This window comes from Nonomuraea ceibae (assembly GCF_019396325.1).
Classification (GTDB): Bacteria; Actinomycetota; Actinomycetes; order Streptosporangiales; family Streptosporangiaceae; genus Nonomuraea; species Nonomuraea ceibae.
In genome coordinates, this window is the sequence record NZ_JAHKRO010000020.1 from 55,756 (window position 1) to 106,190 (window position 50,435).

The window sequence follows — 50,435 nt, forward strand, 5'->3', positions numbered from 1 at the left end:
CGGCGGGACAGACCGGGTCGGGGTGCACTTTGCGATCTTCGGCCGCCGCTGGGGACGGTCGCGACTCTTGGCCAGGGGTTCTTCCGCGCAGTCACAGAGCCGTGACGCTTGGCTGACACCCCCGAGATTGCTGCCGCCAGCCAGATGTCGAGGTGATTCGAACGCGCAGCTCCCCGTCGTCGCCACCTCACGTCGGGCCAACCGGGTGTGGGCCAACCGGAGGCAACGGATTCCGGGGAGACAGCCGCGCTGCTCACGCCTCGCGACGTGAAGCATGATGCAGCGATGTACGGCTGACAAGCACGCACCCAACAAGGGGGCATCTGGTGCGGCTATCAGCCTAACATCACCAGCGCACACGGCTATTCCCTGAAGGTCTAAAGAGGCATCAGCGTGTCTCGGGGAACTGAACGGTCGCACCACCAGGGTCGACGTCCATTAGCTGGATGTGCCAGTCATTACCCACTTCTGGCGCGATCAAATCCTGCGAATCCGAGGTCGAAAACGCAAGGACCGTGGGACCCGCTCCCGAAACGACCGCGGGCACGCCCACTGCACGCAGACGTTCTACCAGATCCACGCTCTCAGGCATCGCAGGCGCGCGGTAGTGCTGGTGGAGCCTGTCTTCGGTGGCGGCGAGCAGCAGCGCCCGATCCGGGCTCCGGGTCAGCGCCGCGATCAGCAACGCGGCCCGGCCGGCGTTGAAGGAGGCGTCCTTGTGGGGCACGTCCTTCGGCAGCAGCCCCCGGGCGGTCTCCGTCGACAGCCGCGTCGCCGGAACGAGCACGACAGGACGGACGCCCGCGTCGGGAACCAGCTTCACCCTACGCGGTGCGCCGTCATGCTCGGTCCAGGCGATCGTCAGGCCCCCGGCCAGGCACGGGGCGACGTTGTCGGGGTGCCCTTCCATCTCGGTCGCCAGCGCCAGCACGTCGTCGTCGCTCAGCACCGCGTCGCCGTGCGGCGGGTCACCGCGTGTCACGTCGCCGTGCGTCGCGGCGCCGTGCGTGGCGCCGGCCAGGCTCCGGGCCGCGAGGATGCCCGCGCAGACGGCCGCCGACGAGCTGCCCAGGCCGCGCGCGTGCGGGATGCTGTTACGGCAGTGCATGCGGATCCCGGCGGGCTGGGGCAGACCCATCCGGTCGTACGTCTTCCGCATCGCCCTCACGACGAGATGGCCCTCGCCGGTGTCCACCTCACCGGCGCCCTCGCCCTCGACGGTCACCCGCGCCCCGTCGCCGTCGAGCGTCACCCGTACGTGGTCGTACAGGCTCAGCGCCAGGCCCAGGGAGTCGAACCCGGGGCCCAGGTTGGCCGACGTGGCCGGCACGCGGATGTCAACGGTGGTCATTCATCGGCCCTTTCTTCGTGGGGCGTGCCGGTTCTCGCACGCCCCCTCCGCACACACCTGCCCTCGGCGCACACCCCGAGCCCGGGACGTACGCCGTGAGGCCGTGCCGTTCGTTCGTGAGGCCCTCGCCTCCACCCTGAGCGCCGTACCGGGGCGCCGGGCTCCGGCGTACCCCGACTCGCCGTACCGGCGCTGAGAGGGGGGACGGCGGGTGGGTTCTCGGGTGGGTTCGCGTCTCCCCGCCCCAGCCCTCAGTGCGGTGGGGAGGGGGTGCCGCCCTGGGGCGGGCATGGTCAGGCGAGGCCGAGGGCGGCGGCGGCCGCGTGGACGTCGATGGGGATGGTGACCGGCGAGGGGGCGCCGGAGATGGCCCAGTCGGGGTCCTTGAGGCCGTTGCCGGTGACCGTGCAGACGATCCGCTGCCCCGGCTCGACGAGGCCCTGGGCGTGGGCCTGGAGGAGGCCGGCGACGCTGGCCGCCGAGGCGAGCTCGACGAAGACGCCCTCTTCCTGGGCGAGGAGCTTGTAGGCGGCGGCGATCTGCCGGTCGGTGACCGACTGGATGGCGCCGCCGGACTCGTCGCGGGCCGCGGTGGCGAGCTGCCAGGAGGCGGGGTTGCCGATGCGGATGGCCGTGGCGATGGTGTGGGGGTGGGTGACGGGGGCGCCGTCGACGATGGGCGCCGCGCCGCTGGCCTGGAAGCCGAACATGCGCGGCCGCTTGGTGGCGATGCCGTCGTCGGCGTATTCCTGGTAGCCCATCCAGTAGGCGGAGATGTTGCCGGCGTTGCCGACGGGGATGCAGTGGATGTCGGGGGCGTCGCCGAGCGTGTCGACGATCTCGAACGCCGCGGTCTTCTGCCCCTGGAGTCGGAACGGGTTGACGGAGTTGACCAGGGCGATCGGGTAGTTGGACGACAGCTTGCGCGTCATCTCCAGGCAGTCGTCGAACGAGCCCTCGACCTGGAGCAGCGTGGCGCCGTGGACGAGCGCCTGGGCGAGCTTGCCCATCGCGATCTTGCCTCGGGGCACCAGGACGGCGCAGGTGAGGCCGGCGCGGACCGCGTAGGCGGCGGCCGAGGCGGAGGTGTTGCCGGTGGAGGCGCAGATGACCGCCTTGGCCCCTTCCTCCACGGCCTTGCTGATGGCCATGGTCATGCCACGGTCCTTGAAGCTGCCCGTCGGGTTGGCGCCTTCGACCTTGAGGTAGACGTCGCAACCGGTGAGGGCGGAGACGCGGTGCGCGGGCACCAGCGGCGTCCCGCCTTCGAGGAGCGTGATGACGGGCGTCTTCGTGGTGACCGGGAGCCGCTCTCGGTACTCCTCGATGAGGCCACGCCACGACCTGCTCATTGGTCTCTCCCTACCTGCGCTGTTGGGCACCGAGTGTACGGGGTCCGCAGGGGGGAGGCGGATGGGCGTCCAGCGTGTGGACACGGGCCCTGACATCCCCATTATTCAGGAAATTCTCAGCATCCCCCGCTAGGGTCGGAGCAGGGGGTTCACAACCATGAACGCGCGTCCTGCTTTGCCGCAGAACGACTATTCAGCCTTGACGCCACCGGAGCTCGGCTCCTGGTCGCCTGCCCTGTCCGTGAGCGTGGTGATCCCCGCGCACGGCGGGCCGCATCTGGATCTGACGCTGGCGGCGCTGGCGGCGCAGACGTATCCCGGCCACCTCATGGAGGTCCTGGTCGTGGACGACGGCAGCGAGCCGCCGATCCGCCTGCCGGAGATCCGCCCGGACAACACGCGGATCGTCCGCCCGAGCACGGGCTGGGGCATCTCCAACGCCGTCAACGCGGGCGCCAACGCCGCCGACGGCGAGATCATCCAGCGGCTCGACGCCGACATGGTGACCTGCCGCGAGCACATCGAGGCGCTGGCCCGCTGGCACCACGTGACGGACTACCTGGTCACGATCGGCATGAAGCAGTTCGTGGAGGCGCCGCCGCTGACCGCCCGCCAGGTGGCCGGGGCCGCGCATCTGGGCGAGCTGTTCGACCTGGACGCGGCGGTGCCCAGCTCGACCGAGGCGACGATCGCCAAGACCGACGGCCTGCGCAAGAGCCGCAACCCGTACCACGTCTGCACCGGCCCGACGTTCGCGCTGCCCAGGGACGTCTTCCACGCGACCGGCGGCCTCGACCCGAACGTGCTGCGCGGCGAGGACACCGAGTTCGCCTACCGGCTGGCCATGCAGGGCGTGGTGTTCGTGCCGGACCCGGAGGCGCGGGCGGTCCACCTGGGGCTGCCCGCCCAGCACCGCGACCGCGAGCGCGCCGTGCGGGCCGTCGAGCCCTACCTGGCGCACCGCATCCCGCTCCGGCGCGACCTGCGCAAGGACCGGGGCCGCCGGTGGCTGGTCCCGTACGTGGAGGTCGTCCTTGACGTGACGGACACCTCCGAGTCGGTGGTGCGGCAGGCGGTGTCGGCGGCGCTGGACGGCAAGCTGCAGGACGTGGCCGTCACGCTGGTCGGGCCGTGGTCGCGGCTGCACGACGGGCGGCGTTCGGTGCTCGGCGACCCGTGCTTCGAGCTGCGGCTGATGCGTGACCTGTTCGCGCACGACGAGCGGGTCAGGCTCATCGACGAGGCGGCGCCGACGCCCGCGCCCGCGCCGTTCCGCTACCGGGGGCCGGTGGACGTGCCGCTGCACCGGGTGACGCTGGACCGCATGATCGAGACGGTGCAGAAGGACCTGACGGGCGTGCTGGTCGTGGACCTGCCCGACGGCCGCGCCGCCCGCCTGGAGCGCACGTCGGCGCTGGCCCGGGCGTTGCTGCTCACCGGGCCCGGTGACGACCTGGACGAGGTCGTCCGTGAGACCCACGGGGTGCGGCATGTGTCGCCGGAGCGTTACTGGCCGCAGCCGTCGGAGCGGCAGCCCGCGCCGGTGACGATCCCCGCGGCGCCCGGCGTCACCGCCGACGCCGAGGCCGAGCAGTCCTCGCTGTTCGGCCGCCTGAAAGCTGCCCTCCGCCCCAACTGAGGGCCCACGTACGGCCGCGCCCGGTCCCAAGGGGGCCGGCTAGGGGCGTTGGGTTTTGCCGAGGGCGCGTTTGAGCGTGGTCGCCACCAGGGCGCGCAGGCTCTCCTGGGCGCGGGTGGCGGCGGCGAGCCTGCGGCGCAGGTCGGCGCTCTCGCGGCGGAGCGTGCCGACCTCGCGGCGCAGCTCGACGGCGCTCTTGCGCCAGCGGCCCGCCTCCTCGCGCCACCGGGTGACCTGGGCGCGCAGGCGTTCGGTCTCGGCGGCCAGCCGGGCGTTCTCGGCCTCGGCGGCCAGCCGCGCGTTGTAGGCGGCGCGCCGCCCGGTGGGCTTGCGCGGCTCTCTGGTGAAGCCGTACGCCTCGCCCTCGACCCAGGCGACGCCCGACACCTCGTCCACGACGTCGTCGAGCCGTTCGCCGGGCCGGGCGAGCAGGCGGGCCCGGGAGAAGTAGGCGACGCGCTCCAGCCGGGCGGTCTCGATGCCCGTGGCCGATTCGGCGAGCAGCACGTTGACCAGCCCGAACACCTCGCCACGCGCCAGGTCCAGGAGCCGGGCCAGGGAGTCCTCGCCGGGCGCCCAGCCGGGCGGCAGGCGCAGCAGGAACGGCACGCGCGGGTCGACCTCGTCGGTGGTGACCAGGCCGACCCGGCCCTCGTGCTGGTAGTGGCCGTGCACGAGCACCTGGTCGAGGCGCGGGTCCTTCAGCGGGGCGCGGCGGTCGCGGTCGAGCTCGTCCCAGGGGCCGACGAGGTGCACGCGCACGTCGTTGACGGTGCCGGCGAGCAGCGCGTCGACGGTGGCGCGCACGTCCTCGTACGGTGCGGTGCCGTCGACCAGGGCGACGACGCTCGGGACGAGCCACTGGCGGGCCGGGTGGGAGCGCAGCCAGCGGTAAGCGGGGATGCGGTCGGCCACGAAGGCGTGGCTGACGCGGTCGATGCGCGGCTTGTCGCGCATCCGCATGGTGGGGCCGAGGTGGTAGGCGCGGGCGTCGGGCTCCGGCACGAACACGGCGCCGGCCTGCGCGAGGCGGTAGCCCATCTCGGTGTCCTGGCCGAGGATCAGCTCGTCGTCCATCGGCCCGGCGGCCTCGACGAGCCGGGCGTTGACGGAGGTGTTGCCGCCGACGTGCACGCTGAAGGGGCGCGGCGAGTTGGCGGTGAGCCCGTCGGTGCGTTCGACCAGGTCGACGATCCAGGCGTGGGGTTCGGCGGGCTCGAAGTACGCCTCGAGGTCGGCGGGCAGCTCTGCGGGCAGCTCGGCCTCGCTGAAGCGCAGGTGGCCGTAGACGACGAGGTAGGGGGCGGCGTGGTGCCAGCGCATGTGGGCGGTGAGCGCGCCGGGGGTGAGCACCACGTCGGAGTCGAGCCAGTGGATGACGTCGCCGGTGGCCTCGGCGAGGCCGGCGTTGCGGGCGCTGGCGCGGCCGGGCCTCTCGCAGCGGATCAGGCGGGTGCCGGCGGGGCGTTCGGCGGGCAGGCGCAGCGGCGGCGTGGTGCCGTTGTCGACGACGACGACCTCGGTCAGCCCGGCCGGGTAGGTCTGCCTGGCGAGCCCGGCGAGCGCGAGGTCGAGCTTGTCCTGGCCGCCGTAGGCGGGCACGATCACGCTGACGCGCAGCTCCGGGGTGTAGCCGGCGGGCGGGCGCAGCGGGCGGTAGTCGTTGCCGCGCAGCCTCATGCGGCTTCCATGAGCAGGCTGGGGCGGAAGCCGTGCCACTGGTTGGCGGCGACCTTGAGGAAGTGGCCGAGGGGAAGCTGCCAGGTGTGCCCGCCGCCGAGGCCGCGCCGCAGCATGTAGCCGAGGCCGTGGGTGCGGTAGATGCGGGCGCCGGACTCGTGGGCGGCCTTCAGGAACTCGCGGTCGACGGACCGGGGCAGCGCCGGAAAGCCTCCCAGGTCACGAAATGTCGCCCGGGAGACGGTGATCGTGCCGCCCGCCACGTGGTCGGACCACACCTCGCTCGGGTACGAGGCCCCGCTGGCGAACGTGACGCGCCTGACCGTGACGTGGAGCGGCTCCAGATAGAAGAACTCGCCGGTGGTGCCCACGACGTCGGCGCCGGAGTAGGCGGCCGCCATGACGAGGTCGGCCAGATGGTCGGGGCCGTACCAGTCGTCGTCGTCCCACTTGGCCAGGTGGTCGCCGGTGGCCTGCGCCGCCGCCCGGTTGAGCACCTCGCCGAACGGCACCGCGCGCTCGGCCTCCACCCAGGACACCGGCAGCGGGCAGGACTCGACCGCCGGGCGCACCTCGTCGTACGTGAACCCGTGCAGCCCGAGCATGACCTCGGCCTCGACGCCGCGCTGGCGTGCCATCTGCGCCAGGGCCTCGCCCACCAGGCCCGGCCGCATCGTCGCCATGACGATGCTGACCTTGGGCGTCGCGGTGGGCCCGGCCAGGCGGCGCAGGCGTACGCTGTGCTCCTCGCGCCGCAGGTCGGCCAGGCAGCGCAGGCCGCCGCCGGGCTCGTGGGCGAGCCAGTCGCGGTCGGTGAGCAGCGCGGCCAGGCCGGCGGGGACCCAGGCGGGCGCGTGGGCGGCGGTCAGCGGCACCCCGGCGGCGGCGAGCTCCATGACGTCGTCGAGCGGCACCTCGCCGGCGGGCCAGTCGATCTCCAGGCCGCGCAGGCGGCGCAGCTCCGCGGCGGGGGGCCGCACCCAGCCGCCGTCGTGCCAGTGGAGGCGCGCGAGCCCCTGGTCAGCCGTGCGGGCGAAGCCGGCCGGGGTGAGGGACATGCGCTGCTGCTCCTAGCGGGTCGGACTTGATCGGCGCCTACCTTACGCCGCTTTTTACTGACACGTACCCGCAGGGTTCCCATCCGGTATGGGCGGTCACGGCAGATTCACAGTGTGTACACAGGAAACTCTGGCACGGTGGTGACTGTTGTTGAATAAGGTGTCATTAATGCCCTAACGCCCGGATAAGTCATAACGAAAGGTTTGAGCGGATGCTTGCGCCACGCCGGCCGGCAGCCACCGCCGCCGCTCTGGGAGCACTGGCCCTGGCCGTGCTCGTGCTGCTGGTGCTCGCCGGCCTGTTCTCCCTCGCGGAGGCCGCTACGGCCGGTGGATTCGTGATCTCGCTCGCCGCGCTCGCCTTCCTGGTCCTCGCCGTGCGCCGCATCGACGGCAAGGCGCACCGCATCGACCTGCGCGTCAAGAAGTACGAGGCCGAGCTGGCCAGGACCACCACCGCGCTGCGGCAGATCGACGCGCGCCTGGACAAGCTCACCCGCGCCGTCGAGGAGTCGGGCGCCCGGCGCGGCGACGACATCGGCGCCATCCTGGCCTCGCTCGGCGAGGACCGCGTCAACGCCATGGCCAGAGCCCGAGAGGTGGAGGAGCTGCGCGAGGAGGTCCGCGCGCTCTCCAAGGACCGGGTATGACCCGCGTCCGGCACAACGACTACGGGGTGCTGAGCCCGCCCGCGCTCGGCTCGTGGCGGCCCGAGCTCAGCGTGTCCGTGGTCATCCCGGCCTACGACTGCCAGGAGGCGCTGGAGCGCACGGTGGCCTCGCTGGCCGCCCAGACCTACCCCGCGCACCTGGTCGAGGTGGTCGTCGCCGACGACGGCAGCGACCCGCCCGTCCACCTGCCGGGCGCCCGCGTCGTGCGGGTGGAGCAGGGCTGGGGCCGGGGCGCCGCCCGCCAGGCCGGGCAGCTCGCGGCCACCGGCGACGTCGTCCACTGGCTCGACTCCGACATGGTGCTGAACCCGGGCCACCTGGAGGCGCACCTGCGCTGGCACCACCTCATCGACCACGCCGTGGTGATCGGCGAGACGAGGTTCGTGGACACGCCGGGCGACGAGGGCGCGCCGACCCCGTACACGCTCAAGACCCTGGCGTCCACCAGGTGGCTGCGTGACGCCGGCGCGAGCGCGTACCTGCTGCACACCGGCGCGTCCAGCTCGGTCCGCAGAGAGCTGCTGCGCGCGGCGGGCGGCGTCGACCCCGGTCTGAACATGGCGGAGGACACCGAGCTCGGCTACCGGCTGGCGCAGGCGGGCGCGGTGTTCATCCCCGACCCGGAGGCCGTCGGCAAGCACGTCGGGCCGTCCACGGTCATGCTGCGGGAGAAGGAGGTGCACCGGCACAACTGGTCCTACCTGGGCGACTACATTCCCGACCTGCGCTGGCTGCGCCGCCATCCGCGCCGTACCTGGCTGGTCCCGTACGTGCGCGTGGTCGTGACGGCCACCACGTACGAGGAGACGCGCGCCACCGTCGACTCCGCGCTGGCCGGGACTCTCGTGGACGCGGCGGTCACCATCGTCGGCCCGTGGGGCGAGCTGACCGGCGGGCGCCGCGCCAGCCTCGACGAGCCGCTGCTGGACCTGCGCCTGCTGGGCAACCTGTACGCGCACGAGCCGCGCGTGGCGTTCGCCGAGAGCGCGCCCGCGTCCGCCGCGCCCGCGCCCTTCTCGCTGCGCGTCCCCGCCGGCTGGGCGCTCGGCGCCGGCACCCTGTCCTCCCTCGTACGCCTCGCCGAACAGGACACGCTCGGCCTGGTCAGCGCCGTGCTGGCGGAGACCGCGACCGGGGTCGTGGCCGCCAGGCTGGAGCGCACGGCGGCGTTCGCGCGCGCGGCGCGCTTCCCCGGGGTGGCGGACGACCTGGTGGACGAGCTGTTCGGCTCGCTGTGGGTGGGCGGGGACGAGCACGGGTTCGTCCCCGCCGACGAGGCCGAGCCGCCGGGCGGCGACGCGGCCAGGTGGCGGGCCGTCGCCGCCGAACGGGCCGCTGAGCTGAAGGCGGCCAAGGCCGAGATCGACCGGCTGACCGCCGAGGTCGAACGCCTGTCAGCGCCCGCCGCCGACGGCGACGGGACCAAGGGGCCGCTGTCGTCCCTGATGAGACACCTGCGGAGCGCCGGATGATCGACCGGTTGCTGGCCGAGCTGCCCAAGGCCAGGGTGTTCCTCGCGGGCATCGACGACGCGGCCGTGCCGGGCGTCGACCTGGACCGCGACCTGCTGGAGCCGGGCGGCGACGCCGAGCAGGCGGCGGAGGTGCTGGTGATCGCCCGCACCCCGGCCGACCTGCGGCGCGCCGCGACGCTGCACAAACTGCTGCCGGAGGCCCGCCGGGTGGTCGTGGCCGTGCTCGACACCCCGGCCGCCCACCCCGCGCCGGTGCCGACGCCGACGCCCGCGCACCGCTGGCGCTCCCTGTCGGACCTGCGCGTCTACCGGCCCAAGGACCGGGTGTGGGTGGTGGACGCCCGCTTCTCCGCGCCCGCCCCGGCAGGCCGTACCGTGACGGCGACGGCCCGCGCGTTCGCCGGGCACCGGCTCGACGTGATCGCCGCGCCCGCCGCCGCGATCGCCGGCGTCGGCGCCGCCGACTGGCGGCCGGGCGACCCCAACGCCACCCCCGCCGACGTCGCCGGGCCCGTCCCGGAACGCGTCGGCGCGCCCGGCAGCGACCTGGTGCTGCGCACACTGGACGCCGAGACCGCGCCCCCGTCGGCCGCCGGCGCCGCCCGCTCCTGGGACGGCGCCGAGACCCCCGTCGAACGGCCGACGCTCCGGGCGGCGAGCTGGGAGCGGCTGGGCCGGCCCGGCGGGTCGGAGCTGCCGCTGGCCGACCCCGACGTGCTCGCCGAGCCGTCCATGATCCCGCCGGTGGACGAGCGCCTGGTGAACCCGCAGGGCTTCGTCACCACCCCGACCCGGGGCGTGGCCGCGCTGGCCGAACGCGACGGCCGCTGGACGGTGCTGCTGGACGGCAAGCCGGTGACGACGTTCGCCGAGTCGGGCGGCGTCACCGACGCCGACGTGTCCCGCCTGCGGCAGATCCGCGCCGTCGAGATCGACTGGCACCACGCGCACAGCGGCCCGCTCGCCGCCGTGCGCGTGCTGGCCGGGCTGGCCGCCGCCGGCGTGCCGCTGTTCTCCGGGCCGGTGCCCCGCTGGGCGGGGGCGCTCGGCGAAGAGCTCGTCGCGCTCGTCCAGTCGCCGCCCGACCTGGCCGACGACCTGCGGCGCGAGGAGCACAGCATCCGGCTGCGCCGCACCGCGCTGCGCACCCACGGCGTGGCCGCCCGCTGGGAGCAGCTCGGCGCGCCGCCGCCCGCTCCCCCGCTCACCTCGGTCCTGCTGGCCACCCGCCGCACCGACATGGTCGGCTTCGCGCTCGACCAGATCGCCCGCCAGCGCGACGTCCGGCTGGAGGTCGTCCTGGCGCTGCACGGCGTCCCGCCGGGACATCCCGACGTGGCCGCCGCGGTCGCCGCGTACGACGGGCCGCTGACCGTGTTCGAGGCGGGCGCGCAGGCGGTGTTCGGCGAGGTGCTGAACGAGGCCGCGGCCAAGGCGTCCGGCTCGTTCCTGCTGAAGATGGACGACGACGACTGGTACGGCCCGGACTTCCTGTCGGACCTGCTGCTCGCGCACTCCTACTCGGGGGCGCAGGTGGTGGGGACCGTGCCGGAGTTCGTCTACCTGTCGTCGATCGACGTCACCGTGCACCGCAAGCAGTTCACCGAGCAGATCACCAGCTTCGTGGCGGGCGGCACCATCCTCGTGGAGCGCTCGGCGTTCCAGGCGGTGGGCGGCTTCCGGCCGCTGCACCGCTCGGTCGACACCCAGTTCCAGGAGGCGCTGCAGGCCGCCGGAGGCCAGATCTACCGCACCCACGGCCTCGGCTACATCCTGCGCCGCGGCCCCGCCGCCAACCACACCTGGCGGGAGCCGATCGGCACGTTCCTGCAGCGCAACCGGCAGCAGTGGCGCGGCTTCCGGCCGAACGCCCTCATGGAGCTCGACGGGAGCCCGCGTCCATGACTCCCCGCATCCGCCGCAACGACTACGGCGTCCTCACCCCGCCCCGCCTGGGCGCGTGGGAGCCCGCGCTCACCGTCACCGTCGTCATCCCGGCGCACGACCGCCAGGCGACGCTGGACCTCACGCTGGCGGCGCTCGCCGCCCAGTCCTACCCGGCCGAGCTGATGGACGTCATCGTGGTGGACGACGGCAGCGCCGTCCCGCTGCGCCTGCCGCCGCTCACGCCCGGCCGCACCAAGCTCATCAGCAGCCCGCCCGGCGGCTGGGGGCGCGCCTGGGCGGTGCAGGCGGGCATCGACGCCGCCGCCGGCGACGTCGTCTTCGTGCTGGACGCCGACATGGTCCCGCACCGCCACCACGTCGAGGCCCAGCTCCGCTGGCACCACCTGGCCCCGTACGTGGTCGCGCTCGGCTGGATCGACTTCACCTCGGCCACCGACGAGCTGCCCGCCCCCGAGACCGTGCGCAAGTCCGTCGAGAACGGCCGCGCGGACGAGCTGTTCCCCCTGTCGGCCCTGCGCCACGACTGGGCCGAGAAGATCATCCACGACCACGACGGCCTGCGCACCGCGCCGAACTCCCTGGCCACCCGCATCCACGTGGGCGCCACCGTCTCCTACCCGGCCGCGCTGCTGCGCCCGATCGGCGGCATGGACACCTCGCTCGTCCTGGCCGAGGACACCGAGCTGGGCTACCGCCTCACCCAGGCCGGCGCGGTCTACGTACCGGACCCGGAGTCGCGCGCCTGGCACCTCGGCCTGCCGACCGCCATGCGCGACTTCGCCGCGCTCAAGCGCTACAACGACCCGTACGTGGCCGACCGCGTCCCCTACCGCCGCTACCTGCGCACCGACCGGGGCCGCCAGTGGCTGGTCCCGTACGTGGACGCGACCGTCCCGGCGGGCGGCTACGAGGACGTACGGGCCACCGTCGACGCCCTGCTCGGCGGCTCGCTCCCGGACGTGCGCGTCACGATTCCCGGCCCGTGGGAGTCGCTGACCGACGGCCGCCGCTCGCCGCTCGGCGACCCGGACCTCGACCTGCGGCTGATTCGCGCCACGTTCGAGCACGACCCGCGCGTCCACCTGGCGGACGCGCCCGGCGGGACGTCGCCCGCGCCGTTCAGGCTGATGGTCCCGCCCGGCTGGGTGCCCGGCGAGGACACCGTGGAGCGGCTGGTCGCCCACCTGGAGGAGCACGACGGCGGCTCGCTGTGCGTGGCGCTGGACGAGACCGCCGACGGCGTCGTCGTCGCCCGCCTCGACCGCACCGCCGCCCTGTCCCGCGCCGCCCTGGTCGCCGAACCCGGCGAGCATCCGGACGACGTGCTGGACGAGGTCTTCGGGCTGGAGTGGACGGACGGCGAATCGTGGGGGTTCGCGCCGCGCCCGGAGGTGTACCCGCCGCGCCGCCGGCCGCCGTCCGAGGCCGAACGGCTCGCCGCCCAGCGGGAGAAGGAGCTCGCCCTCTACCGCAAGCGCACCGCCGCGCTGCGCGCCGAGCTGTCGCAGTTGCGGCGCGAGGCGGGCAAGAACGGGCGGGACGCCGCCCGGTGGCGCGAGAAGGCCGAGGAGTGGCGGCGCGAGGCGGTCCGCCTGGCGCGCGCCCGCGAGCGCGAGCGTGACCGCACGGTCATCAAGCGCGCGGTGCGGCGCGTCCGCAAGCTCGCCTTCCCCGACGCGCCGTAGCCCCGGCCGCCCTCCTGGTCCTCAGGACCGCAGGAACGTCACCTGCGTGGAGCCCTCGATCACGCCGGCCCGCTCATGCGCCCCTCTGAGCGCGTCTGACTGGAAGTGCGCCCGGGTGGCCTCGACGTCGGCACAGGCGAACAGCACCACGGCCTCGTCCGGGCTGTCCACGTTCGTGGACACCAGCACGGTGCGCATGCCGGCCGCGGCCCGGCGCTCGTCCAGGCTGTCGAAGGCGGTCCGCCAGGTGTCGTGGTCGGCGAACCTCTGACGTACCAGCAGGTGGAACTCGGCCATGCGGATTGTGCCCCTTTACCGGTCCGAAACTTGACTGGGTCACCTGACGGTAGCAGCGACATGATCATTCATTGAGTGATTTATGCACATAAATCGGCTCACAAAGATCTTCTACGCCAGAGGAAGATTCACATCCCACCGGTGCACTGGGACCACTCCACGGCCATTGACCATCCGAGACGGATCGAATGCGGACAGTAATCTCCCGCTCATGGTTACCCCCCTGCACGAGGGTCTCATCAGCATCACGACCCTCGACACCACCCGGACCGGGCACATGCTCCGGTCCCTCTTCGACCTCCCGCTCCCCCGGGACTCGGAGGCCCGCCTCGTGTCCCCGGACCTGTCGGAGTGCGTCCCCGCCAGCTTCCACGCCGACGCCGCCCTGCTGTACGGCGAGAAGGAGGAGAAACTCGGCGTCATCGCGGAGGTCCAGCTCAAACGGGACCCGATCAAACGCTGGACCTGGCCCGTCTACCTGGCCACGATGCGCGCCCGCGACCGCTGCAAGGCCACCCTCGTGGTCATCTGCCCCGACCACTCCACCGCCCGCTGGGCGGCCGAGCCCATCGACACGGGGCATCCCGGGTACGTCCTGCACCCGCTCGTGATCGGGCCCCACAACACCCCGGTCATCACCGACGTCGCCGAAGCGGTCGGCGACATCGGCCTGGCCGCCATCTCGGCCATCACCCACAGCGACCACCCCGAGATCCACGCCATCCTCGCCACCTTGGCCGAGGCCCTGGACAACATCGATTCCAAGCTGGCGCGTCGGTACGCTGAATATGTCACCGTGGCGTTGACCGGCAGTGCACAGAAAGAGATGGAGCGCCTGATGGCCACCGAAACCTACCTCTACCAGGGCGAATACGCCCAGAGCCTCTTGACGAAGGGCCAGGAGCGCGGCAAGGCGGAAGGCAAAGCCGAGGGCGAGGCGCGAGCGGTGCTGCTGTACCTGAAAGCCAGGGCGATCCCGGTCCCGGACGAGGCCCGCGAACGCATCTCCGCGTGCACCGACATCCCCACACTGGAAACGTGGATCGAGCGCGCGGCCGTCATCGACACCATCGACGAACTCTTCGCCTGAGCCCAGCTCAGGCAGACCCACCGCATCCTTCAGATCACCTCACCGGGCGGGCTCCCCCTCAACGCTGAATCCAGCACGCCCGCAACCGTGGGCACATCACCACGCCGTCGCACCGATGGCGCGCAGAAGGAACGGAGCACCCGATGGCCTCTGGGGTCCATCTCTACCAGGGCGAATACGCCCCGAGTCTCCTCGCCGAGCTCCGGGCGGAGGGCAAGGCGATCGCCCAGGCGAAGGGTCTGCCGGAATGGTCCGCAGAACACTTCGCCCAGGGCTACGTGCAGGGCTGCACGAAGGGGCTGACAACGGTCCTGCTGTTGTGCCTGGAAAACCGTGGCCTCGCATCCCCCGAGCAGGCAAGCGAGCATGTCAGAACCTGTGCCGACATCTCCACCCTGGCAACCTGGATCGGGCGAGCGGCGGTCAGCGACACCCTCGACGAGGTGTTCGCCTGACCCTCCACCCCGGCCCGACTCAGGGCGCCTGCGAAGATGACGCCATGCTGCAGGTTTGCCTCAACGGTGCTCGAAGCCGGGCCGAGTGTCCTCATCTGCCGGTGACCCCCGACGAGCTGGCGGTGGCGGCCCGTGATGCTGTCGCCGCCGGCGCCGAGGACATCCACCTGCACCCCAAGGACCACGACGGCCAGGACACGCTGGAAGCCACCGCCGTCGCCGCCGCCGTGAGCGCCGTGCGGGCTGCCGTCCCAGGCATCCCGGTCGGCGTCACCACCGGCGCATGGGCCACAGCGGACCCTCACGCCCGTGCCGTCCAGGTACGGGCCTGGACCGTCCTGCCGGACCACGCTTCCGTGAACTGGCACGAGGACGGCGCCACCGAGGTCGCCGCAGCCCTGCTCGACAGGGGGATCGGCATCGAAGCGGGCATCTACTCCAGGACTCCCGCAGCACGACGGTTCCTGAGCCGGCCCGGATCCCGCCGAGTCCTGCGTGTCCTGGCCGAGATCACCGAAGCCACCCCGCAGGACGCGCTCCACGCCGCAGCCGGCCTGCTGGACGAACTCGAACCGGCTGCCGCGCCGATTCTCCTGCACGGCGAGGACGCCACCGCGTGGCCCATCCTGCGGCTTGCCGCCTCCCGCCGCCTGCATGCCCGCATCGGCCTGGAAGACGTGCTCCACCTCCCCGACGGCACCCCCGCCCCGGACAACGCCGCCCTCATCCGCGCAGCACGCGAGATCATCCAGGTCACACCGCCGGGCACGCCTTAGCGAGATGGCATACAACAGCCCGGACCGTGCCGTCCAGCATGGGCCCAGCGCGGCGGCCCGGCTGGGGTCCGGTGCTCAGGTCGGGTGGATGCGCAGTGCCTGGAGGTTGGCCAGTTCGTGGACGCCCCACCTGCCGAGTTCGCGCCCGTAGCCGCTGGCCTTGATGCCGCCGGTCGGGAGGCGCGGGTCGGTGGCCGAGATCGTGTTGACGAAGACGGAGCCCGCGTGGATGCGCTCGCTCACGGACGCGGCGTGTTCGCTGTCGGTGCTCCACAGGCTGCTGCTGAGCCCGTAGCGTGAGGAGTTCGCGATGGCGACGAGCTCGTCGTCGTCCGCGCCGGTCGTCAGCGCGCCGAGCGGGCCGAACGTCTCCTCGGTCAGGAGGGCGGAGTCGTGCCCGTCCACTTCGACGATCGACGGCGGGAACCAGGCGCCTGTGGCGGGGTCGGGTGCGGTCGCCTGTGCGATCACCTTGGCTCCCGCCGCCAGGGCACGGGCGCGCTGGTCACGGAGCGTGTCGCGCAGGTCGTGGCGGGCGAGCGGGCCGACGTCGACGGTCTCGTCCGTCGGGTCGCCGACTCTCAGCGCCTGGACGTGGGGGGTCAGTGCCTGCGCGAAGGCGTCACGTACGTCGCGGTGGACGAGGATGCGCTTGGCGGCGATGCAGCTCTGCCCGCTGTTGAGGAACCGGGATCGCACGGCGGCGGCGGCCGCGGCCGGGAGGTCGGCGTCGGCCAGGACGATGAACGGGTCGGACCCGCCGAGTTCCAGCACGCACTTCTTGATCTCGGCGCCGGCGCGCGCGGCGACGAGGGCGCCGACCCGGTCGCTGCCGGTGAAGGTGACGGCGGCGATCCGGCGGTCGCCGATGAGGTTCGACGCCGTGGCCGCGTCGGCCACGACGGTCTGCAGCACCCCCGTCCCGAACGCCTCCTGGAACGCCTCCTCGATCGCCAGGGCGTTGCCCGTGACGGAGTCGGCGTGCTTGAGCACGACGGTGTCGCCGGCCGCGATCGCGGGCAGCATCGCCCGGATCACCTGCCACCAGGGGTAGTTCCACGGGAGGATGGCGAGCACGACGCCGATCGGCACGATCCGGACGATCGCGGTGTCGCCGTCCAGATCGAACGTCTCCGGCCGCAGGATCTCGGGAAGCCGGTCGGCGTAGTAGCGGCAGGCGGTGACGCATTTGTCGATCTCGGCCCGTGCCTGCGTGATCGGCTTGCCCATCTCGAGCGTGATGAGTGCGGCGAACGTCTCTCGCCGCTCCGCCAGGACGGCGCCGAGCCGGCTGATCGCCGCGACGCGTTCGTCCGTACGTGACCGTCCCCAGGTCGAGGTCGCGGCGGTGTCGAGCACCCGATCGATTCCCTCGGGAGTGGTGTACGGGTGGAAGCCCAGTTCGTCGCCGGAGGCGGGGTTGACGGTGACGATGCCGCCGATGCCGCCGATGCCGCCGATGTCGCGGGTCACGTCGCGGCCTCGACGACGGCATGCACCTCGCGGAGCCAGCGGGTGAAGCGTCCCGTGAGCGAGACGGGGTCGACCAGCAGCTTCTCGATGTCTGGAGCGTTCCCTTCCTCGATCGTGGCGTACAGGAACGCCGGCCCCTCCACCGTGAGCAGTTCGGCGAAGGCGGCGCTCAGCCCGTCGGCGGTTTGCGCCGCGCGCGTGGTCCAGCCGGCCGCGTCGGCCAGGCGTCGCAGGTCGACCTTCGGTGAGTAGGTCGGCAGCGCCCCGGTGGACCCGTACACCCCGTTGTCGAGGAGGACGAGGAGCAGGTTGGGCGGCGCGAGGTAGCCGCCGGTCGGCAGCACGTTCGGGTTCATGAGCAGCGAGCCGTCCCCTTCGATGGCGACGACCTTGGGCGCCGACGGTCTCACGCTGAGCGCCAGCCCGGTCGCCACCGATCCCGCCAGGCCCATCGCGTCGAGGAGGTAGAGGTGGTTGTCGCTGTCCTTCACCGAGGCCAGCTCTCTGCTCGTCGCCGCGCAGGTCGCGATGACGGGATGGGAGCTCGTCAGGTCCGCCAGCACGCCGAGTGCTTCGATCCGCTTCATCAGGCGACCTTTCCGTCGGTGTTCCAGAAGGACCCGAGGACGACCACGGGCCGGTACGTCATGACCGCGTGCCTGCCGGCCTCCTGTACGGTGTCGTGCCAGTCCCCGGGGCCGCTGGTCCTGTCCAGTTCGATGACGGGCAGCCCGACGGCGCGCAGGAGAGCCGGCACGGGCTGGCTGATGGAGTGGATCATCGAGTTGTACTCGCCGAGCCCTCCCCGGGTGTTGGCGAACACCAGCAGCGGCAGGTGGTAGGAGAGCGTGAACGTCGTCAGCGCCGTGAGCGCGTTCCCGAAGCCGTTGTCCTGCATGACCACGGTGCCGAGCCCGCCGGTGAACGTCACCGCCCCCATGACGCCGACCGCTTCCTCCTCCCGCGACAGCGGGGTGACGCGCGGTGAGACCCCGTTCGTGCCGCCGTCGTACGCGACCAGCGCGTTGATGACCGGCGCCACGGTCACGGACGGGATGTAGCCGACCCGGGTGGCTCCGGCCGCCCAGATGCCGTCGGCGACGGCTTGTGCGTATGTCATGGGTGTGCTTCCTCGGGTGTCGTGGATGCGGTTCCTCCGGGTGAGGAGGTGAGCGCGCGGGCGAGGACGGCCGGGTCGATGTTGCCACCGGACAGGACGGCGACCGCCCGCCCGTACCTGCCGGGGTCGGCGAGCTGGGCGGCGACGCCGAGCGCTCCGCTGGGTTCCGCGACGAGACGGGCGTGACGGGCCAGGCTCGCCACCGCGGCGAGGATCTCGTCCTCGCTCACCGTGACGATCTCCTCAACGGTCGCCTGGATGATCGGGAAGGTGAGTTCGCCGACGAGCGGCGTCCGCGTTCCGTCGGCGATCGTGCGGTGCGTGGCGCGGGCGTCCCAGGCGACCCGTCGTCCGCTCGCGAGCGAGTCGCGCGCGTCCGCGGCCAGTTCAGGTTCGACGCCGACCACGCGCGTGCGCGGGGACGAGGCCGCGATCGCGACGCCCACTCCCGAGATCAGCCCACCGCCGCCGACCGGTACGAGCACGGTGTCGATGTCGTCCAGGTCTTCGAGCACTTCGAGGGCGAGCGTGCCCTGCCCGGCGATGACGTCGGCGTGGTCGAAGGGCGGGATCGTCGTCATCCCGCGCTCCGCCCGTACGGCGTCGGCGACGAGCTCTCTCCGGTCACTGGGGACGAGGACGACTTCGGCTCCCAGCGCCCTGGTCGCCGCCACCTTAACCGCCGTCGCCGAGTCCGGCATGACGACCACGGCCGGGATGCCCGCCGCGCGTGCGGCCCAGGCGACCGCCTGCCCGTGGTTGCCGCTCGAATGCGTGACCACGCCGTGCGCTCGGGTCTCGGGGCGGAGCCGGGCGATCGCGTTCACGGCCCCGCGGAGTTTGAAGGCCCCGATCGGCTGGAGGCTCTCGGCCTTCAGCCACAGCTCTCCTGGCGCCCAGGGGGCCGGGAGCAAGGGCGTCCGTACGACGTGGCCGGTGATCCTGTCCCGTGCCGCGACGACGTCGCCGATCGTCACGGGGAGCGCGGGCCTCGGCCCGGTCACGTCCTGAGGAGCGGCCCGCATTCAGGCTCCGCCCCGCGCGGCGATGGCGTCCAGCTCGATCCGGGCGCGATAGGGCAGCTCCGCGACCGCGACGCAGGTACGGGCCGGCCGCGGTTCGGGCAGGATCTGCTCGTAGATGGCGTCCACGGTGGTGCGGTCGCCCATCGACGCCAGGTAGACCGTGATCTTCACGACGTGCCGGAAGTCCAGCCCGGCCGAGGCCAGCCTGGCGCGCAGGTTCGCCAGGGCTTGGCGGGTCTCGTTCGCGACACCACCCGCCACCAGTTCGCCGTCGGCGATGCCGAGCTGTCCTGAGAGGAAGACGAGTCCGGTGTCGGTCTCGCGCACAGGGCTGTAGGGGTGCCGCGCCTGTGAGGGGCTCGCCGGTGCGAGGTTGGTCATACTCGATCTCCTAGGGGTGGTTCACGGGCACGCCCGTGACGAGGTGGCCGCGCATCCTGCGCACCAGGAAGGTCCCGGGGATGGCCGCGAGGACGAAGACGCAGCCCGCGACCGCGATGTAGGAGTGCACGCCGAGCGAGGAGTTCACGGTCTGCCCGTCGACCACGAGGTCCGTCGCGCCGAGGATCGCCGATCCGATGAAGCTCATCGTCACGGAGCCGACGGCGACCATGACCATGACCATGCTGGAGACGGTGCCCTGCCGCTCGCGCGGCGCCAGGATGGAGGCCAGGTTGAAGCCCGAGGTGACCAGCGAGCCCGCCGTGAGGCTCAGCAGGAACGAGCAGACCACGGCGATCGGCAGATTTCCCGCGCCGACGAGGAACATCCCGAGGGAGGCGATCGTCCCCAGCGCCACGCCGACGGCCAGCGGCCAGGCGGGGCCCACGCGGGTGGCGATCGCGCCCGCCACGATGCCGCCGAGCATGATCCCGATCGACGGGATGCCGAACATCAGGCCGAGCGCCGCCGGTCCCGCGATCCCGTAGCCGAGGCCCTCGTCCGGGGAGACGTCGATGAGCAGGCTGAACAGCGCGAGCAGGCTGCGATAGGCGCCCGTTCCCATGACGACCACGAGGAGTCCGAGCCCGAGGGCCAGCGGGATGCCGCGGATGTCGATCACGGGCTCCGGGACGCGGCTCAGCACGACGAACCAGACGAGCAGCGCCACGACCCCCGCGACGAGGACGACCAGCGGCACGAGTGCCAGCCAGCCGAGCTCCTGCCCCAGACTGATGTACACCAGCACCCCCGCGAGCCCGCCGCCGAGCAGCAGCCCGCCCGCGACGTCGACCTTGCCCTTTGTCCTGAGCCGCGTTCGCGGGATCACGGCGCGGACGAAGAGCGCGCCCACGACCGCGAACGTCGCGGAGACCACGAACACGAACTGCCAGCCGAAGGCCTCCGTGGCGACCTGCAGGATGAAGGGTGAGACGATGCCGAAGACCGCCGAGCCCGAGGTGACGACACCGGTCACGATCATGGAGAACGTGGGGGCGCAGAGGTCGCGGATGATCGCGACAGTGAGGAACAACGCCGCGACGGCGGCGCCCTGGAGGACCCGCCCTAGGACGAAGACGCCGATGTGCGGCGCGGCCAGGCAGATCACCCCGCCCAGCCCGGCGACCAGCAGCGTGATCACGAGGACCTTGCGCTTGCCGTAGATGTCGGCGGACTTGCCGAGCAGCGGCGCCCACATCGCGCCCGCCAGCATCGCGCTGGAGTCGAGCCAGGCGAACTGGGTGGTGTCGAAGGCGTCGCGCAGTTGCGGAAGGACGAAGGTCGGCGCGGCGAGCACGGTGTCGACCATGACGTTCACCAGGACGAGAACGGCTACGTACCCGATCACCCGGCCGGTCCAGCCGGTGTGCAGATCATCGGGTGCGGGCGTTCCCGCGGTGGTGCTGGAGCTCATGTCCTGCATGAGCGTCTCCTTTCTGCGGAACACGCTGGGCTCAGGGGCGTGCCCCGGCGTGCGGTCCGTTCCGTCCGGCTGCTCGCGGCTCCGCAGGGGGGAGGGCGAGCCTGTGGATGACGCCCTGCTGGGCGACCAGGGCGATGTTCTCCGGCGCCGACAGCACGCCGATGTCCCGCAGGGGATCGCTCGCGCAGAGGACGAGGTCGGCGGCGTATCCGGTGCGCAGGGTCCCGAGCGTGTCCTCCACGCCGAGCAGATGGGCGCCGGCCGACGTCGCCGCGCGGATGGCCTCCATCGGCGACATCCCCAGCTCCACCAGGCACGAAAGCTCGAAGAGGTTCTGCCCGTGCGGGGTGATCCCGGCATCCGTGCCCGCCGCGATGCGCACCTTCCGCGCGATGGCCTCGGCGAGGTTCTCCTTGGCCAGCTCGTTCCAGCGCAGCTTCTTCTGGTAGCGCCACGGCGTGGTCGTGCGCGGGTCCAGCGGCTGGAAGACGGCCGACAGGGTCGGCACGAGGAAGGCCCCCTTCTCCCCGATGAGGTCGCAGCCCTCGTCGTCGATGCCGAAGCCGTGCTCGACCGAGCGGACACCGCCGCGGATCGCGGCCAGGATGCCGGCCCGTCCCTGCGCGTGCGCGGCGACGGGGCGTTCACCGTGGCGCCGCGCCTCGTCCACGACCGCCGCGATCTCCTCGTCGAGCAGATCCTGGTCGTCGGGGTCGTCGTGCGCGCTGCTGATGCCGCCGCTCGTGCAGATCTTGATCACGTCGGCGCCCGACCGGAGCATCCGCCGCGCGGCCTTCCGTACGCCGGGCACGTCGTCGGCGAGCTCGCAGTAGTCCAGACCGAGGCTCCTGCCGCCGGGCAGGGTGTCGTCCGCGTGGCCGCCGGTGTGGCTGATGACGCCGACCGAGGTCTGCACGCGCGGCCCGGCCACCAGTCCCGTGGCGACGGCGTCGCGGAACGCGGCGGGAAGCCCGCCCAGATCCCGGACCGACGTGATCCCTGACGCGAGCGTGCGGCTCAGGCGTTCGGCGGTCCGGAGCGTCGCCAGGACGGGGTCCGTCAGCAGGGCGGTCTCCACGAGCGAACGGTCGGAGGGCAGGCCGAGGTGGGTGTGGCAGTCGAACAGCCCAGGCAGCAGCGTGCCGCCGCGGCCGTCGATCACCCTGACGTCCGGGTGCGCCTCGGGGGCCTGGGCGGCGGGACCCGCGTAAATGATCCAGCCGTCGGCGTCGGACTCCAGGACGGCGTCGTCCACCACGTCATCGCTGACGCCGTCGATGAGCCGTACGTTCTCGACCCGCAGCGCGGCCCCGCCCCGTTCGAATGTCGCCTGTCCGAGTCCCACGCGCTCTGAACCCCCTCGTCCGGCCTGCGTTCTCACGCCGGCTGCCGGTTGTGTCGGTTCTCGTCACGGTAGGGTGATCCTGCGATTCGGCCGCGATATCGCAGGTAATCTCCATTGACTGCTTGATTCGCGCAGGAAAGTTCGAGTGAGATGGCCGCTACGTCCTATGACGAGCTCGACGTCGCCATCGTCGACGCCGTGCGATCCGCGCCGCGCGCGAGCTGGCGGAGCCTCGGGGAGGTCCTCGGGGTCGACCCGGTGACCGTGAGCCGGCGCTGGGCGCGCCTGGAGTCCGAGGGGGTCGCCTGGGTCGCCGCCCACCCCTCGGGACACGCGACCCCGGCGTGCGCGCTGGTGGAGATCGACTGCGCGCCGGGGCGGACGACCGAGGTCGCGCGTACGCTCGCGGAGCACCCGCAGGCCGCCACCGTCAAGGTGACCGGCGGCGCACGAGACGTGCTCGTGCTGGCGCAGGCGCCCGACCTCGCCTCGCTCTCGGTCTATCTCCTCGACCTCGTGGGGCGGGTCCCCGGGATCGCGAAGATCCGCAGCCATGTGGTCACCCGGTCGATCCTGCAGGCGAGCAACTGGCGGGAAGGCGCGCTCGACCCGGAGCAGCGACGCCGCCTCGGCCCGGCCACGGAGCCGGGGTCAGGAAGGGCCGACGCCGTCGACCGGACCGACCTGCGTATCGTCCGCGCGCTGCACCTCGATGGGCGGATGTCGTTCGAACGGCTCGCCGAGCAGGTGGATCTCGGGCCGGTGTCGGTACGTCGCCGGTTGTCGCGCCTCCAGGAGGCGGGGCTCATCCGCTTCCGCTGCGACATCTCCCGGCATCTGTCCGGCCGGTCGGTCTCGGCGGTGTACTTCGGCTCCCTGGACGTCCAGGACATGCGAGCGGCGGAGAAGCGCATCCGTTCCTTGCCGGGGGTCCGGGCCTGCACGTTCGTCGCGGGGCCGTTCAACGTGACGGTCGACGCGTCGTTGCGGTCGGCGGCCGAGGTGCACGACCTCGAATGGCGCATGAGCCAGGAGTTGCCGGCCCTGCGCGTGCAGGACCGCTCCGTCGTGCTCAGCATGACCAAGCTGCTGGGCCGGGTCCTGGACGCGGAGGGTCGATCCGTACGCGCCGTACCGCTGGTGTTCGACGAGGGCGATCAGCCGTAGGCGCGCAGGAAGGCGTCCACCCCGTCGACGATGATCGCCAGGATCTCCTCGACCTCGGCGTCCTTCCTGGTCTCGAGTGCCTCCAGCGCGAGGCTGAGCGTCAGGGCGGTGTAGTGCCGGGCCATCAGACGGGGGTTCGCGGCGCGGATCTTCCCCTGGTCCGCCAGTGCGGCGAAGCGTTCCTCCAGCATCAGGTCCGGACGGTCGCGCTCGGCCTCGGCCAGTTGCGGTATCGACCACCGTTGCGAAGTCAGCCGCCGGAAGGTCAGGTACGCGGGCGACGGGAAGGTCTGCGTGACGATGCGCCGGCCGAAGGCGGTCAGCGCGTCGCGCAGGTCGCGGCCCGGGCTCAGCTCCTCGTCGATCGCGGCGCGTACGGTGTCGGCGAGCGTGTCGTTCACCCGCTCGAGCACGCGCAGGAAGATCGTCCCCTTCTCGCCGAAGTGGTCGTAGACGGTGCGCTTGGAGACCTGCGCCCGGGCCGCGATCGCGTCGACGCTCGTCCGCTCGTAGCCCTCGGCGATGAACAGGTCCTCCGCGGCATCCAGGATCGCCGCCTTCTTGCCCTCCGACCGTCGACGGCGTCCTGGCGTCTGAACCGCCGCTATACCCCTCGACATGATCTCAGCGTACGGCACCAGATGAAAGCACACTGACAAGTGTGCTTTTATGGGGATGCCCGCCGCATGCCCGGCGAGCGCACCCCGGCACCGCCCGCGGCGGTGCCCCTGCCGCATGGAGGTAGTGAGCATGGCATTCGATCCGGCAGACCACTGGGAGGGCTACCTCGCCCCGCCCGCCTTCGACGAGTACGCGGCCAGGTACGCGGACTTCTTCCGCATGAGGCGCGAAGACGGCATCATCGAGGTCCGCCTGCACACGAACGACGGCCCGTACGCCCACACCGCCGCCGCGCACAACGCGTGGCCGCGCGTGTGGCAGGAGATCGGCAACGATCCGGAGAACCACGTCCTGATCATCACCGGCACCGGCGGCAGGTGGATGACGGGCGACCCCAAGGGGCTCAACCCCAAACCCGCCTCCGAGCTGGACCCGGACCACATCTACCAGCGCATGGCGGACGGCTGGAAGCTCATCGAGAGCTTCGTCAACAACATCGACATCCCGACGATCGCCGCCGTCAACGGTCCTGGCGTGCACACCGAGTTCGCGATGATGAGCGACATCACGCTCGCCGCGCCGGACGCCGACTTCATGGACCCGCACTTCTGGCTCGGCTCGCCGCCGGGAGACGGCCAGGGCATGGCCCTCCAGACGCTGATGGGCATCAAACGCGCCGCGTACTACATCTACGCCGCCAAGCCGATCCCGGCGGACAAGGCTCTTGAGTGGGGCATCGTCAACGATGTGCTCCCGCGCGAGCACCTCCTCGACCGCGCCTGGGAACTGGCCAGATTCATCATGAAGCGGCCGCGTTACACCAGGTGGGCCACTCACAACATCGTGTCCCGGCACTGGAGGAAGGTCGTCGCCGAGGACTTCGGCTTCCACATGGCGCATCAGATGCTCGCCAACGTCGCCAGCAAGTCCCGGGTGCCCGACCCGGACCTGTTGGCCGACTCCGAGGCCCGCAAGCTGTTCTGACCGAAAGCCCCACGATCGGAGCCCTCCGCCATGCCCGACCCCTCGCAACCGCTTTCGCGCCTCCTCACGGACGCGGCCGGGCGACTCCGCCCCGAGTCGCCCTGGCTCGTGGTCGCCGCGGTGCCGGCACACCCGGCGCCGGCCGAGCTCTCCGCGACGAGCGGGGAGGACCTGCGGCGATGGCTCAGGCGACACGTCGCGCACTGGCCGGCTCCCATCGCCATCGGCGCGGAGCCGCCACAACCACGCCCGGACGGCGCGCTGGCCTTCGCGCCGTCACGGTGTCCGGGCCACCCGGCCGTCGGCGGGTACTACTGCGAGTTCCACCCGGACGGCTCCGCGCTCGCAGGACTGCAGGTGGGGACGCTGCGCGACAGCCCTGCCGACGGCCGCCAGGTCTGGGCGCTCGGCGAGGGCGCCGTCGCGTGGATCACCGTCGCGCTGGTGCGCCTCCTGGCGGCGAACGCCGCACGAGCCGTAGGGGAACGCATTGCCTCACCCACCGCCCAGCTCGCCGTCGAAGCGGCCCTCATCCCCGCTACCGACGCCGAACACGCGGCGCCGATAGAGGTGTGGAATCACGCCGGCACAACGTACGGCCCGGCGGGAGACCGCCGGCTCACCGGGACCGCCTCCGCTCGCCACCTCGCCGACCTGGCGACGTGCCTGTCACCCGCGCTCACGACGGCGGTACGACCGCTCATCGTCGATCTGCTGCGCCGGTTCGGACTTTCCGGGTCACGCCACATCGACCCCGCCGGGGTCCTCCGGCGCGACCATTTCACCGGCTATGACCAGGAGATCCACGCGTGGGCCGACGCGATCGGCGTCCCCTCCCGCTCCGGCTGAGTCCGGACGGGTCGATGACGACGAATCCGTTTCGGCGGTGACATCGTCCTGGCGCCGTGAGGAACATCGGGTCCTCACGGTGCCAGGTCGCGGTCCCGCTGAACCGGTCACCGGGCAGGAGATTCCCGACACCGGGCAGCGCGACGCCCCGGCGCTCCCCCGCGCGGAACGGCGCCGCGCCGATCGGCCACAGGGGCACGACCATGCTGCCGCCGATGTCCACCGCCAGACAGGACTGGTCGCCGACCCACGTCAGCCGCCCGCTGAAGGGCACGCGGGCACCCTCCTGTGTGTCGTGTACGAGGATCTGCGGATCCGCGCCGACCATGCACACGGCGGCCCGGCACGCTGTTGTGGGCGGTGATGCGAGGACGGGCTGGGCCGGCGTGCCTGACATGCTCGGCAGTAGGGCAAGGCCGGCGAGCGTGGCGGCGAAGAACCACGACCTCATGGCTGCCTCCCCTGGCAGGCGGAAGAATTCAGGCCGGATGAACTCCGGCAACCGCACTCGCCCCACGCGCGGGGGTCCGGGGGCCGGAAGGCCCCCGGCGAGGGGGCTCGGGGGAGCTGGGCTCCCCCGGACGACACGGCCCGAGGCCGCCGGGCGCGAAGCGCCTGACGGGCGAGGACCTTCGCGTGTACAGGGGCCCTACTCGTCCCCCTCCACCCGCATCACGCTGGCGATGGCCCGGACGATGTCGAGCTCCCGCAGCCCCTCCATGGTCGCCGTCAGGGCGGCGTCGGTGGCCCGGTGGGTGACGATGACGAGCTGGGCGTCGTCGCCGTGCCCTTCCTGCCTGACCGTCTGGATGGACACGTCGTGCTTGGCGAACAGCTCCGCCACCCGGGCCAGGACGCCCGGCTTGTCGGCCACGTCGAGGGCCACGTGGCAGCGCGTGACGGTCTCCCCCATGGGGTGGACGGTCAGCGAGGCGTAGGTGGACTCCTCGGGCCCGCGGGTGCCGGCCAGGCGGTTGCGGGCGACGGCGACGAGGTCGCCGAGGACGGCGGAGGCCGTGGGGGCGCCGCCGGCGCCCTTGCCGTAGAGCATGAGCTGCCCGGCCGACTCGGCCTCGACGAAGACCGCGTTGTACGCCTCCCGTACCCCGGCGAGGGGGTGGGTGCGCGGGATCATGGCCGGGTGGACGCGGACGCCGATGGAGCGGCCGTCGTCGGAGCGGGCGCAGATGGCCAGCAGTTTGATGACGTAGCCCATGGCCTTGGCGGAGGCGACGTCGGTGGCGGTGATCTCGGTGATGCCTTCGCGGTGCACCTGTTCGGCGGTGACGCGGCTGTGGAAGGCGAGCCCGGCGAGGATGGCGGCCTTGGCGGCGGCGTCGAAGCCTTCGACGTCGGCGGTGGGGTCGGCTTCGGCGTAGCCGAGGGTCTGGGCCTCTTCGAGGGCGTCGGTGAAGGACGCCCCGGTGGAGTCCATCTTGTCGAGGATGTAGTTGGTGGTGCCGTTGACGATGCCGAGGACGCGGTTGACGTGGTCGCCGGCGAGGGATTCGCGCAGCGGGCGCAGCAGCGGGATGGCGCCGGCGACGCTGGCTTCGAAGTACAGGTCGCCGTTGCCGGTGCGGGCGGCCTCGTGGAGGGCGGCGCCGTCCTCGGCGAGCAGCGCCTTGTTGGCGGTGACGACGGACTTGCCGCGGGACAGGGCGGCGATGATGAGGGAGCGGGCGGGTTCGATGCCGCCGATGACCTCGATGACGATGTCGATGTCGTCGCGCGTGACGAGGGCTTCGGCGTCGGTGGTGAGGAGGGCGGGGTCGACCTCGACGTCACGCTTGCGGCCGAGGCGGCGTACGGCGACGCCGGCGAGCTCCAGGGGGGCGCCGATGCGGGCGGTCAGGTCGTCACGCTGCTCGTGGATGAGCCTGATGACCTGGGAGCCGACGACGCCGCAGCCCAGCAGGGCCACCTTCAACGGTTTGCTCATAGTTGCCCCCTCAGCAGGTCGTCCTCGGTCTCGCCCCGTACGATCACCCGCGACTGCCCGCTGTTGACGGCGACGACGGCGGGCCTGGGCAGGTAGTTGTAGTTGCTGGCCAGCGACCGGCAGTAGGCGCCGGTGGCGGCGATCGCGATCAGGTCGCCGGGCGCGAGGTCTGCGGGCAGGTAGCAGTCGCGCACGATGATGTCGCCGCTCTCGCAGTGCTTGCCGACGATGCGGCTGAGCATGGGCTCGGCGCTGCTCTCGCGGCTGGCGAGCACGGCGGTGTACTCGGCGCCGTAGAGGGCCGTGCGCACGTTGTCGCTCATGCCGCCGTCGATGCTCACGTACGTGCGGAGCCCTTCGACGTTCTTGACGGTGCCGACTTCGTACAGGGTGATGCCGCCGGGGCCGACGACGGCGCGGCCGGGCTCGACGGTGAGGCGGGGGACGGGCAGGCCCGCGTCGGTGCAGACCTTGCGGACGATCTCGCGCAGGCCGTCGGCGATGCGCTTGACGTCGAGGGCCTCGTCGCCGTCGAGGTAGGCGATGCCGTAGCCGCCGCCGAGGTCGAGCTCGGGGAGCACGACGCCGTGCTCGTCCTTGATCTGGACGAGGAGGGTGGCCAGGCGGCGGGCGGCGACCTCGAACCCGGCCACGTCGACGATCTGGGAGCCGATGTGGGAGTGGAGGCCGACGAGCTCCAGCGACGGGAGCTGGAGGATGCGGCGGACGGCCTCGGCGGCGGCGCCGGCGTTGAGCGAGAGGCCGAACTTCTGGTCGTCGTGGGCGGTGGCGATGAACTCGTGGGTGTGGGCCTCGACCCCGGTGGTGACGCGGATCATCACCTTGGGTCGCAGGCCGCGCTGCTCGGCGAGGTAGCCGAGGCGGGCGATCTCCTCGAAGGAGTCGACGACGATGTGGCCGACTCCGGCGTCGAGGGCGCGGGTGAGCTCGGCGGCGGACTTGTTGTTGCCGTGCAGGGTGATGCGTTCGGCGGGGAAGCCGACGCTGAGGGCGACGGCGAGCTCGCCGCCGCTGGCCACGTCGAGGCCGAGCCCTTCGGCCTCCAGCCAGCGGACGATCTCCTTGCACAGGAAGGCCTTGCCGGCGTAGTGCACGTCGGAGCCCTGGAAGGCGGCCGCGTAGTCGCGCATGCGCGAGCGGACGTCCTCCTCGTCGAGGACGTAGAGGGGGGTGCCGTGCTCGCGGGCCAGGTCGCGTACGTCGGCGCCGCCGATCGTGAGCGCGCCATCGGTCCGGCTCGACGTTCGGGGCCAGATCGCGGGGTTGATCCGGTTGAGGTCGTCGGGCGCCAGCGGGGGGCGCTCGTGGGGCGGCGTCTCGGCGTGCCGGTCCCCGGCAGGATGGGCGAATCGACTCACCCGATCGAGGCTATCGGACCCGGTGTTCACCACGGACCCGATGCCCACGTATCGAGACGCGATCACCGCCCAAACGCGAATATTTTACGATTTTTCACCGTTTGGCCGGATATTTTGTGATCCCTCAGAGCCGATCCGGCCCCACCAGCACATCCCGTACGGCCCGCGCCAGCCTCACCCGGGCCCCGTGCAGCGGCCCGGCGGGCGTGTCGCCGATCGGCACGGCCGGGGCGTGCTCGTGCGCGTCGTGGTAGGCGAGCGCCAGCCGCACCAGGAAAGCCTCCCACCCCGGGTCGCGGCTCGCCAGCCGTCCGGGCACCTCGGCCAGCGCCCGCAGCACCGCCCGGTCGCGGGGATCGTCGAGCAGCTCGGGCCGGAACTCCTCCGGAACCCCCAGCTCCCGCCCCCACCGCTGCACCGCCACCGCCCTGGCATGGGCGTAACGCACCACGAATCCGGGGTTGTCCCACGTACGAGGAAAGTCCGGCCAGCCGGGATCGCGGAGCTCCAGCGGCTCGATCTCGGTCACCAGCTCCCCCGGCACGGGCACCACCACGCGCAGGAACCCGTTGCCCCGCACCTCGACCGGCCCCACGCCGGGCAGCTCCCGCACCCGCGCGGCCAGCTCGGCGGCGGGGACGCGGCGGCGCAGCGCGGCGGCCGACACGTAGGCGGCCTCCCGCTCCCACGTGCCGTCGGGCACCGGCGGCTCGCCGAGCACCCCGGCCAGCCGCCCGGGCGTCACGGGCTCAGATGAGCGCGTGCGGCTCGGCGGAGCCGTACTCGACCAGGTGGGCGGCGCCCAGCAGCCACCGGTCCTCGTCGCGGACGCGCACGTAGCCGAAGCGGTCGGCGGAGAAGACCTTGATCCCGTCCTCGCGGCAGCGGCGCATGAGCACCTCGTCCCAGCCGTCGGTGAGGTCGGCGAAGCCGAGCTCGCGCAGCGTGTTGCGGCGGGCGAGCAGCGTGCCGCCGGTGATCTCCGGCAGGTACGTGTACTCGGCGTCGGGCTGCTTGAGCAGCGTGGCCTGCGGCTTGCGCAGGTGGGCGTAGAAGGCGGCCTTGCCGACGATGTCGGCGGTGCCGAACAGGAACGCCCGCCGCAGGTCGGTCAGGTAGTGGGAGCCGTAGACGTCGCGCGGGTCCATGACCGCGACCAGGTCGGCCTCGCACAGGTCGAGGCCGCGGCCGAGCATCGCGCCGACGGTCATGCCCGGCTGCAGCGGCCGGTGGATGACGTCGGCGCCGGGCAGCGTGTCGCGGGCGCGCTGCTCGGCCTCCGGCGGGCCGATGACGATGAGCTGGGTGATGCCGCTCTGCCGGCCGACCTGGGCCAGCGCGTGCTCCATGCGGGTCGCGTCGGGGACGGCCAGCAGCACCGACACGTCGAGCGTGGCGCGGGCGCTGGGCAGCCCGATCGTCTCCAGGAGCGCGTCGACGTGCTCGGTCATGGTGCCGGAGGCGTAGGCGCGGCGCAGGGCGACGTGCGCCCGGCGGCTGTCGGGGTCGTCGCCGATCGGCGTGCCGCAGGCGGCGAGCTCGGCCAGCCGCCACGTCGGGGTGCCGGGCGGGCAGGTGACCGCGGCCGGCCAGCGGTAGGAGGTGAGCACGTCCGGGTAGGCCAGGTGGTCCGGCAGGAGCTGGTCGAGGCTGAGCACCCGGTCGATGCGCCCGCCGGCCAGCGGCAGCGGGTTGTGCACGCGCGGCTGCACGCCGAACGGCAGCCTCGGCCAGGCCACGGCCGGGTCGGCGGAGAAGCGGTGCTCGAACAGCCCGGCCGAGGCGGCGAAGTCGGCGGGGTCGCCGTGCGTGTGCCAGAACACGGTCCGGATGCCGCGCTCGGCGCACCAGGCGAGCAGCGCGCGCAGCCCCTCGCCCGGCTCGCCCAGCAGCTCTTCGGCCCACGGCCCCTGCGTGACGGACTCGACCAGCAGCAGGTGCGGCACCTCCTGCGGCAGCACCCGGGCGAAGTCGCGCGGGGTGAAGCCGGTGGTCTGCCGCCATTCGTAGCGCAGCAGCGCCTCGGCGTGCGGCTCGGCGACGACCGCCGCGGTGATGTGCGGGCGGGTGTTGGGGCCGGTCGGCACCCGGTAGGGCTTGAGCTTGAAGGAGGCGCCGCCGAGCGTGCGGGTGGTGGCGGTGGCCTGGTAGGCGGCGCCGGGCCGCTCGTCCTGGGCCCTGGCGGCGGCCACGGGCTTGCGCTTGGGCGCGGTCGGCCGCTTGACCGGCCGGGCGGCGCCCTTGAGCTCCTTGGCCAGGCGGACCGGGTTGCTCTTGCCGGTCTTGATGGCGTCGCCCAGCCGGTTCCAGCGGGCGACCTTGATCGAGGAGAGCTTCCAGTTGGCCACCTCGGCCTGGTAGCGCTGCTCGGCGAGCTCCTTGCGGAGCTTGTCGGCGGCGGCGCGCTCGTCGGCCAGGCGCTCCTCGGCCTCGCTCAGCCGGTCGGCGAGGGCCTTGACCTCCTCGGCACGGCTCTCGGCCTCGGCCAGCCTGCTCTGGGCGGCGTCCAGCAGCCTGGCCAGCTCCGCCGCGTGCTCGGCCTGCGCGACCGCCTCACGCAACGCCCTGCGCGTGCTTTCCAGCTCGGTAGACAACAGGACCTCCGTCTCTCAGCCCGGCAAAGGATACTCTTTTGCGGGAAGCGCCTCGAAGGGATGAGATCCGGTGCAGTTCAACGTACGACCCTACGTCTGCGGCGGTCTCGGCCGGATCGACACCGCGGTGCTCGGCAAGCTGTCGGCCGCGGGCCCGCGGGTGCGTCCCGCTCTCCAGACGGCCGCGGCGGCCCTGTTCAGCTCGGCGCCGCTGCCGCCCTACCGGCGCTCGGGCGAGGCGTTCGCGTTCGCCTGGGGCGAGCGCAGGCCCGCCGGCGAGAGCGACTGGATGACGGTCGCGGAGACGTACGAGGCTCCGGGCCTGATGGGCGACGGCCCGCGCGTCACGCTCCACACGGGCGCGCTGGGGCTGGTCGACGTCTATTACGTACGGGTGGGCGAGGCGGTCTACTTCTCGTCCCTGATCGAGCCGCTGCTGTCGCTGGCGCCGGTCGAGATCGACTGGGCGGCCTGGGCGTCGATCCTTCAGGTGACGTTCCCGCTGGGCGAGGCGACGCCCTACCAGCGGATCAAGCGGCTGCCCGGCTCCAGCGCGCTGGTGTGGGACCAGGGCAGGCTGTCCACCGAGCGGCGCCTGCCGCGCTGGCTGCGCACCGAGCCGTACGAGACGTGGACGAGCGCCGGGGAGATCCTGGAGCTGCTGCACGAGGTCTACAAGGACTACGACGGGCGCAAGCTGCTGGTGCCGATCAGCGGCGGCTACGACTCGCGGCTGCTGGGCAGCGTGGCCAAGGCGCGCGGGTTCGACGTGGAATCGTGGACGACCAGCCCCGACGACGGCACCGACACCGACATCGCCTTCGCCCGGGCCATCACCCGCGAGCTGGGCATCCCGCACCGGGTGATCGAGCAGGACCCGGCCGCCTACCCGGACGACGCCGTGGAGGTGGCGCGCAGGCTCGAATACCTGACGCCGCATCACGCCTGGTACGCGCCGTTCGCCAAGGAGGTGCACCAGGCGGGGCGGGTGCTGGTCGACGGGCTGGCGGGCGGGCCGCTGCTGAAGAACTTCATGGTCAGCGGCGCCGCCCTGGAGGCCACGACGCAGGCCGAGCGGTCGGCGGCGGTGCTGGGCTCGCTGAGCCTGGGCGCGCCGTCGCAGCCGTTCCTGTCGAAGGCGGCGGCGCAGTGGATGGCCGAGACCGTGCAGGAGCAGTTCCTGGCGGCCACCTCGATGCTCCACGGGCACCGGGCCGAGCTGCCGCTCTCGGTGCTCCACACGCGCACGGTGCGGGGCATCGCGCGCTCGGCGGTCAACCTGGTGGGGCCGGAGGCGTCGTTCGCGGCGCCGTTCATCCATCCCGACTTCTTCGACGCCGCGCTCTCGGTCGGCGTGGCGCGCAAGGCGCAGGGCCGCTTCTACCGCGAGGTGCTGCACGCCGCCAACCCGCGCGTGGCCGCGCTGCCCTCGACGAACGTGGTCAAGCAGCCGCTGCGGCGGGTGCCGCTGCGCTCCACGGCCGCGCCCGCGCGCGCCTACTCCCACCGCATGCTGGACGTGGTGGCGACCCGGGTGCCGGGGCTGCTGTCGGACGAGCTGCACGAGGTGGTGGCGGGCGGGCCCGACGCGCTGACGCGGTTCAACGGCTGGAACGACCGGTTCTGGGTGCGCGGTCTGGTGCTGTTCGGGCTCTGGCTGAGCGACTTCGAAAGCGAGCTGGACGACCTGTCTGCCCCCTTCTAGTTACAGGGAGAAGAACGGTCGGTAACATCACGATTACACAGCGATCTCTTGGGTATTACAGCTCGCACAGCACAAGCGGGTTCCGGAAAGCCAACGGGCTGGTAGTGTTCGGCCCGTAAGCGCCGCACAAGCGGGCACCGGATCACAAATCCGGTCCTGTCGAGGGCATGGGATCGCAGGGATGACGACCCAGGCGGCGCGGTCACCAGAGATAACAACGCCGGGGAAACCGGTGACTTCGTCCTGCCCACATCTCCTTCTGTGAGCGACATATGATCAACGCATCCCCAACGCCGGAGCCGGTCGCCGAGACCTTCATTTCGGAAGACCCGTCCTGGTACAAGCGGGCGGTGTTTTACGAGGTGCTCGTCCGGGGGTTCAAGGACTCCAACGGCGACGGCACCGGAGACCTTCGCGGCCTCGTGGAGAAGCTGGACTATCTCGAATGGCTCGGCGTCGACTGCCTGTGGCTGTTGCCGCTGTACGAGTCACCGCTGCGTGACGGCGGTTACGACATCTCCGACTACATGAAGATCTTGCCGGACTTCGGCGACCTCGCCGACTTCATCCAGCTGATCGAGTCGGCGCACGAGCGCGGCCTGCGAATCATCACGGACCTGGTGATGAACCACACCAGCGACCGTCATCCCTGGTTCCAGGCATCCCGGCACGACCCCGAGGGGCCGTACGGCGACTTCTACGTGTGGGCGGACGAGCCGACCGCATACCCCGACGCGCCGATCATCTTCATCGGCGCCGAGGAGTCCAACTGGACCTACGACCCGGTGCGCAAGCAGTACTACTGGCACCGGTTCTTCCACCACCAGCCGGACCTCAACTACGACAACCCGGCGGTCCAGGAGGCCATGCTGGAGGTCCTGCGCTTCTGGCTGGACCTGGGCATCGACGGCTTCCGCCTGGACGCGGTCCCGTACCTGTTCGAACGGGAGGGCACCGCGTGCGCCGGCCTGCCGGAGACGCACGCGTACCTGAAGAAGATCCGCGCCGAGGTCGACCGGCTCTACCCCGACCGGGTGCTGCTGGCCGAGGCCAACGGCTGGCCGGAGGACGTCGTCGAGTACTTCGGCGACCCCACCACCGGCGGCGACGAGTGCCACATGGCGTTCCACTTCCCGCTCATGCCGCGCATCTACATGGCGGTCAAGAAGGAGACGCGCGAGCCGATCTCGGAGATCATGTCGCGCACGCCCAAGCTGCCCGACTGCGCCCAGTGGGGCATCTTCCTGCGCAACCACGACGAGCTCACGCTCGAGACGGTGACGGAGGAAGAGCGCGACTACATGCACAGCGAGTACGCCAAGGACCCGCGCATGCGGGCCTACCTGGGCATCCGCCGTCGCCTGGCGCCGCTGCTCGACAACGACCGGGACCGCATCGAGCTGTTCACGGCCCTGTTGCTGAGCCTGCCGGGCTCGCCGGTCATGTACTACGGCGACGAGATCGGCATGGGCGACAACATCTGGCTGGAGGACCGTGACGCGGTCCGCACGCCGATGCAGTGGAGCCCCGACCGCAACGCGGGCTTCTCCACGGCCGACCCGGGGCGGCTCTACCTGCCGGCCGTCATGGACCCGATCTACGGGTTCCAGGCGGTCAACGTGGAGTCGCAGCAGAGAAACGAGGGTTCGCTGCTCCACTTCACCCGGCGGATGCTGCAGATCCGGCGCGACCACCCGGTGTTCGGCGTCGGCGCCTACACGGAGATGTGGTCGTCGAACCCGGCCGTCCTGACCTACGTCAGGGAGGACGGCGACGACATCATGCTGTGCGTGAACAACCTGTCGAAGTTCCCGCAGCCGGTCGAGCTGGACCTGCGCAGGTTCGAGGGCATGACGCCGGTGGAGGCGCGCGGTGGCGTGCACTTCCCCGTCGTCGGCGAGCTGCCCTACCTGCTCACGCTGCCGGGGCACGGCTTCTACTGGTTCGCGCTGAAGAAGCTCCCTTCAGCGTGAGGTGACGGGCACCTGGGCACGGGCCGCCCGCCGCGCGGGAATCAGCGCGACGGCGAGCGCCGTGCCCACGGCCACCAGCACGGCGACGGTCAGCGTCATGGCCGAGGGCGGACGGGCGATCCCGGCGCCCACCCCGCTGGTGTGGCCCTGAAGGTCGATCAGCCCGGTCACGACCGACGCCCCGACCGCCGCGCCCGCCCCCACGCCCAGCACCACGAGCAGCCCGGTGCCGGTCACCAAGGTGGCCATCACCTGGCGCGGCGTCAGCCCCATCGCCTTGAGCACGGCCAGGTCGAAGGCGTGGTCGCGCAGGCCGAGCGCGCTGGCCGTGAGCAGGTTGGCCAGCCCGATCAGCGTGAGCACGGCGATCAGGGCCACGATCACCACCCGGATGACGGCCAGCCGGTCGGCCGGGTTGACCACGATCTGCACGTCCAGGCTCTCCGACGACTCGGTGAGCAGCCTCCCGGCCACCTCCGACGGGTCGGCGCCCGGCTTGAGGGCGAGCGCGTAGAACTCGGGCGGCACGGTGTCCTTGGCGGCCAGGCTGTCCAGCCCGACCGACAGCACCTCGCCGTCGGAGTCGGGCTCGATGGCCCGGCCGACGATCCGCACGATCAGCGGCGAGCCGCCCACGGTCAGCCGGACCCGGTCGCCGATCTTCACACCCAGCAGGTCGAGCAGCCCCTGCCCGGCGACCGCCTCACCCGGCTCGGCGTACATGCGGCCCTCGACGACGGGGAACGGGTAGGGGGCGGTGGAGCCGCCGATGGCGCGCACCCGCACCGAGCGGCCCTCTCCGGGGGCCAGCGCGTTCACCTCGACGCCCGGATAGACGGCCCGCACGTCGCGGTCGGCGCGCACGTGGCGCTCGGCCTCGACGGCGGTCAGCTTGCCGGGCCCGACGTGCAGGGCGGCGTGCTGGCCGACCTGCTCGGGATGACCGGCGAAGTTGTCCAGCGTGGCCCACACGCCCAGCCCGATCGTGATCATCATCATCGGCACGGCCAGCCCGAACGCCGTCAGGAACGCCGGCACCCGCCGGGTGAAGGCGTCGCGGGCGCCCAGCACGAGCGCCGGCGGCAGGCGTACCAGGAGGGCGAGCCTGGCCAGCCGGGACAGGTGGCCGCGCGGCGGCAGGGCGGGCGCGGCCGGGATCGGCGGCGTGCGTCCGCCGCGCCAGGCGGGCAGCCCCACGGCGGCCAGCACGACGAGCGCGGTGCCCGCGAGGATGGCCAGCACCGGCATGGGGGCGACGGAGGTGGTGCCGAGCACCGCGACCGTGCCGCCCCAGCCGGTCAGCGTTCCGACGGCGATGCCGAGCAGGCCCAGCGCGCCGTGCTCGACGAGCAGCAGCAGCGCGATCTGGCCTCTGGTGAAGCCCATCGACTTGAGCGTGGCCAGGTCGCGGAGCTGGCCGAGCACCCGGCCGCCGGCCGCGTTGGCCAGCGCGAGCGCGGCGGCGACCAGCCCGACGACGCCGAACAGCGCCAGCAGCGTGCCGAGCAGCCGGTTGTCCAGCTCCATCGCGGCGCGGATCTCCCGCCAGGTGTAGAGGCGCTGGAGCTCGTCGTCGAGCATGACCACGACCCGCTGCGAGACGACCTGGGCCGACTCGGCGTCGGTCAGGCGCAGCCCGGTCACCCACTGGCTGCGGCCGAGCATCGGCTCGACCCGGTCCAGGGTCTCGGGCAGCACCCAGGCCAGGCCGGGCGTCCATTCCGGGTAGAAGCCCTGCTCGGCGGAGTCGGCGATGCCGCGTACGTGCAGGCTGTGGCGCTCGCCGCTGAGCGCGATGATCGTGAACGGCGCGCCGATGCGCAGGCGCAGGGCGCGGGCGTAGGAGCGTTCGACGACGACGCCGCCGGGCTCTGCGGCGTCGAGCCAGCGGCCCTCGGTCACCACCGGGTGGGCCACCGCGGGCGGCTTCGCCGGCAGGGCGCGCAGCTCGGCGGGCTCCTTCTTGCCGTCCTGGACGACGGTGGCGGGCGCCGAGCGGTAGGGGCCGGCGGCGCTGGTGACGCCGTCGATCTCGCGGGTGGCGACGACCTGGGCGGTGCTGTCCTTGGTGTAGAACCACACGTGCGCGCCCTCGGTCTGGGCGAACAGCCCGCGCCAGGGGTTGGTGCCGTCCTCCAGCAGGGTGACGGCGGCGATCAGCGCGGCCACGATGGCGGCCACGACGAGCACGGTGAGTGTCGCCTGGCCCTTCCTGGCCCGCAGGTCTGCCCGGATCCAGCGGATGCCCGCCCGGGTGGTGCTCATCGGAGGTCGATCACCGCGCCCGCGGTGCCGGTGCGGCGCCGGGTGATCCGGCCGTCGTCGACGACCTCGCCGTCGTGCAGGGCGACGACCCGGTCGGCCAGGCCGGCGACGCGGGCGTCGTGGGTGACCATGACGATGGTCTGGCCGTCGCGGTGCACCTCGCCGAGCAGACGCAGCACGTCGCGGGTGTTGCGGCTGTCGAGGTTGCCGGTGGGCTCGTCGGCCAGCAGCACGCTGGGCTTGTTGGCCAGGGCCCGGGCGAGCGCGACGCGCTGCTGCTCGCCGCCGGAGAGCCGGGCGGGCGGGGCGTCGGCACGGTCGGCCAGGTTGAGCGCGCCGAGCAGGTGCCGGCTGCGCTCGCGGGCCTCGCGCGGCGAGGCGCCGCCCAGCAGGGCCGGCAGCTCGACGTTGTCGGCCACGGTCATGCTGGCGACCAGGTTGAAGAACTGGAAGACGAAGCCGATCTTCTTGCGGCGCAGCAGGGCCCAGGCACTCTCGGAGAGCGTGTCGGCGCGGGTGCCGTCGATCCAGATCTCGCCGCTGGTGCGGGTGTCGAGGCCGCCCAGCATGTGGACGAGCGTAGACTTGCCCGACCCGGACGGGCCCATGACGGCGATGAACTCACCCGGCTCGACCTGCAGATCCACCCCGCGGACGGCGTGCACGGGCACGGCGCCGCCGGAGTAGACCTTCACCAGGTTGACCGCCTTGAGGGCGGGATCACTCATGCCAGGTCCTCCTGACAACGTTCGAGCCAGTCCAGATCGGCTTGCAGATGCAGCATGGCACCCTCGATCAGCAGCAGCGCCACCCGGTCCTCGGGCGGGGTGCGGGCCATCAGGTCGTTGAGGTCGCCCATGAGCGACAGGTAGTGGCGGCGCTGGCGGTTGATCAGCGCCATCCGGTCGGCGATGCCGGTGAGCGGGGCCAGCACGAGCTTCATGAAGAACTCGTCACGCACCCGGGGCCCCTCGGTGGGCTCGTCCGCCCAGAGGGTGAGCACGTCACGCCCCTTGGCGGTGCAGTAGTAGACCTTCTTGTTGGGCCGGTTGGACTGCTCGACGTCGACCGCCCTGACCAGGCCGTCCTTCTCCAGGCGGCCCAGCGTCACATAGATCTGGCCGATGTTGGGCGAGGGGTAGGCGCTGCCGAACGTCTGCTCGAGGGCCTGTTTGAGCTCATAACCGTGGGCAGGCTCCTTGGCCAAGAGCGCCAGCAGGTGAAGCCGCACACCTCACCTCCCCGCGCGTTACGGATGCGTTACATGGCCAGCAGTTGACCTTCAGATTACATGTATGGATAACATGCATGCATCTACCTAACACGAATGTAGCCCCCTCTAAACCTGGAGGAAATCGAGGTGTTTCGCCCATTTGCTGTTGCTCTGGCCGTTCTTGCGGCGGCCGGGTGCGCGGCGGCGGGCGAAACCGGCGGCGGCGAGCCGGGAACGGGCGGCACTGGCCCGATCACCTTCGCCACCGGGCGCGACACCACGGCGTACCTGCAACCCCTGCTGGACCGCTGGAACCAGGCCCACCCGGCCGAGAAGGTGACGCTGCTCGAGCTGCCCGAGGCCGCCGACGAGCAGCGCGCTCAGATGGTGGCCAACCTCCAGGCCCGCAGCAGCCGCTACGACGTCCTCGGCCTGGACGTGGTGCTGACGGCGGAGTTCGCGGAGAACGGCTGGATCATCCCCTTGGAGCGCGGGTACTTCCCGCTCGACAAGTTCCTGCCGCCTGTCGTGGACACCGCGGTCTACAAGGACAAGCTCTGGGCCGTGCCGTACACGAGCAATGCCGGGCTGCTGTACTACCGGACCGACCTCGTGAAGAAACCGCCCAGAACCTGGGCGGAACTTCGCGCACAAGCCCAGGAGATTACGGAAAAACACGATATTGAGGGTTATGCCGGGCAGTTCCTCGCGTACGAGGGACTGACCGTCAACTTCTCCGAGGCCGTGCAGTCCGCCGGCGGCCAGATCCTCGGCCCTGACGGCGACGAGGTGACGCTCGACACCGCCAAGGCCGCGACCGCGCTGGGGTTCCTGCAACAGGGCCTGCGCGAGGGCTGGATCCCGGAGGAGTCCCTGAACTACAAGGAGGAGGAGTCCCGCCTGGCCTTCCAGGAGGGCCGGCTCGCCTTCGCCCGCAACTGGCCGCACGCGTACGGCCCGGCCAGGAGCAGGCTCGGCGAGAAGATGGCGGTGACCAGGCTGCCCGGGCTCGACGGGCCCGGCTCCAGCTCGCTGGGCGGCAGCAATCTGGCCATCAGCGCCTACTCCAGGCACCAGCACACGGCTCGTGAGTTCATCCGCTACTTCACGAGCCTGGAGAACGAGCGCCGTGTCCTCACCGAGGGGTCCTTCCCCCCGGTGTGGGCCGAGCTCTACGACGACCCCGAGCTGATCAAGCGCTTCCCCTACCTGCCCGTGCTCAAGGAGAGCATCCTCGCCGCCAAGCCGCGGGCTGCCAGCGCCAACTACAACCAGCTCAGCCTGGTGATCGCCAGCTCGGTCGCCAAGGCGCTCAACCCCCCGTTCAAGGACACGGCCGACGACGTCGCGGCGTCCTTGAAAGCCGAACTCGAAGAGATCATCAGAACCCAGTGAGGCAGCCATGCGAAAAGGCAGAGCAGCAGCGATCCTGGCCGGACTGGCCGTAGCAGTCGCGGCCTGCGGCAACGCGCCGACCACCAACGACCCGGCGGCCTCGGCCCCCGCCTCGGGCGAGGCCACGAGCGGCGCCAAGACGCTCGAAGGCGTCACGCTCGAGGTCGCGGCGAAGTGGACCGGCGAGGAGCAGAAGAACTTCGAGCAGGTGCTCAAGGCCTTCTCCGAGAAGACCGGCGCGAAGGTCACCTACGCCTCCACGGGCGAGGACACCGGCGCCTACCTGGGCCCGCGCATCCAGGGCGGCAGCCCGCCCGACGTGGCGATCCTGCCGCAGCCCGGCCTGGTCCAGCAGTACGCCGACCAGAAGGCGCTCAAGCCGCTCACGGCCGACGTCACCAAGGAGATCGACGCCAACTACACGCCGTACTGGAAGGAGCTCGGCTCCGCGGACGGCCAGGTCTACGGCGTGCTGATCAAGGCGGCGCACAAGTCGCTGGTCTGGTACCGCGACCAGGCGCTCAAGGACGCCGGCGTGCAGCCCCCCACCACGTGGGAGGAGCTGGTCAAGACCTCGCAGACGATCGCCGACTCCGGCACCGCGCCGCTCTCCCTCTGCGGCGCCTCCGGCTGGACGCTCACCGACCTGTTCGAGAACGTCTACCTCTCCTCGGCCGGTCCCGAGAAGTACGACCAGCTCGCCAAGCACGAGATCCCGTGGACCGACGCGAGCGTCACGACGGCCCTGGAGAAGATCAAGGAGCTCGTCAGCAAGGACGAGTACCTGGTCGACGGCCGCTCCAACACGATGCAGACCGACTTCCCGACCTGTGTCACCAAGGTCTACGGCCAGGACAAGGCCGCCATGGTGATCGAGGCCGACTTCGTGGCCGTCACGGCCGTCGAGTCCGGCGCCAAGGTCGGCGAGGAGGCCAAGTACGTGCCGTTCCCGAAGGTCGGCGAGACCGCCCCGGTCGTGCTCGGCGGCGACGTCGCGGTGGCCATGAAGGACTCCCCCGGCGCGATGGCGCTGCTGCAGTTCCTGGCCTCCAAGGAGGGTGGCGAGATCTGGGCCAAGCTGCCCGGCTACCTGTCCCCCAACCGCAACGTCTCGCCCGACAACTACCCGGACCCGCTGACGCAGGAGCTCGGCAAGACGATCATCTCGGCCGGCGAGACCGTCCGCTATGACATGTCCGACCTCGCGCCCAGCGCCTTCGGCGGCACCGACGGCAAGGGCGAGTGGAAGATCCTCCAGGACTTCCTGCGCGACCCGTCCGACATCAAGGGCGCCCAGGAGGCGCTCGAAGCCGAGGCCAAGAAGGCCTGGAAGTAAAGAGGAATGGCCGTGACCGAAAGGTTGGACGGCCCGAAGGTCCCGCCCGAGAGCACCTCGGGCGGGCCTGCCTCCGGACCGGCTGATACCCCCCGTAAGAAAAGCCGCCTCGGCCCCTCCCCGTGGCTCGCGATCGCCTTCCTGCTCCCGGCAGCGGTGCTGCTGGGGGTCTGGGTGGTCTATCCCATCGGGTTCTCGATCGTCCGAAGCCTGTACGACGCGTCGAACACGCAGTTCGTCGGGCTCGACAACTTCGCCACGATCTTCAGCGACGGCAACATGTTGCGGACCATCCGCAACAACCTCATCTGGGTGATCGTCGCGCCCATCGTGGTCACCACGCTGGGCCTGATCTTCGCGGTGCTGACCGAGCGCATCCGCTGGTCGACCGCGTTCAAGCTGATCGTGTTCATGCCGATGGCCGTCTCGCTGATGGCCGCCGGCGTCATCTTCAGGCTGGTGTACGACGGCGACCCGGACAAGGGTGTGGCCAACGCCATCCTGACCACCGTGCACGACACGTTCTCCTCCTCCCAGGGCTACCCGGAGGCCCGCCCGCGTGAGGGCGAGCAGTCGCCGGTCGCGGCCGAGGGCGGCGGCGTCGTCACCAAGCAGCCCGTGCAGGCCGGCCAGCCGGTGCTCATCCCGATCGTCGGCGTCAAGCCGGAGGTGCTGCCCTCCGACGCCGCGCCCGCCAAGGCGCCCGCCGGCGGCGACACCCTGTCCGGCACCGTCTGGTTCGACTTCACCCCGGGCGGCGGCGGCGTCAACGGCCAGCTCGACGGGAGCGAGAAGGGCCTGCCGGGGATGACCGTCGAGGCGGTCAGCGACGGCAAGGTGGCGGGCACCGCCACGACGGCCGAGGACGGCACGTTCGCCTTCGACGGCCTGCCCGCCGGCTCCTACACGCTGCGGCTGCCGCAGTCGAACTTCGAGGGGGCCTACAACGGCCTGGCCTGGCTGGGCCCGACACTCATCACGCCGGCGATCATCGGCGCGTTCGTCTGGGTGTGGGCCGGATTCGCGATGGTGCTGATCGCGGCGGGTCTCGCGGCGATCCCGCGTGACGCGCTGGAGGCCGCCCGCATCGACGGCGCCTCGGAGTGGCAGGTGTTCAGGAAGATCACCGTGCCGCTGCTGTCGCCGGTGCTGCTCGTCGTCTTCGTGACGATGATCATCAATACGCTGAAGGTGTTCGACCTGGTCTTCATCATCGCGCCGTCGTCGGTCCAGCCGGAGGCGAACGTGATCGCGCTGGAGATGTGGCGCGTGGCGTTCGGCGGCGGGAACAACCAGGGACTCGGCAGCGCGCTGGCGATCTTCCTGCTCATCCTGGTGCTGCCCTTCATGGTCATGAACATCCGCAGGTTCAAGAGGGGAGAGTCATGACCACCGCGACCGCATCCGCACCCCGCGGGGCGCACGCGGGAGCCCCGCGCCGGAGCTTCGCCGGCCGCATCGTCGACCGCCTCGGCAGCGGCGCCGTCCAGGTCGTGATGATCCTGCTGGGCCTGTTCTGGCTGGTGCCCACGCTGGGCCTGCTCGTGGTCTCGCTGCGCTCGGTGGAGACCAACACCGCCGAGGGCTGGTGGACGATCTTCACCAAGCCCGCCGAGCTCACCCTCGAAGGCTACGCGAACCTGCTGGCCAGCGGCTTCACCGCGTCGTTCTGGAACACGATCGCGATCACCGTGCCGACCACGATCCTGGTGATCGGCATCGCCGCGATGGCCGCCTACGCGTTCGCCTGGATGGAGTTCCGGGGCCGCGACACGCTCTTCCTGGTCGTGGTCGGGCTGCTCATCGTGCCGATCCAGATCGCGCTGATCCCCGTGGCCGCCCTCTACGGGCAGGCGGGCATCTTCGGCTCGATCCCCGGCGTGGTGCTGTTCCACGTGGCGTTCGGCCTGCCGTTCGCGATCTTCCTGCTGCGCAACTTCTTCGTCGGCATCCCGGCCTCGCTGCTGGAGGCGGCGCGGATGGACGGGGCGCCGGAGTGGAAGATCTTCGTCTCGGTGGTGTTCCCGCTGGGCAAGCCGGCGATCGCGTCGCTGGGCATCTTCCAGTTCCTGTGGGTGTGGAACGACATGCTCATCGCGCTGGTCTTCGCCAACACCGAGAACCAGCCGATGACCAAGGCACTGCAGTCGCAGATGCGGCAGTTCGGGACGAACATCGACGTGCTGTCCTCCGGGGCGTTCCTGTCGCTGATCATCCCGCTGATCCTCTTCTTCGCCTTCCAGCGCTACTTCGTCCAGGGCATGATGGCCGGCTCGGTCAAGTAGCCCCACCCGAGCTCACGGGCGTCCGGCACGACCGGGCGCCCGTGATCATTTCTCCCGGTTCGGTACGCATGCCGTACCGGACCTGACTAAGCTGATCGGCCATGGCCGGTCGTCCCCTGAACGAAGTCGTCGAAGCCGGATGGGCCCAAGCTCTTGAGCCCGTGTCCGAGCGCATCTCCCTCATGGGCGAGTTCCTCCGCAAGGAGATCGCCGAGGGCAGGCAGTACCTCCCCGCGGGCGCCCACGTCCTGCGTGCCTTCAACCAGCCCTTCGACGACGTCAAGGTGCTGATCGTGGGCCAGGACCCCTACCCGACGCCCGGCCACCCGATCGGCCTGTCGTTCTCCGTCGCCGCCGACGTGCGGCCGCTGCCGGGCAGCCTGCTCAACATCTACAAGGAGATGGAGAGCGACCTGGGCCTGCCCCGGCCGTCCAACGGCGACCTGACGCCGTGGGCCGAGCAGGGCGTGCTGCTGCTCAACAGGGTGCTCACGGTCATGCCGGGCAAGCCCGCCTCCCACCGGGGCAAGGGTTGGGAGGAGGTCACCGAGCAGGCCATCCGCGCCCTCGCCGCGCGCGACAAGCCCATGGTGGCGATCCTGTGGGGGCGCGACGCGCGCAACCTGGCGCCGATGCTCGGCGGCGTGCCGCGCATCGAGTCGGCCCACCCGTCGCCGCTGTCGGCGCGCAACGGCTTCTTCGGCTCGCGGCCGTTCAGCCGGGCCAATGAGCTGCTCGTCCAGCAAGGCGCATCCCCTGTGGAGTGGAAGCTGCCCTAGGCTCGCTCCATGAGTGATGCACAGAAGTTCCTACGCCTCACGGTCGAGCTGACCGTCGAGGTGCTCGACGTTGACGCCCTCCAGGCCGCCGCGATGGCGGAGATCCGCCACCCCGACGCCGAGCTGACCGACGAGGAGCGCACCGAGCAGGCCGAGCTCGTCTCCTCCGACGAGACCGGCGCCTCCGCGCTGCAGTGGCTCATCGAGCCCGAGCACGTGCTCCAGCTCGTCGACCACATCGAGGAGATCGAGCCGCGCGAGGCCGTCCTGGGCGTGGAGCCCTCCGAGGGTCCCAGCGAGGACGAGGACGACGAGGACCACATCCACGCGTGATCCCGTGGCGTCCGGCATCCGGTGCGATGCGGACGAGATGGCCGGCGCCGGCCTGCTCCGGCGGCGTCGGTCGGCGGGGCGGGCTCCGGCCCGTCCTGGCGCGCTCACTAGGATCGATCTTCAGGGCCGGTGAGCGCCTTTCTTCCTGATCGCGGGCGCTCCTGGCCGAGTTCGCCGGCGCGGCCGGTCCGCGCCGTGACCCCGGGAGGGCACACCGTGATCGTGGCATTCTCCATCACCCCGCTGGGCGTCGGCGAAGGCGTCGCCGAGCCGGTCGCCCGCGCCGTCAAGGTCGTCCGCGACAGCGGGCTGCCCAACCGCACGGACGCGATGTTCACCACCGTCGAGGGCGAGTGGGACGAGGTGATGGGCGTGATCAAGCAGGCGGTCGACGCGGTCGCCGAGGTCGCGCCGCGGGTCAGCCTCGTGCTCAAGGCCGATCTGCGGGCCGGGGTCACCGACGGCATGACGAGCAAGCTGGAGTCGCTCGAACGCCACCTCTCCTGACGCCATCCCCGCCTCCCAAACGCGATATGTCTTGACCTGTCGGGCACTCACGACATATCGTGTCGCTCGCACACGACACGATATTACGCGTTTCCGGAGGTGGGTCATGCAACAGCCGCGAGTCCCCGTCCTCGTCGTCGGCGGCGGCTACGCGGGGCTGAGCGCCGCGATGATGCTGGCCTGGCGCGACGTCCCCGTCATGCTCGTCGAACGGCACCCGGGCACGTCCGTCCAGCCCAAGGCGTTCGGCGTCGGGCCGCGGGCCGTGGAGCTCATGCGTCCGGTCCCCGGCGTCGAGCAGGCGCTGGCCGACGTCTGGGCCGGCATCGGCGACAACATGCGCATCGCCATCGCCACCAGCCTGAACGACCCCGACCCGCAGATGATCATCTCCGACGAGAAGGAGGAGTTCGCCTTCCTCGCCGACGCGACGCCCGCCGCCCAGGTGGGCGCCCCGCAGGCCGAGATCGAACGGGTGCTGCGCGCCAAGGCCGAAGAGCTCGGCGCCGACCTGCGCTTCTCCACCGAGCTCGTCTCCGTCGAGCAGGACGGCGACAGCGTGCTCGCCGTCCTGCGCTCCGGCGGACAGGAGAGCGTCGTCCGGGCCGACTACGTCATCGCCGCCGACGGCTACCGCAGCCCGCTGCGCCACCAGCTCGGCATCCCCGTCGGCGGCAAGGGCGAACTGGGGCAGATGTGCTCCATCATGTTCGACGCCGACCTCACCGGGCTCGTCCGCGACCGCGAGGTCACCCTCTGGTACCTGCGCAACGACGCCTTCACCGGCGTCATCGTCACCGGCACCGGCGTCGGCGCGCACGTGCTGGGCGTCAACTACGCCCCCGGCCAGAGCGCCGCCGACTTCACCCCCGAACACTGCGCCGAGCTGGTCCGGCTGGCCGTGGGCGTGCCCGATTTGGACGTGCGCGTCCTCGACACCACCACGTTCCCGATGGCCCACGTGCTCGCCGAGCGCTACCGCGAGGGCCGGGTCTTCCTGGCCGGCGACGCCGCCCACACCATGCCGCCGACCGGCGGCCAGGGCGGCAGCACCGCACTCCAGGACGGCTGCGACCTCGCCTGGCGGCTCTGGCTCGTGATCACCGGGCAGGCCGGGCCCGGGTTCCTCGACACCTACGACGCCGAACGCCGGCCCATCGGCACGCTCACCGCCGACGCCCAGCTCGCCAACCTCGGCGTGCGCATGCCGCCTGCGGCCCGCATCGGCTACCCGGAGCCGCTCGACGACCCCATGAGCGCGATCCTCGGCTACCGCTACCACTCGACGGCCGTCATCCCCGAGCCCGGCGACGACGGCTCCCTGCTGGAGGATCCGCGCCACCCCACCGCCCGCCCCGGCAGCCGCGCGCCGCACGTGCTGCTCGACTGGGACGGGCAGCCGATCTCCACCATCGACCTGTACGGGTCGGGCTTCGTCCTGCTGGCCCACCAGCACGGCGGCCGCCCCTGGGCCGAGGCGGGCAGGCTGGTCGCCGAGCGGCTCGGCGTACGGCTCGCCAGAATCCTGGTGGACGAGGAGCTGATGGACGTCGAGGGCCGCTGGCAGGAGCGTTACGGCGTCAGCGGGGGCGGCGCCGTGCTCGTCCGGCCGGACGGCTACGTCGCCTGGCGCTCCCCCGGCCTGACCGGCGACCCGGCGACCACCCTCGAACACGTCCTGCGCACCGTGCTGAGCCGCTGAGTTCCTGGCCCGCGTCCCGTACCAGGACAAACCCGTACGTCACGTGCCGAGCACCGCGCCGTCCTCGCCCGAGGGCGGCGCGATGGACGTCGTGGCCGGGACGGGGGCCACCGTGCTGTTCCTACCCGGCGACCGGCACGGCGCCGTCCCTGCCACCGATGTGGCGCGACATCCCCTCCGCCATCGCCCCCGCCCACGAGGCGGCCAGAGCCGTATGACGTTTGTCGGACCCGCGTGGGAGCATGCCGTCATGGCGACCTCGAAACAGCCGGTGACCGTCCCGACCGGCGCCGACGTGGACGCGTTCCTGGCGGCGGTCCCCGGCGAGCGCCGCCGGGCCGACGCCCTGCGCCTGCGCGCGATCATGACCGAGGTGGTCGGCGAGCCGGCCGTGATGTGGGGGCCGAGCATCGTCGGCTTCGGAAGCTACCACTACGTCTACGCCAGCGGCCACACCGGCGACTGGCCTCTCGCCGGGTTCTCACCGCGCAAGCAGCACCTGGTCGTCTACCTGGTCGGCGGCTACGAGGAGCGGCACGCGTCCGTGCTCGCCCGGCTCGGCCCGCACACGACCCGCAAGGGGTGCCTCTACCTGAAACGGCTCGACGCCGTCGACGAGGGCGCCCTGCGCGAGCTCATCGACCGTACGGTGCGCGTCCACCGCGGCGTCGACCGAGCCGGCCGCCCTCCTGGGCCCTGACCTTCTCAGCGGGCCCGGTCGTAGACCATGGCCATCTCGCCCATCGCGCCGGTCTCCTGGTGGGTCAGCTTCCACGACGTGGCCGGCAGCCCGTCCTCCAGCAGCCGCTGCCCGCCCCCGGCGATCTCGGGAAAGATCATGAGGTAGAGGCGGTCGACCAGGTCCGCCGCCAGCAGCGGCTTGATGACGCTCGCGCTGCTGTTGACCAGGATGTCGCCGCCCTCCTGAGTCCTGAGCTCGGCGACGACGTCCGCGGCGGGCGCGTTCACCACCCGGGCCCGCTCCCACGGCGCCTCCGTCAGCGTGCTGGAGAAGACCACCTTCTCCACGTCGACCAGCCACTTCGCGTAGCCGCGGTCACGCGGGTCGGCGTCCTCGTCCTCGGCGACCGGCGGCCAGTAGCCCAGGAACCCCTCGGCGTTCACCCTCCCCAGCAGCGCCGTCGTCGCGCTCTCCCACATCCGGGTCATGTGATCCCTGGCCGCCTCGCTGGTCACGTACGGCGCGAACGCCGCGAAGTCGGCAGGCCCGCCGGGGCCGTTGTAACGCCCGTCCATCGTGAGGCTGAGGTTGGCGGTGACCCTGCGGTTGTCCTGAGTGGTCATGTCGTGCTCCCTGTAGTGGTGTCGTCCGCGTGCTCGGCCTGTCCGGCCTGATTGACCTGATCGGCCTGATTGACCTGGAGGGCCTGATCGGCCTGATTGGTCTGGAGGGCCTGAAGGGCCTGGAGGGTCGCCGCGAGCTTGTCGAGACTCTGCCCGAACCCGAGCTCGATCCCCGCGATGAAGTCCGCCGAGTCCACCGTGCTGTCGGCCACCCGGAACCGGACCTCCAGCTCCGTCCCCGCGCCCGAACCGGCGCCGCCGGGACGCAGGTCGAGGTCGAGGTGGGCGGTGAACGCGACACCCCCACCAGGTAGCCGCGGAGAGAGCCGATAGGACAGCCGCTCCCCTGGCTGCGCCTCGACGACGACCCCCTCCGCGCGCCCGGCGACCGGATCGGAGCCGTCGGTGTCCTCGGCGTCGCGATACTCGTGCACGATCCGCCCGCCCGGCCACGCCTCGAACACCAACTCCGAGACGCGCAACTCGTCCGGCGTCCACCAGCGGGCGAGCAACTCCGCCTCGGTCAGATGCCGCCACACCAGCTCGGGCGACGCGGCCAGCGACCGATGAAAGCGGAACGAGCGACCATCGGCCCATCCCGCCTCCCGCGCAGCCAGCCGCTCCGCCTGAACACTGAGCCCATAACGGTCATACGTCTCACCGGCCTGATCCGCGGCATCGGCCAGCCCGTTGAGCACCGCCGCCAGATCCCGCAGCGGCCCGGGCCGAAGCGCGTAGATCCGGCGCTGGCCCGTGCGCTGCGAGACGACGACCCCGGCCCGCTCAAGGTTCTGCAGGTGCTTGGTCGTCTGCGGCTGCCTTGCCTCAGCCAGCCGCGCGAGCACCCCCACGGGCCGCGGCCGCTCAGCCAGCAGCCGTACGAGCCGCCAACGCGCCGGATCAGCCAACGCAGCGAGGAGTTCGTCCATGCCCAGAAGTATTCACTATGACGAATATTCGTGTCAAGGAATAACTAGGCAGCCGCTTGCACCACGCCGCCCCGCTTCCGACCCGCCCCTTCCCGAAAGCAGACCGAATCCAGAGACCCGCATACCGCACCTGCGGGGCTGGGACCGGACCAGCGGCGCGCCCGCGCAACAGGCCAGCGGACGCGGGAGACGACGGCCACACCGGACCCCGCAGCCCCGGGGACGACGCACACACCGCACCCGACAGGCCCGGGGGATGACGCCCGCACCGCACCCGACAGGCCGGAGGCCGGACCGGCCGGACGCACGACCAGAGCGGCGCCCGCGAACGGACCGGCGGGGGTGCCCGCGCGACGGACCAGAGGCGCGCTACGGACAAGGTCCATACCCGGCTTGGCAAGGCCCAAGACCGAACCAGGCCGGACCGCCGAGGCCGGGATCGGATGGCCTGGACCCAGGGCCGGATGGCAGCGCGCGGAGGCCGCCGGCCTCGTGGAGGGTGCCGGGCTCGTGGAGGTGCCGGGCTCGTGGAGGGTGCCGGGCTCGTGGAGGGTGCCGGGCTCGTGGGGAGCGAGTTGGCAGGTGGGGGCGACCGGACCCGTGGGGAGCGAGCTGGCAGGTGCCAGCGCAGGGGGGGCACGGTGCGGGGCTGCGAGAGGGCGCGGCGCCAGGCGGGCGCGATGCGGGAGGCGGGTCCGATGCGGGGACTGCGGTCCGATGCGGGGACTGCGGCAGCCCGGTCCGGAGGTGAGCCCGATGCCAGGGACGGGCGGCGCGCTGGCAGGCGGGCGCGATGCCAAGCGGCAGGGGACAGCGGGCGTAGGGGCGACAGCGGGGACCGGGGCCGGGTGGCCAAGCGGGTGGGCTTGGGCGTGAGGCGGGTGGGTGAGGGGCGGGTGGGTGAGGGGC

The 50,435-nt window shown here is 71.8% G+C and carries 44 protein-coding genes; 22 read left to right on the forward strand and 22 right to left on the reverse strand.

Annotated elements, in window-relative coordinates; translation table 11 throughout:
- Nucleotides 1-388 precede the first annotated feature (388 nt).
- The gene (gene thrB, locus KME80_RS16085) at nucleotides 389-1,351 is read right to left on the reverse strand and encodes a homoserine kinase (RefSeq protein ID WP_219505887.1); all 963 of its coding nucleotides are present in this window, start codon (nucleotides 1,349-1,351) and stop codon (nucleotides 389-391) included.
- Nucleotides 1,352-1,644: 293 nt separating this feature from the next.
- The gene (gene thrC / locus KME80_RS16090) at nucleotides 1,645-2,703 is read right to left on the reverse strand and encodes a threonine synthase (RefSeq protein WP_219505888.1); all 1,059 of its coding nucleotides are present in this window, start codon (nucleotides 2,701-2,703) and stop codon (nucleotides 1,645-1,647) included.
- 199 nt (nucleotides 2,704-2,902) lie between these two features.
- Between thrC and KME80_RS16095 the strand changes: the two genes are divergently transcribed.
- On the forward strand, nucleotides 2,903-4,342 hold the full coding sequence (locus KME80_RS16095) for a glycosyltransferase (protein ID WP_246645042.1): 1,440 nt from the start codon (nucleotides 2,903-2,905) through the stop codon (nucleotides 4,340-4,342).
- 39 nt (nucleotides 4,343-4,381) lie between these two features.
- On the opposite strand, the gene KME80_RS16100 is transcribed toward KME80_RS16095, so the two are convergent.
- Nucleotides 4,382-6,022, reverse strand: coding sequence for a glycosyltransferase family 2 protein (locus KME80_RS16100; RefSeq protein ID WP_219505890.1), 1,641 nt, complete (start codon nucleotides 6,020-6,022; stop codon nucleotides 4,382-4,384).
- Nucleotides 6,019-7,080, reverse strand: a complete 1,062-nt coding sequence (locus tag KME80_RS16105) for a glycosyltransferase family 2 protein (protein ID WP_219505893.1) — start codon at nucleotides 7,078-7,080, stop codon at nucleotides 6,019-6,021. Before KME80_RS16105 ends, KME80_RS16100 begins: the two co-directional genes overlap by 4 nt.
- Before the next feature lie 212 nt (nucleotides 7,081-7,292).
- On the opposite strand from KME80_RS16105, the gene KME80_RS16110 reads away from it, so the two are divergent.
- The 4 genes from KME80_RS16110 to KME80_RS16125 are packed head-to-tail and all read left to right on the forward strand — an operon-like array spanning nucleotide 7,293 to nucleotide 12,818.
- Complete coding sequence (locus KME80_RS16110; RefSeq protein ID WP_219505895.1) at nucleotides 7,293-7,730, forward strand: hypothetical protein; 438 nt, start codon at nucleotides 7,293-7,295, stop codon at nucleotides 7,728-7,730.
- The gene (locus KME80_RS16115) at nucleotides 7,727-9,223 is read left to right on the forward strand and encodes a glycosyltransferase family 2 protein (RefSeq protein ID WP_219505898.1); all 1,497 of its coding nucleotides are present in this window, start codon (nucleotides 7,727-7,729) and stop codon (nucleotides 9,221-9,223) included. Before KME80_RS16110 ends, KME80_RS16115 begins: the two co-directional genes overlap by 4 nt.
- Complete coding sequence (locus KME80_RS16120; RefSeq protein WP_219505901.1) at nucleotides 9,220-11,130, forward strand: glycosyltransferase; 1,911 nt, start codon at nucleotides 9,220-9,222, stop codon at nucleotides 11,128-11,130. The genes KME80_RS16115 and KME80_RS16120 overlap by 4 nt, the downstream gene beginning before the upstream one ends.
- Nucleotides 11,127-12,818, forward strand: coding sequence for a glycosyltransferase family 2 protein (locus KME80_RS16125; RefSeq protein ID WP_219505903.1), 1,692 nt, complete (start codon nucleotides 11,127-11,129; stop codon nucleotides 12,816-12,818). The genes KME80_RS16120 and KME80_RS16125 overlap by 4 nt, the downstream gene beginning before the upstream one ends.
- A 21-nt stretch (nucleotides 12,819-12,839) precedes the next feature.
- On the opposite strand, the gene KME80_RS16130 is transcribed toward KME80_RS16125, so the two are convergent.
- Nucleotides 12,840-13,115: a hypothetical protein gene (locus KME80_RS16130; RefSeq protein WP_219505906.1), complete on the reverse strand. Its 276-nt coding sequence runs from the start codon at nucleotides 13,113-13,115 to the stop codon at nucleotides 12,840-12,842.
- A gap of 211 nt (nucleotides 13,116-13,326) precedes the next feature.
- Here KME80_RS16130 and KME80_RS16135 point away from each other — a divergent pair, with 211 nt between their 5' ends.
- The 3 genes from KME80_RS16135 to KME80_RS16145 all read left to right on the forward strand — a co-directional run bounded on the left by KME80_RS16135 (nucleotide 13,327) and on the right by KME80_RS16145 (nucleotide 15,436).
- Entirely contained in the window at nucleotides 13,327-14,205 is an 879-nt protein-coding gene (locus KME80_RS16135; RefSeq protein ID WP_219505908.1) for an RpnC/YadD family protein, read from the forward strand.
- A 143-nt stretch (nucleotides 14,206-14,348) separates the two neighbouring features.
- Nucleotides 14,349-14,660 carry a hypothetical protein gene (locus KME80_RS16140; protein WP_219505909.1) on the forward strand — a complete coding sequence of 104 codons (312 nt, stop codon included), beginning with the start codon at nucleotides 14,349-14,351 and terminating at the stop codon, nucleotides 14,658-14,660.
- 44 nt (nucleotides 14,661-14,704) lie between these two features.
- Nucleotides 14,705-15,436 carry a 3-keto-5-aminohexanoate cleavage protein gene (locus KME80_RS16145; protein ID WP_219505911.1) on the forward strand — a complete coding sequence of 244 codons (732 nt, stop codon included), beginning with the start codon at nucleotides 14,705-14,707 and terminating at the stop codon, nucleotides 15,434-15,436.
- Between the two features lie 75 nt (nucleotides 15,437-15,511).
- Here KME80_RS16145 and KME80_RS16150 read toward each other — a convergent pair whose 3' ends face one another.
- The 7 genes from KME80_RS16150 to KME80_RS16180 are packed head-to-tail and all read right to left on the reverse strand — an operon-like array spanning nucleotide 15,512 to nucleotide 22,263.
- Nucleotides 15,512-16,909, reverse strand: a complete 1,398-nt coding sequence (locus KME80_RS16150) for an aldehyde dehydrogenase family protein (RefSeq protein ID WP_219505913.1) — start codon at nucleotides 16,907-16,909, stop codon at nucleotides 15,512-15,514.
- Nucleotides 16,906-17,496: a thiamine pyrophosphate-dependent enzyme gene (locus KME80_RS16155; RefSeq protein WP_219505915.1), complete on the reverse strand. Its 591-nt coding sequence runs from the start codon at nucleotides 17,494-17,496 to the stop codon at nucleotides 16,906-16,908. Before KME80_RS16155 ends, KME80_RS16150 begins: the two co-directional genes overlap by 4 nt.
- Complete coding sequence (locus KME80_RS16160; protein WP_219505918.1) at nucleotides 17,496-18,029, reverse strand: hypothetical protein; 534 nt, start codon at nucleotides 18,027-18,029, stop codon at nucleotides 17,496-17,498. Before KME80_RS16160 ends, KME80_RS16155 begins: the two co-directional genes overlap by 1 nt.
- Nucleotides 18,026-19,054, reverse strand: coding sequence for a threonine ammonia-lyase (locus tag KME80_RS16165; protein ID WP_219505920.1), 1,029 nt, complete (start codon nucleotides 19,052-19,054; stop codon nucleotides 18,026-18,028). The genes KME80_RS16160 and KME80_RS16165 overlap by 4 nt, the downstream gene beginning before the upstream one ends.
- Nucleotides 19,055-19,435 carry a RidA family protein gene (locus tag KME80_RS16170; protein ID WP_219505923.1) on the reverse strand — a complete coding sequence of 127 codons (381 nt, stop codon included), beginning with the start codon at nucleotides 19,433-19,435 and terminating at the stop codon, nucleotides 19,055-19,057.
- Between the two features lie 10 nt (nucleotides 19,436-19,445).
- The gene (locus KME80_RS16175) at nucleotides 19,446-20,918 is read right to left on the reverse strand and encodes an MFS transporter (protein ID WP_246645043.1); all 1,473 of its coding nucleotides are present in this window, start codon (nucleotides 20,916-20,918) and stop codon (nucleotides 19,446-19,448) included.
- Between the two features lie 31 nt (nucleotides 20,919-20,949).
- Nucleotides 20,950-22,263 carry a metal-dependent hydrolase family protein gene (locus KME80_RS16180; protein ID WP_308125787.1) on the reverse strand — a complete coding sequence of 438 codons (1,314 nt, stop codon included), beginning with the start codon at nucleotides 22,261-22,263 and terminating at the stop codon, nucleotides 20,950-20,952.
- Between the two features lie 150 nt (nucleotides 22,264-22,413).
- Here KME80_RS16180 and KME80_RS16185 point away from each other — a divergent pair, with 150 nt between their 5' ends.
- Nucleotides 22,414-23,430 carry an Lrp/AsnC family transcriptional regulator gene (locus KME80_RS16185; protein ID WP_219505926.1) on the forward strand — a complete coding sequence of 339 codons (1,017 nt, stop codon included), beginning with the start codon at nucleotides 22,414-22,416 and terminating at the stop codon, nucleotides 23,428-23,430.
- Here the strand turns inward: KME80_RS16185 and KME80_RS16190 are convergent.
- On the reverse strand, nucleotides 23,421-24,050 hold the full coding sequence (locus tag KME80_RS16190) for a TetR/AcrR family transcriptional regulator (protein WP_219505929.1): 630 nt from the start codon (nucleotides 24,048-24,050) through the stop codon (nucleotides 23,421-23,423). The genes KME80_RS16185 and KME80_RS16190 overlap by 10 nt on opposite strands.
- Nucleotides 24,051-24,180: 130 nt before the next feature.
- Between KME80_RS16190 and KME80_RS16195 the strand changes: the two genes are divergently transcribed.
- Together KME80_RS16195 and KME80_RS16200 are read left to right on the forward strand one after the other, a co-directional pair.
- Nucleotides 24,181-25,035, forward strand: coding sequence for an enoyl-CoA hydratase/isomerase family protein (locus KME80_RS16195; RefSeq protein ID WP_219505930.1), 855 nt, complete (start codon nucleotides 24,181-24,183; stop codon nucleotides 25,033-25,035).
- Nucleotides 25,036-25,065: 30 nt separating this feature from the next.
- Complete coding sequence (locus tag KME80_RS16200) at nucleotides 25,066-25,884, forward strand: hypothetical protein (RefSeq protein WP_219505933.1); 819 nt, start codon at nucleotides 25,066-25,068, stop codon at nucleotides 25,882-25,884.
- 649 nt (nucleotides 25,885-26,533) lie between these two features.
- Here KME80_RS16200 and KME80_RS16205 read toward each other — a convergent pair.
- From KME80_RS16205 to KME80_RS16220, 4 genes are all read right to left on the reverse strand, one after another.
- Nucleotides 26,534-27,826 carry a homoserine dehydrogenase gene (locus KME80_RS16205; RefSeq protein ID WP_219505934.1) on the reverse strand — a complete coding sequence of 431 codons (1,293 nt, stop codon included), beginning with the start codon at nucleotides 27,824-27,826 and terminating at the stop codon, nucleotides 26,534-26,536.
- The gene (lysA, locus tag KME80_RS16210; protein WP_219505936.1) at nucleotides 27,823-29,205 is read right to left on the reverse strand and encodes a diaminopimelate decarboxylase; all 1,383 of its coding nucleotides are present in this window, start codon (nucleotides 29,203-29,205) and stop codon (nucleotides 27,823-27,825) included. Before lysA ends, KME80_RS16205 begins: the two co-directional genes overlap by 4 nt.
- A gap of 124 nt (nucleotides 29,206-29,329) precedes the next feature.
- On the reverse strand, nucleotides 29,330-29,950 hold the full coding sequence (locus KME80_RS16215; RefSeq protein WP_219505938.1) for an anticodon-binding protein: 621 nt from the start codon (nucleotides 29,948-29,950) through the stop codon (nucleotides 29,330-29,332).
- 4 nt (nucleotides 29,951-29,954) lie between these two features.
- Nucleotides 29,955-31,799: a hypothetical protein gene (locus KME80_RS16220; RefSeq protein WP_246645044.1), complete on the reverse strand. Its 1,845-nt coding sequence runs from the start codon at nucleotides 31,797-31,799 to the stop codon at nucleotides 29,955-29,957.
- A gap of 70 nt (nucleotides 31,800-31,869) precedes the next feature.
- On the opposite strand from KME80_RS16220, the gene KME80_RS16225 reads away from it, so the two are divergent.
- Nucleotides 31,870-33,504, forward strand: coding sequence for an asparagine synthetase B family protein (locus tag KME80_RS16225; RefSeq protein WP_219505941.1), 1,635 nt, complete (start codon nucleotides 31,870-31,872; stop codon nucleotides 33,502-33,504).
- 272 nt (nucleotides 33,505-33,776) lie between these two features.
- The gene (gene treS, locus KME80_RS16230) at nucleotides 33,777-35,477 is read left to right on the forward strand and encodes a maltose alpha-D-glucosyltransferase (RefSeq protein ID WP_219505951.1); all 1,701 of its coding nucleotides are present in this window, start codon (nucleotides 33,777-33,779) and stop codon (nucleotides 35,475-35,477) included.
- Here treS and KME80_RS16235 read toward each other — a convergent pair.
- The 3 genes from KME80_RS16235 to KME80_RS16245 are packed head-to-tail and all read right to left on the reverse strand — an operon-like array spanning nucleotide 35,469 to nucleotide 38,973.
- Nucleotides 35,469-37,742 (reverse strand): FtsX-like permease family protein, encoded by a 2,274-nt coding sequence (locus tag KME80_RS16235; RefSeq protein ID WP_219505954.1) that lies wholly within the window; start codon nucleotides 37,740-37,742, stop codon nucleotides 35,469-35,471. The two genes, treS and KME80_RS16235, sit on opposite strands and share 9 nt — an antisense overlap.
- Entirely contained in the window at nucleotides 37,739-38,470 is a 732-nt protein-coding gene (locus KME80_RS16240) for an ABC transporter ATP-binding protein (protein WP_219505955.1), read from the reverse strand. Before KME80_RS16240 ends, KME80_RS16235 begins: the two co-directional genes overlap by 4 nt.
- Nucleotides 38,467-38,973, reverse strand: coding sequence for a PadR family transcriptional regulator (locus tag KME80_RS16245; protein ID WP_219505957.1), 507 nt, complete (start codon nucleotides 38,971-38,973; stop codon nucleotides 38,467-38,469). Before KME80_RS16245 ends, KME80_RS16240 begins: the two co-directional genes overlap by 4 nt.
- A gap of 129 nt (nucleotides 38,974-39,102) precedes the next feature.
- Between KME80_RS16245 and KME80_RS16250 the strand changes: the two genes are divergently transcribed.
- From KME80_RS16250 to KME80_RS16290, 9 genes are all read left to right on the forward strand, one after another.
- Complete coding sequence (locus KME80_RS16250) at nucleotides 39,103-40,350, forward strand: ABC transporter substrate-binding protein (protein ID WP_219505959.1); 1,248 nt, start codon at nucleotides 39,103-39,105, stop codon at nucleotides 40,348-40,350.
- Between the two features lie 7 nt (nucleotides 40,351-40,357).
- Nucleotides 40,358-41,686: an ABC transporter substrate-binding protein gene (locus KME80_RS16255; protein ID WP_219505961.1), complete on the forward strand. Its 1,329-nt coding sequence runs from the start codon at nucleotides 40,358-40,360 to the stop codon at nucleotides 41,684-41,686.
- A 6-nt stretch (nucleotides 41,687-41,692) separates the two neighbouring features.
- Nucleotides 41,693-43,075, forward strand: coding sequence for an ABC transporter permease (locus KME80_RS16260; protein WP_219505963.1), 1,383 nt, complete (start codon nucleotides 41,693-41,695; stop codon nucleotides 43,073-43,075).
- Nucleotides 43,072-43,971: a carbohydrate ABC transporter permease gene (locus KME80_RS16265; protein ID WP_219505965.1), complete on the forward strand. Its 900-nt coding sequence runs from the start codon at nucleotides 43,072-43,074 to the stop codon at nucleotides 43,969-43,971. Before KME80_RS16260 ends, KME80_RS16265 begins: the two co-directional genes overlap by 4 nt.
- 101 nt (nucleotides 43,972-44,072) lie before the next feature.
- On the forward strand, nucleotides 44,073-44,750 hold the full coding sequence (locus tag KME80_RS16270; protein WP_219505968.1) for a uracil-DNA glycosylase: 678 nt from the start codon (nucleotides 44,073-44,075) through the stop codon (nucleotides 44,748-44,750).
- A 9-nt stretch (nucleotides 44,751-44,759) separates the two neighbouring features.
- On the forward strand, nucleotides 44,760-45,083 hold the full coding sequence (locus tag KME80_RS16275) for a hypothetical protein (protein ID WP_219505972.1): 324 nt from the start codon (nucleotides 44,760-44,762) through the stop codon (nucleotides 45,081-45,083).
- A gap of 216 nt (nucleotides 45,084-45,299) precedes the next feature.
- Entirely contained in the window at nucleotides 45,300-45,590 is a 291-nt protein-coding gene (locus KME80_RS16280; protein WP_219505975.1) for an MTH1187 family thiamine-binding protein, read from the forward strand.
- A 106-nt stretch (nucleotides 45,591-45,696) separates the two neighbouring features.
- Nucleotides 45,697-47,292, forward strand: a complete 1,596-nt coding sequence (locus KME80_RS16285; protein ID WP_219505977.1) for an FAD-dependent monooxygenase — start codon at nucleotides 45,697-45,699, stop codon at nucleotides 47,290-47,292.
- Nucleotides 47,293-47,542: 250 nt separating this feature from the next.
- On the forward strand, nucleotides 47,543-47,992 hold the full coding sequence (locus KME80_RS16290) for a DUF1801 domain-containing protein (RefSeq protein WP_219505979.1): 450 nt from the start codon (nucleotides 47,543-47,545) through the stop codon (nucleotides 47,990-47,992).
- Nucleotides 47,993-47,997: 5 nt separating this feature from the next.
- Here the strand turns inward: KME80_RS16290 and KME80_RS16295 are convergent, their stop codons facing one another.
- Entirely contained in the window at nucleotides 47,998-48,597 is a 600-nt protein-coding gene (locus KME80_RS16295; protein WP_219505981.1) for a dihydrofolate reductase family protein, read from the reverse strand.
- Nucleotides 48,594-49,526 (reverse strand): metalloregulator ArsR/SmtB family transcription factor, encoded by a 933-nt coding sequence (locus KME80_RS16300; RefSeq protein ID WP_219505983.1) that lies wholly within the window; start codon nucleotides 49,524-49,526, stop codon nucleotides 48,594-48,596. Before KME80_RS16300 ends, KME80_RS16295 begins: the two co-directional genes overlap by 4 nt.
- Nucleotides 49,527-50,435 lie beyond the last annotated feature (909 nt).

Excerpts from the sequence above, each read along its gene's own strand:
- KME80_RS16120 (WP_219505901.1), top strand. The coding sequence starts at position 9,220 with ATGATCGACCGGTTGCTGGCCGAGCTGCCCAAGGCCAGGGTGTTCCTC.
- KME80_RS16200 (WP_219505933.1), top strand. The coding sequence starts at position 25,066 with ATGCCCGACCCCTCGCAACCGCTTTCGCGCCTCCTCACGGACGCGGCC.
- KME80_RS16100 (WP_219505890.1), bottom strand. The coding sequence starts at position 6,022 with ATGAGGCTGCGCGGCAACGACTACCGCCCGCTGCGCCCGCCCGCCGGC.
- KME80_RS16235 (WP_219505954.1), bottom strand. The coding sequence starts at position 37,742 with ATGAGCACCACCCGGGCGGGCATCCGCTGGATCCGGGCAGACCTGCGG.
- KME80_RS16175 (WP_246645043.1), bottom strand. The coding sequence starts at position 20,918 with ATGCAGGACATGAGCTCCAGCACCACCGCGGGAACGCCCGCACCCGAT.
- KME80_RS16165 (WP_219505920.1), bottom strand. The coding sequence starts at position 19,054 with ATGCGGGCCGCTCCTCAGGACGTGACCGGGCCGAGGCCCGCGCTCCCC.
- KME80_RS16285 (WP_219505977.1), top strand. The coding sequence starts at position 45,697 with ATGCAACAGCCGCGAGTCCCCGTCCTCGTCGTCGGCGGCGGCTACGCG.
- KME80_RS16265 (WP_219505965.1), top strand. The coding sequence starts at position 43,072 with ATGACCACCGCGACCGCATCCGCACCCCGCGGGGCGCACGCGGGAGCC.
- KME80_RS16125 (WP_219505903.1), top strand. The coding sequence starts at position 11,127 with ATGACTCCCCGCATCCGCCGCAACGACTACGGCGTCCTCACCCCGCCC.
- thrB (WP_219505887.1), bottom strand. The coding sequence starts at position 1,351 with ATGACCACCGTTGACATCCGCGTGCCGGCCACGTCGGCCAACCTGGGC.
- KME80_RS16290 (WP_219505979.1), top strand. The coding sequence starts at position 47,543 with ATGGCGACCTCGAAACAGCCGGTGACCGTCCCGACCGGCGCCGACGTG.
- KME80_RS16190 (WP_219505929.1), bottom strand. The coding sequence starts at position 24,050 with ATGTCGAGGGGTATAGCGGCGGTTCAGACGCCAGGACGCCGTCGACGG.
- KME80_RS16195 (WP_219505930.1), top strand. The coding sequence starts at position 24,181 with ATGGCATTCGATCCGGCAGACCACTGGGAGGGCTACCTCGCCCCGCCC.
- KME80_RS16145 (WP_219505911.1), top strand. The coding sequence starts at position 14,705 with ATGCTGCAGGTTTGCCTCAACGGTGCTCGAAGCCGGGCCGAGTGTCCT.
- KME80_RS16185 (WP_219505926.1), top strand. The coding sequence starts at position 22,414 with ATGGCCGCTACGTCCTATGACGAGCTCGACGTCGCCATCGTCGACGCC.
- KME80_RS16240 (WP_219505955.1), bottom strand. The coding sequence starts at position 38,470 with ATGAGTGATCCCGCCCTCAAGGCGGTCAACCTGGTGAAGGTCTACTCC.
- KME80_RS16270 (WP_219505968.1), top strand. The coding sequence starts at position 44,073 with ATGGCCGGTCGTCCCCTGAACGAAGTCGTCGAAGCCGGATGGGCCCAA.
- KME80_RS16135 (WP_219505908.1), top strand. The coding sequence starts at position 13,327 with ATGGTTACCCCCCTGCACGAGGGTCTCATCAGCATCACGACCCTCGAC.
- KME80_RS16160 (WP_219505918.1), bottom strand. The coding sequence starts at position 18,029 with ATGACATACGCACAAGCCGTCGCCGACGGCATCTGGGCGGCCGGAGCC.
- KME80_RS16300 (WP_219505983.1), bottom strand. The coding sequence starts at position 49,526 with ATGGACGAACTCCTCGCTGCGTTGGCTGATCCGGCGCGTTGGCGGCTC.
- thrC (WP_219505888.1), bottom strand. The coding sequence starts at position 2,703 with ATGAGCAGGTCGTGGCGTGGCCTCATCGAGGAGTACCGAGAGCGGCTC.
- KME80_RS16155 (WP_219505915.1), bottom strand. The coding sequence starts at position 17,496 with ATGAAGCGGATCGAAGCACTCGGCGTGCTGGCGGACCTGACGAGCTCC.
- KME80_RS16130 (WP_219505906.1), bottom strand. The coding sequence starts at position 13,115 with ATGGCCGAGTTCCACCTGCTGGTACGTCAGAGGTTCGCCGACCACGAC.
- KME80_RS16255 (WP_219505961.1), top strand. The coding sequence starts at position 40,358 with ATGCGAAAAGGCAGAGCAGCAGCGATCCTGGCCGGACTGGCCGTAGCA.
- KME80_RS16140 (WP_219505909.1), top strand. The coding sequence starts at position 14,349 with ATGGCCTCTGGGGTCCATCTCTACCAGGGCGAATACGCCCCGAGTCTC.
- KME80_RS16105 (WP_219505893.1), bottom strand. The coding sequence starts at position 7,080 with ATGTCCCTCACCCCGGCCGGCTTCGCCCGCACGGCTGACCAGGGGCTC.
- KME80_RS16110 (WP_219505895.1), top strand. The coding sequence starts at position 7,293 with ATGCTTGCGCCACGCCGGCCGGCAGCCACCGCCGCCGCTCTGGGAGCA.
- KME80_RS16115 (WP_219505898.1), top strand. The coding sequence starts at position 7,727 with ATGACCCGCGTCCGGCACAACGACTACGGGGTGCTGAGCCCGCCCGCG.
- KME80_RS16170 (WP_219505923.1), bottom strand. The coding sequence starts at position 19,435 with ATGACCAACCTCGCACCGGCGAGCCCCTCACAGGCGCGGCACCCCTAC.
- KME80_RS16260 (WP_219505963.1), top strand. The coding sequence starts at position 41,693 with ATGGCCGTGACCGAAAGGTTGGACGGCCCGAAGGTCCCGCCCGAGAGC.
- treS (WP_219505951.1), top strand. The coding sequence starts at position 33,777 with ATGATCAACGCATCCCCAACGCCGGAGCCGGTCGCCGAGACCTTCATT.
- KME80_RS16295 (WP_219505981.1), bottom strand. The coding sequence starts at position 48,597 with ATGACCACTCAGGACAACCGCAGGGTCACCGCCAACCTCAGCCTCACG.
- KME80_RS16275 (WP_219505972.1), top strand. The coding sequence starts at position 44,760 with ATGAGTGATGCACAGAAGTTCCTACGCCTCACGGTCGAGCTGACCGTC.
- KME80_RS16205 (WP_219505934.1), bottom strand. The coding sequence starts at position 27,826 with ATGAGCAAACCGTTGAAGGTGGCCCTGCTGGGCTGCGGCGTCGTCGGC.